Origin of the sequence: Bacteroides sp. AM32-11AC (assembly GCF_003603515.1) — a bacterium.
GTDB classification, from domain to species: domain Bacteria; phylum Bacteroidota; class Bacteroidia; order Bacteroidales; family Bacteroidaceae; genus Bacteroides; species Bacteroides uniformis.
The window spans coordinates 1-57671 of sequence record NZ_QTNH01000013.1 but is presented as its reverse complement, the minus strand read 5'-3'; the positions used below and the strand labels follow the sequence as shown (position 1 = coordinate 57671).

The 57671-nt window shown below is 47.7% G+C and carries 44 protein-coding genes and 1 tRNA gene (1 of these 45 running past the window's edge); 12 read left to right on the top strand and 33 right to left on the bottom strand.

Features of this window, described 5'->3' with window-relative positions; translation table 11 throughout:
• The 8 genes from mrdA to DW800_RS14675 form a co-directional block, all read right to left on the bottom strand.
• Positions 1-1684, bottom strand: partial view of a penicillin-binding protein 2 gene (mrdA, locus tag DW800_RS14710; RefSeq protein ID WP_034523063.1) — the 5' portion only. Its footprint begins 185 nt before the window's first position; the window shows 1684 of its 1869 coding nt (coding positions 1-1684); it begins with the start codon at positions 1682-1684; its stop codon lies off the left edge, out of view.
• A gap of 19 nt (positions 1685-1703) precedes the next feature.
• Positions 1704-2207 (bottom strand): rod shape-determining protein MreD, encoded by a 504-nt coding sequence (gene mreD, locus DW800_RS14705; RefSeq protein ID WP_005828540.1) that lies wholly within the window; start codon positions 2205-2207, stop codon positions 1704-1706.
• Between the two features lie 106 nt (positions 2208-2313).
• Entirely contained in the window at positions 2314-3159 is an 846-nt protein-coding gene (gene mreC, locus DW800_RS14700) for a rod shape-determining protein MreC (protein WP_117878721.1), read from the bottom strand.
• Positions 3159-4181 (bottom strand): rod shape-determining protein, encoded by a 1023-nt coding sequence (locus DW800_RS14695; protein ID WP_005828544.1) that lies wholly within the window; start codon positions 4179-4181, stop codon positions 3159-3161. The genes mreC and DW800_RS14695 overlap by 1 nt, the downstream gene beginning before the upstream one ends.
• Positions 4182-4303: 122 nt before the next feature.
• The gene (gene purH, locus DW800_RS14690) at positions 4304-5827 is read right to left on the bottom strand and encodes a bifunctional phosphoribosylaminoimidazolecarboxamide formyltransferase/IMP cyclohydrolase (RefSeq protein ID WP_005828546.1); all 1524 of its coding nucleotides are present in this window, start codon (positions 5825-5827) and stop codon (positions 4304-4306) included.
• 160 nt (positions 5828-5987) lie between these two features.
• Positions 5988-8024, bottom strand: coding sequence for a M13 family metallopeptidase (locus DW800_RS14685; protein WP_009037259.1), 2037 nt, complete (start codon positions 8022-8024; stop codon positions 5988-5990).
• Positions 8025-8044: 20 nt separating this feature from the next.
• Positions 8045-10006, bottom strand: coding sequence for a ribosomal protection-like ABC-F family protein (abc-f, locus tag DW800_RS14680; protein ID WP_119958176.1), 1962 nt, complete (start codon positions 10004-10006; stop codon positions 8045-8047).
• Between the two features lie 104 nt (positions 10007-10110).
• Positions 10111-11604: an ATP-binding protein gene (locus DW800_RS14675; RefSeq protein ID WP_118937089.1), complete on the bottom strand. Its 1494-nt coding sequence runs from the start codon at positions 11602-11604 to the stop codon at positions 10111-10113.
• Positions 11605-11824: 220 nt separating this feature from the next.
• On the opposite strand from DW800_RS14675, the gene DW800_RS14670 reads away from it, so the two are divergent.
• Positions 11825-12673 (top strand): helix-turn-helix domain-containing protein, encoded by an 849-nt coding sequence (locus tag DW800_RS14670; RefSeq protein ID WP_119958161.1) that lies wholly within the window; start codon positions 11825-11827, stop codon positions 12671-12673.
• Positions 12674-12747: 74 nt separating this feature from the next.
• On the opposite strand, the gene DW800_RS14665 is transcribed toward DW800_RS14670, so the two are convergent.
• Complete coding sequence (locus DW800_RS14665) at positions 12748-13524, bottom strand: class I SAM-dependent methyltransferase (RefSeq protein WP_034528898.1); 777 nt, start codon at positions 13522-13524, stop codon at positions 12748-12750.
• Positions 13525-13757: 233 nt separating this feature from the next.
• Positions 13758-14090: a DUF3795 domain-containing protein gene (locus DW800_RS14660; protein ID WP_005834939.1), complete on the bottom strand. Its 333-nt coding sequence runs from the start codon at positions 14088-14090 to the stop codon at positions 13758-13760.
• Between the two features lie 1557 nt (positions 14091-15647).
• On the opposite strand from DW800_RS14660, the gene DW800_RS14650 reads away from it, so the two are divergent.
• The 7 genes from DW800_RS14650 (at position 15648) to DW800_RS14620 (ending at position 24239) form a co-directional block, all read left to right on the top strand.
• Positions 15648-15863, top strand: coding sequence for a hypothetical protein (locus DW800_RS14650; RefSeq protein WP_005834933.1), 216 nt, complete (start codon positions 15648-15650; stop codon positions 15861-15863).
• 13 nt (positions 15864-15876) lie between these two features.
• The gene (locus DW800_RS14645) at positions 15877-19455 is read left to right on the top strand and encodes a fimbrillin family protein (RefSeq protein WP_119958160.1); all 3579 of its coding nucleotides are present in this window, start codon (positions 15877-15879) and stop codon (positions 19453-19455) included.
• Between the two features lie 246 nt (positions 19456-19701).
• A complete protein-coding gene (locus DW800_RS14640) occupies positions 19702-20628 on the top strand; it encodes a hypothetical protein (RefSeq protein ID WP_119958159.1) in 927 nt (308 codons plus the stop codon).
• Between the two features lie 26 nt (positions 20629-20654).
• Complete coding sequence (locus DW800_RS14635; protein ID WP_005834927.1) at positions 20655-21095, top strand: S24/S26 family peptidase; 441 nt, start codon at positions 20655-20657, stop codon at positions 21093-21095.
• Positions 21096-21107: 12 nt separating this feature from the next.
• Positions 21108-21374, top strand: a complete 267-nt coding sequence (locus DW800_RS14630) for a PqqD family protein (RefSeq protein WP_005834925.1) — start codon at positions 21108-21110, stop codon at positions 21372-21374.
• A gap of 8 nt (positions 21375-21382) precedes the next feature.
• Positions 21383-22546 (top strand): nucleotidyltransferase family protein, encoded by a 1164-nt coding sequence (locus tag DW800_RS14625; protein ID WP_022402242.1) that lies wholly within the window; start codon positions 21383-21385, stop codon positions 22544-22546.
• Positions 22547-22568: 22 nt separating this feature from the next.
• The gene (locus DW800_RS14620; protein WP_117703575.1) at positions 22569-24239 is read left to right on the top strand and encodes an ABC transporter ATP-binding protein; all 1671 of its coding nucleotides are present in this window, start codon (positions 22569-22571) and stop codon (positions 24237-24239) included.
• 44 nt (positions 24240-24283) lie between these two features.
• On the opposite strand, the gene DW800_RS14615 is transcribed toward DW800_RS14620, so the two are convergent.
• The 7 genes from DW800_RS14615 to DW800_RS14585 all read right to left on the bottom strand — a co-directional run bounded on the left by DW800_RS14615 (position 24284) and on the right by DW800_RS14585 (position 38089).
• On the bottom strand, positions 24284-25195 hold the full coding sequence (locus DW800_RS14615; protein ID WP_005834919.1) for an NDP-sugar synthase: 912 nt from the start codon (positions 25193-25195) through the stop codon (positions 24284-24286).
• A gap of 125 nt (positions 25196-25320) precedes the next feature.
• The gene (locus DW800_RS14610; RefSeq protein WP_009037264.1) at positions 25321-27675 is read right to left on the bottom strand and encodes a BamA/TamA family outer membrane protein; all 2355 of its coding nucleotides are present in this window, start codon (positions 27673-27675) and stop codon (positions 25321-25323) included.
• A gap of 9 nt (positions 27676-27684) precedes the next feature.
• Complete coding sequence (locus DW800_RS14605) at positions 27685-32235, bottom strand: translocation/assembly module TamB domain-containing protein (protein WP_117703576.1); 4551 nt, start codon at positions 32233-32235, stop codon at positions 27685-27687.
• A gap of 107 nt (positions 32236-32342) precedes the next feature.
• Complete coding sequence (locus DW800_RS14600) at positions 32343-34637, bottom strand: hybrid sensor histidine kinase/response regulator (protein WP_005828587.1); 2295 nt, start codon at positions 34635-34637, stop codon at positions 32343-32345.
• 4 nt (positions 34638-34641) lie between these two features.
• Complete coding sequence (locus DW800_RS14595) at positions 34642-35985, bottom strand: MATE family efflux transporter (RefSeq protein WP_044467904.1); 1344 nt, start codon at positions 35983-35985, stop codon at positions 34642-34644.
• Between the two features lies 1 nt (position 35986).
• Positions 35987-37225, bottom strand: coding sequence for a M16 family metallopeptidase (locus tag DW800_RS14590; RefSeq protein WP_005828590.1), 1239 nt, complete (start codon positions 37223-37225; stop codon positions 35987-35989).
• Positions 37226-37249: 24 nt separating this feature from the next.
• Positions 37250-38089: a peptidylprolyl isomerase gene (locus DW800_RS14585; protein WP_009037268.1), complete on the bottom strand. Its 840-nt coding sequence runs from the start codon at positions 38087-38089 to the stop codon at positions 37250-37252.
• Positions 38090-38182: 93 nt separating this feature from the next.
• On the opposite strand from DW800_RS14585, the gene DW800_RS14580 reads away from it, so the two are divergent.
• Both DW800_RS14580 and DW800_RS14575 read left to right on the top strand, forming a co-directional pair.
• The gene (locus tag DW800_RS14580) at positions 38183-39610 is read left to right on the top strand and encodes a sigma-54-dependent transcriptional regulator (protein WP_008665943.1); all 1428 of its coding nucleotides are present in this window, start codon (positions 38183-38185) and stop codon (positions 39608-39610) included.
• A 222-nt stretch (positions 39611-39832) separates the two neighbouring features.
• A complete protein-coding gene (locus DW800_RS14575) occupies positions 39833-40015 on the top strand; it encodes a hypothetical protein (protein WP_005828596.1) in 183 nt (60 codons plus the stop codon).
• Positions 40016-40109: 94 nt separating this feature from the next.
• On the opposite strand, the gene DW800_RS14570 is transcribed toward DW800_RS14575, so the two are convergent.
• The 4 genes from DW800_RS14570 to DW800_RS14555 form a co-directional block, all read right to left on the bottom strand.
• Complete coding sequence (locus tag DW800_RS14570; protein WP_057256648.1) at positions 40110-42647, bottom strand: prolyl oligopeptidase family serine peptidase; 2538 nt, start codon at positions 42645-42647, stop codon at positions 40110-40112.
• 10 nt (positions 42648-42657) lie between these two features.
• On the bottom strand, positions 42658-43329 hold the full coding sequence (locus DW800_RS14565; RefSeq protein ID WP_005828600.1) for an RluA family pseudouridine synthase: 672 nt from the start codon (positions 43327-43329) through the stop codon (positions 42658-42660).
• A 92-nt stretch (positions 43330-43421) separates the two neighbouring features.
• Positions 43422-44168, bottom strand: coding sequence for a 3-oxoacyl-[acyl-carrier-protein] reductase (gene fabG, locus DW800_RS14560; protein ID WP_005828602.1), 747 nt, complete (start codon positions 44166-44168; stop codon positions 43422-43424).
• Between the two features lie 30 nt (positions 44169-44198).
• Positions 44199-44783: a TetR/AcrR family transcriptional regulator gene (locus DW800_RS14555; RefSeq protein WP_044469214.1), complete on the bottom strand. Its 585-nt coding sequence runs from the start codon at positions 44781-44783 to the stop codon at positions 44199-44201.
• A gap of 238 nt (positions 44784-45021) precedes the next feature.
• Between DW800_RS14555 and DW800_RS14550 the strand changes: the two genes are divergently transcribed.
• A tRNA-Met gene (locus DW800_RS14550) sits at positions 45022-45094 on the top strand.
• Between the two features lie 642 nt (positions 45095-45736).
• Here the strand turns inward: DW800_RS14550 and DW800_RS14545 are convergent.
• The 5 genes from DW800_RS14545 to DW800_RS14525 are packed head-to-tail and all read right to left on the bottom strand — an operon-like array spanning position 45737 to position 49998.
• The gene (locus DW800_RS14545) at positions 45737-47047 is read right to left on the bottom strand and encodes an anaerobic C4-dicarboxylate transporter family protein (RefSeq protein WP_005834895.1); all 1311 of its coding nucleotides are present in this window, start codon (positions 47045-47047) and stop codon (positions 45737-45739) included.
• A gap of 52 nt (positions 47048-47099) precedes the next feature.
• A complete protein-coding gene (locus DW800_RS14540; RefSeq protein ID WP_044468186.1) occupies positions 47100-47933 on the bottom strand; it encodes a hypothetical protein in 834 nt (277 codons plus the stop codon).
• Between the two features lie 12 nt (positions 47934-47945).
• Positions 47946-48314: a GntR family transcriptional regulator gene (locus DW800_RS14535; protein ID WP_005828614.1), complete on the bottom strand. Its 369-nt coding sequence runs from the start codon at positions 48312-48314 to the stop codon at positions 47946-47948.
• Positions 48315-48316: 2 nt separating this feature from the next.
• Complete coding sequence (locus DW800_RS14530) at positions 48317-49147, bottom strand: hypothetical protein (RefSeq protein WP_005834893.1); 831 nt, start codon at positions 49145-49147, stop codon at positions 48317-48319.
• Positions 49147-49998 (bottom strand): ATP-binding cassette domain-containing protein, encoded by an 852-nt coding sequence (locus DW800_RS14525; protein WP_005828621.1) that lies wholly within the window; start codon positions 49996-49998, stop codon positions 49147-49149. The genes DW800_RS14530 and DW800_RS14525 overlap by 1 nt, the downstream gene beginning before the upstream one ends.
• Positions 49999-50244: 246 nt before the next feature.
• Between DW800_RS14525 and DW800_RS14520 the strand changes: the two genes are divergently transcribed.
• Positions 50245-51168: a helix-turn-helix domain-containing protein gene (locus tag DW800_RS14520; RefSeq protein WP_008665930.1), complete on the top strand. Its 924-nt coding sequence runs from the start codon at positions 50245-50247 to the stop codon at positions 51166-51168.
• A 47-nt stretch (positions 51169-51215) separates the two neighbouring features.
• Here DW800_RS14520 and DW800_RS14515 read toward each other — a convergent pair whose 3' ends face one another.
• The 7 genes from DW800_RS14515 to DW800_RS14485 all read right to left on the bottom strand — a co-directional run bounded on the left by DW800_RS14515 (position 51216) and on the right by DW800_RS14485 (position 57320).
• Complete coding sequence (locus DW800_RS14515; RefSeq protein ID WP_117703578.1) at positions 51216-52661, bottom strand: tetratricopeptide repeat protein; 1446 nt, start codon at positions 52659-52661, stop codon at positions 51216-51218.
• Positions 52662-52666: 5 nt separating this feature from the next.
• A complete protein-coding gene (locus DW800_RS14510) occupies positions 52667-53617 on the bottom strand; it encodes a PstS family phosphate ABC transporter substrate-binding protein (RefSeq protein ID WP_005828635.1) in 951 nt (316 codons plus the stop codon).
• 11 nt (positions 53618-53628) lie between these two features.
• Entirely contained in the window at positions 53629-54444 is an 816-nt protein-coding gene (locus DW800_RS14505; protein ID WP_005828639.1) for an energy transducer TonB, read from the bottom strand.
• Between the two features lie 28 nt (positions 54445-54472).
• Entirely contained in the window at positions 54473-55123 is a 651-nt protein-coding gene (locus DW800_RS14500; RefSeq protein ID WP_005828642.1) for an ExbD/TolR family protein, read from the bottom strand.
• Between the two features lie 39 nt (positions 55124-55162).
• Entirely contained in the window at positions 55163-55768 is a 606-nt protein-coding gene (locus DW800_RS14495) for an ExbD/TolR family protein (RefSeq protein WP_005828648.1), read from the bottom strand.
• A gap of 93 nt (positions 55769-55861) precedes the next feature.
• Positions 55862-56674, bottom strand: coding sequence for a MotA/TolQ/ExbB proton channel family protein (locus DW800_RS14490; RefSeq protein WP_005828650.1), 813 nt, complete (start codon positions 56672-56674; stop codon positions 55862-55864).
• 199 nt (positions 56675-56873) lie between these two features.
• Positions 56874-57320 (bottom strand): hypothetical protein, encoded by a 447-nt coding sequence (locus DW800_RS14485; RefSeq protein WP_005828652.1) that lies wholly within the window; start codon positions 57318-57320, stop codon positions 56874-56876.
• Positions 57321-57671: the final 351 nt, after the last annotated feature.

Genomic DNA, 57671 nt, shown 5'->3' with positions numbered 1-57671 from the left:
TCGGGGCAAAGCCCATAAAGACAGAATGGTCCTTGCCGCGGTTCTGTGCCGTGCCCGTCTTTCCGCAGACCTCCACACCCGGCAGGATGGCTCCCGCCATGCGGCAAGTGGCGCTACCCGTACTTCCGTCTACGGCGGCACGCATACCTTTCACCACCATTTCATAATATTCGCGGTCGATGGTGGGATAACGGGGATTGCGATAGATGCTGTCCAGTTCATTGTCTTCTATCTCCTTCACGATGTGCGGAGTAATGAAATGCCCCCGGTTGGCAATGGTGGCACCCAGATTGGCTATCTGCAACGGGGTGGCAAGAATCTCTCCCTGCCCGATGGAGATACTAATCACCGTCAGACCGTTCCACGAACCCCGATAGGGCTTGTCGTAGAACTTGGCATTCGGTATCAGTCCACGCTGTTCGCCGGGGAGGTCGGTACCGAGCCGATAGCCGAAGCCCTGCGATACCATGTGGTCTTTCCATACGGTAATGGCATTCTGCGGCGAACCGTATTTTTTATCACCGAACATGCGATACAATCCCCAACAGAAATAGGAATTACAAGAGGTCGCGATGGCAGGAATCAGCGACAGAGGCGAACCATGTCCGTGACATCCCACATGAAGGCCTTTATGATTGAAACCATGCGCACAAGGGAAAGTCGGATAATCTTCGTGGATAATCTCTTCTTGAAGGAAAGTCAGTGCCTGCGCCGTCTTGAAGGTGGAGCCCGGCGGATAAGCTCCCATGATGGCACGGTTCAACAAAGGCTTCCGCTTGTCCATCTGCAACAGGCGGTGGTTCTTTCCCCGCTGGCGCCCTATCATCAGATGAGGGTCAAAGGTAGGCGAGGAAACCATACATAGAATCTCACCCGTAGCCGGTTCGATGGCCACAATGGCACCGATTTTGTGTTGAAGCAGTCGTTCTCCCAACATCTGAAGGTCAATGTCGATGCCCAACGTCAGGTTCTTGCCGGGTACGGAGGAACGGTCCAACTGTCCGTCCATGTAGTGTCCCTGGATACGCCCGTGAGCGTCACGAAGCAGAATCTCCACCCCCTTCTCTCCACGCAGATACTTTTCATAGGATTTCTCGATGCCTTGCTTGCCTATATAGTCTCCGCGAATATAATAGTCATCGTTCTCAATGTCTTTCTTGGACACTTCGCCGATGTCTCCCAGCAAATGGCCGGCAGAGTTATAGGTATATTGGCGGATAGTACGCCGCTGAATATAGAAACCTGGAAATTTGAACAGCTTCTCCTGAAACACACCGCACTCTTCGGCAGAAAGCTGCGTCATGAACACCTGATGGGTGTATTTGGAATAACCGGGGTTCATCCAGCGGTTCTTGACGTCCTTCATCCGTTTGTCAAACTGTTCACGGGTAATGTTCAAGGCGCTGCAAAGGTCGAGTGTATCCAGCTGCGTCACCTCCCGAGGCACAAACGTAATATCATAGGCAGGCTGGTTAAACACGAGCAACTTACCGTTACGGTCGTAGATAGCCCCCCGTGATGGATATTGTATCTTGTTCAGAAAAGCGTTACTGTCCGCGTTCTTCTTGTAGTCATCAGTCATGATTTGCAGGTCGAACAGCCGGAACACGTAAATAAGAACGATGACAATAGCCGCCGCTCCAATTACATATTTCCGCTTTTCCAGTGTATAGTCTTTCATCAATTCCTAATCCTTAATCCCTTTATCCTTTCTTTCTTATTCCCTCAACAGCCATAATGCAGGTCACAGTAAGCAGGGTACTTGCCGCAATTCTCAACAACAGCGTACCAATATGGGCAAAAGAGAAGAATTCGAGGGTAAGCAACAAGCCGTGATGTATCAGCACACTCACAACCAGATATTTCAGGAAAGGAAGAATCCCCATTGTACGGATGGCCGGAACCAGTGTATCCAGCGTGTCACGAGGCACGAACAGCCGCAGGAAAGTGGGGCGCAAGAAAGCCAGCAACACCGTAGCGGCAGCGTTCATCCCCGGTGTGTCGGAAAAGACGTCGACAGCCAGCCCTAAAAAGAATGCCCACAACATCAACGCATTGCGGGGAGTGTCCGACTCAAACTTCAGTATCAAGTAGATATACAGAAATGGAGTGGCATATCCTGCAATATGCACATTGTTCAATATCAGCACCTGCAACAGTACCAAGCCTATGAACCATCCTATTTTATGCAGATAATTAATTAACAACGCTAATGAGTTATAAGTTACGAGTTACAAGTTATTGAGTGTATAAGTTATAAGATATAAAGATGATTAATCCCTAATCCTTAACCCCTAATCCCTAATTTCTTAGTCACTTCTCGTCCGCCCTCGACTCCAATGCCTTTTGTTCATCCTGCCCGTTGCGGGAAATGACGCGCACATTGCTCACCTTTCCAAAGTCCGTAGCCAGCTTTATCTTCAACAGATACGAAAGTCCGTCGTGCGAGTCAGACATGTCATCCACTGTCCCCACCATGACACCTTCGGGAAACACGGTGGAATAGCCGCTGGTCACTACTGTATCTCCCAGATTGAATTCGGCATGCCGGGGCAAATCCTTCAGATAGGCAAAACGGGAGTCACCTCCCTCCCACTTCAGATAACCGAAATAATCACTGCCCACAATCTTACAGCTGATGCTTGACTTGCTGTTCAGCAACGGAATGACCAACGAGTAATGGGGAGAGGTCTTATACACAATACCCACCACGCCATTGGCATCTACAACTCCCATCTCAGGACGGATACCTTCTGTTGTTCCACGGTCTAAAGTGATATAATTGTCAGCCTTGTTCAAGCTGTTCTTTATGACATTCGCCTTGAATATCTGATACTCCGTAGGAGCAAGCCGTTCCATGCTGTACAACCTGGCGGAGTCCAATCCTTTCTCCTTCAAGACATTTTCCAGAAAGGAAAGCCGCTGCTCCAACCACATATTACGGTCGAGCAGGTCCTCATTGGCCGTCTTCAGATGGAAATAAGAAGTGATGCCACCCGATATTTCATAAACCTTCCCCGCCACGCCATTGGCAGAGGTGAAATACACACTCTGCTGGTAATGATTAAAGCGAAATAATAAAATAAAACTGGCAACCTCTAACAGAAGAAAGAGGAACCAGTAATTATATTTAATGAGAAAGTTTAATAAATTCCGCATTACCGCATCAAGAATGAGAAGCGGTCAACGTTCTTCAATGCCACGCCCGTACCTTTGGCAACGGCATGCAAGGGGTCTTCCGCAATGTGGAACGGTATGTTTATTTTATCAGTCAGACGCTTATCCAGTCCACGAAGCAATGCACCGCCACCGGCAAGGTAGATACCGTTGTGAACGATGTCGGCATACAATTCGGGAGGCGTATTTTCCAATGCGCTCAAGATGGCTGTCTCAATCTTAGAGATAGACTTCTCCAGACAGTGCGCCACTTCTTGATAGCATACCGGCACTTCCATAGGCAATGCCGTAATGCGGTTCGGACCATGAACGATATAATCTTCGGGAGCATCCTCACCAAGTTCCGTCAAGGCAGCACCCACATTAATCTTAATACGCTCAGCCATACGCTCGCTGACCTTCACGTTGTGCTGGCGGCTCATATATTCCTGAATATCGGCAGTCAGGTCGTCACCGGCAATACGGATGGAGTTGTTGCTTACGATACCTCCCAAAGAGATAACGGCAATTTCCGTAGAACCACCACCTATGTCAACAATCATGTTGCCTTCGGGAGCCTCTACATCGATACCGATACCGATGGCAGCAGCCATCGGCTCGAAAATCAGATAAACGTCGCGCCCGCCGGCATGCTCGGCAGAGTCGCGCACGGCACGCAGCTCCACTTCGGTACTGCCCGAAGGAACACCAATCACCATGCGGAGTGACGGAGAGAAAAGACGGTTACGGTTGTTCACCATCTTGATAAGTCCGCGTATCATCTGCTCGCAGGCATAGAAGTCGGCAATCACACCATCGCGCAACGGACGGATGGTTCGTATGTTTTCGTGGGTCTTTTCGTGCATCATCTTTGCCTTGTCACCCACGGCAATCATCTTATCGGTACGACGGTCCAAAGCCACCACCGAAGGCTCATCCACCACAATCTTGCCATTCGTGGTGATGATGGTATTGGCTGTGCCAAGGTCCATCGCTATTTCTTGTGTAAAGGAGAATAATCCCATTAATATTTACGATTTAACTATTTACGATTTACGATTGATATTCCTCTTGTTTACAATTTGAGATTCAGACTTACGATGTAACTTCAATCGTAAATCGTAAATCGTCAAATCGTAAATCCGAATTAGTGTTTAAAGTGACGGAACCCAGTAGTTACCATGGCAATGCCATGCTCGTTGCAATATTCAAACGAGAGTTCATCCTTGATACTTCCACCCGGCTGGATGACGGCTGTTACGCCTTCATTGCCGGCAATTTCCACGCAGTCGGGGAAAGGGAAGAATGCGTCACTTGCCATTACAGCGCCATTCAAGTCGAAACCGAAGTTTTTGGCTTTCTCGATAGCCTGCTTCAAAGCATCCACACGGCTGGTCTGACCTACACCACTTGCCAACAACTGCTTTCCTTTTGCCAGCACAATGGCATTCGACTTACTGTTCTTCACAATCTTGTTTGCAAAGAGCATATCCTCAATTTCCTGTGCAGTGGGAGCCTTCGTAGTTACAGTCTTCAATTCTTCAGGAGTTTCCACCTTAAGGTCGCGGTCCTGAACCAATACGCCATTCAGCAAAGAACGGAACTGCTTCTTAGGCAGAGCTGCCGGCTTGCGGACCAGGATAATACGGTTCTTCTTCTGACCGAGGATTTCCAACGCATCCACATCATAATCGGGAGCGATAATCACCTCAAAGAAAATTTTATTGATTTCTTCGGCAGCAGCCTTGTCAATCACGGCATTAGTGATGAGCACACCACCAAAAGCGGATACCGGGTCACCGGCAAGCGCATCGTTCCATGCTTCGAGCACAGTGGGACGTGAAGCCAGTCCACAAGCATTATTATGCTTCAGGATAGCGAAAGTCGTATCCTTGAATTCGTCAATCAAGTCAACGGCAGCATTGATGTCGAGCAGGTTGTTATAAGAGATTTCCTTACCGTGAATCTGGTCGAACATAGCATCCAGATTGCCATAGAAATAACCTTTCTGATGCGGATTCTCACCATAGCGTAAAGTCTTCTGGCTGTTGGCAGAGCAACGGAAAGCGGAACCTTCCTCACCATCGAAATAGTTGAAGATGGCAGAATCATAGTGTGAAGACACTCCGAAAGCCTCTTTGGCAAACCAACGGCGTTCTTCGATGGTAGTAGTGGCTCCGTGTTCCATCAGCATGTCGCGGAACGGCTGATATTGTGCTTGCGAAGCGATGATAACCACGTCGTTATAGTTCTTGGCTGCGGCACGAATCAGAGAGATACCGCCTATGTCAATCTTTTCGATGATGGCAGGTTCTTCGGCACCACTGGCAACGGTAGCCTCAAACGGATAGAGGTCAACAATGACGAGGTCTATTTCGGGGATTTCATATTTTTCAATCTGTTGCATGTCTTGCTCCAATCCGCGGCGGCAAAGGATACCTCCAAAAACCTTCGGATGCAAAGTCTTCACGCGTCCGCCCAGGATGGAAGGGTATGTAGTGAGGTCTTCCACTGCCTTGCAGGGATAACCCAGGGATTCTATAAACTGACGGGTTCCACCGGTTGAGAGGAACTCTACACCTTCTTCATGCAGTTTGGTAATGATTTCGTCCAAACCTTCCTTATGGTAAACAGATACCAGAGCTGTTTTGATTCTTTTTGTTTCAGACATGGATTTGCGTATTAAAGTATGCGTATATTAGTATTTGATGTGCAAAGTTACAAATTTTGTTTATTCATACATACATTCATACACAATAAATTAGGTATAATTAAAAAAGGCGGCATCTGTTTCCAGTCTGCCGCCTTTTTTTAAAGGTTATTTTGTTGGTTTACCAAATAGATACACGTTTTTCTACCGGCAAGAACATCGGGTCTTTTTCTGTCACGTTGAATGCCTCATACCAAGCACCGATTTGCGGCAATGCACCGTTTACGCGCCATTCGCCCAATGAGTGCACATCACTTTTTGTGCGGTTCAGCACTTCTTCGGGACGGATATCATTAGCCCATACACCTGCGTATGCCAGGAAGAAACGTTGTTCGGGAGTAAGACCGTCCAGCACCGGCAGCGGATTGGCAGCCGTAGCTTTCTTGAATGCCTGATAAGAAACCTGCAGACCACCGTGGTCGGCAATATTCTCACCCAATGTCATGCGTCCGTTGGCATATACACCCGGAGCAACCTCGATGCTATCAAAGAAGTTTACCATCACCTGGGCACGCTCGTCAAAGTTCTTGGCGTCTTCAGCGGTCCACCAGTCTTTCAGGTTACCGTCCTTGTCGTACTGGCGGCCCTGGTCATCGAATCCGTGAGTCATTTCATGACCGATTACCACACCGATGGCACCGTAGTTAAAGGCGTCATCCGCATTCATATCGAAGAAAGGATATTGCAGGATACCGGCGGGGAAACAGATTTCGTTCGTAGTCGGGTTATAGTAAGCGTTGACGGTCTGCGGAGTCATCAGCCATTCGTCCTTATCCACCGGCTTGCCGGCCTTGGCTATCATTTCGGCATGGCTCCACTCGTTGGCACGTTCCATGTTTGCCCAGTAAGAGTCATTTTTGATTTCCAGTGTGGAGTAGTCTTTCCAAGTGTCGGGATAACCAATCTTCACATGGAAGGTAGCCAGTTTCTCCAGAGCTTTCACCTTAGTGGAATCACCCATCCAGGCAAGATTCTGAATACGTTCGCCCAAGCTTTCCTGCAAGTTCTTCACCAAAGTCACCATACGCTCCTTGGCAGCAGCAGGGAAATATTTCTCCACGTACATCTGACCTACAGCTTCGCCCAGCGCGCCGCTTACAGTGCTTACCGCTCTCTTCCAGCGGGGCTGCATCTCTTGTGTACCGCTCATGGTGCGGCTGTAGAAGTCGAAGTTCTGTTCTGCCATAGCATCGTTCAGCAAGCTTGCGGCAGAATCAATCAATTTCCATTGCAGATAAAGGCTCTGCTGTTCAATGGGCAGCGTATCCAGAATATCGGCAGCAGCTTTCAGTGAAGCGGGCTGGCCTACGATGATTTCCTTCACATCCTTCAAGCCCATGGCAGACAAATAAGCATCCCAATCGAAAGTAGGATAATTCTTCTTCAACTCTTCCATGCTCATCTTGTTATAATTGGCATGCGGGTCACGCAACTCCGTACGAGAGCGGAAAGCCTTGGCAAGACGTGTTTCCACATCCATCACCACCTCCATACCTTTCTTGGCAGTAGCCTCGTCGAAACCAGCCAACTGATACATCTTCTGTACATGTGTACGGAAAGCATCACGAATTTTGGCAGTAGCCTCATCATTCTCCAGATAGTATTCACGTTCGCCCATGCTCAGCCCGGTCTGATAGGTCTGTACAGCATTCATGCTACTGTTCATTTCGTCAGCGCCAACATACAGCACGTTGTAGGCGATGATACCCTTCTTCTGCATATCGCCCAGCAAGGCATAAAGCTCCTTCTTGTCCTTCAAAGCAGCCAGCTGGTCGAGTTCAGCCTTGATGGGAGCTACACCATCTTTGTTCAGCTTCACGCTGTCCATTACGATTTTGTACAAGTCACCGATTTTTTGTGCCACGCTGCCGGCTTCGTGCTGGGTGGCGGCAAGTTCTTCAATCAGTCCTTGAATCTGCTTGCGGTTGTTTTCTGCAAGGATAGTAAAAGAACCGTACTGTGAGTATTCAGCAGGAATCGGATTGTTCTTCATCCAACCGCCACATGCGTATTGGTAAAAGTCAGTTCCGGGTAGAGCCGTTGTGTCAAGATTGGCGAGCTGGATGCCTGCTGTAAGTTCAGCCTGCTGCTTGCCGGTGTTGCAGGAAGCCGTCATCAGACAGAATGCTGCAATGGGTAACAAATGATTTGCTTTCATAAACATATAAAATATAATAGTTAGTGATTCTCCAACTCTACAGTAGCCGCGTCCCACTCTTCCATCACGCGGTCAAGCTGCTCTTTCAGTTTTTGGTGCTGCTCATAAAGCGACATGTCCGAAGCACCTTCCGGTGTGGCCATCCTGGCCTCAAGAATGGCAATGGCAGCCTCCGTCTGCTCTATCTCCGCTTCACAATCGGCAACGCGACGTTCCAGTTTCTTGAGCTTCTTATTAAGCTCCTTCTGCTCCTCATAAGAGAGTTTGGCTGCCGAGGGTTGAACCGGTTCTGCACCAACATTTCCCGATGCCGCCTTACCGGCAGTGGGCGAAGCGGAAAGTGAAGGGGATTTCTGTAACTCATTCAGGCTCTCTATCTGCTTCTTTTGCAGGAAATCATAAATTCCTCCCAGATGTTCCTTCACCAGTCCGCCACCAAACTCGTACACTTTAGTCGCAAGTCCGTCCAGAAAATCACGGTCATGGCTGACTATTATCACCGTTCCGTCAAAATCGCGGATAGCCTCCTTCAACACATCTTTGGAACGCATGTCAAGATGATTCGTAGGTTCGTCGAGAATCAGGAAATTCACCGGCTCCAACAGCAGTTTTATCATGGCAAGCCGGGTACGCTCTCCACCGCTGAGCACCTTCACCTTTTTATCCGAAGCCTCACCGCCGAACATGAAAGCACCTAGAATATCACGGATTTTGAGGCGGATATCCCCTACGGCCACGCGGTCAATCGTATCGAATACAGTCAGGCTCTCATCCAAAAGCTGTGCCTGGTTCTGGGCAAAATATCCAATCTGCACATTATGTCCCAGTGTAAGCTTACCGGTATAATCCGTAATCTCACCCATAATACACTTTACAAGCGTAGACTTACCTTCGCCGTTCTTACCGACAAAAGCAACCTTCTCTCCTCGGTTGATAGTCAAATTCACATCGTGGAAAACAACGTGCCCACCGTAGGATTTCTCCATATCCTCGCAGATAACGGGATAATTACCGCTACGGCTACTGCAAACAAACTTCAGGCGCAAAGAGGAGTTGTCTTCCTCATCCACTTCGATGCGCTCTATCTTTTCGAGCTGCTTGATGCGGCTCTGCACTTGCACAGCCTTGGTAGCTTTGTACCGGAAACGTTCGATGAAATCTTCCGTATCTTGTATCTGCTTCTGCTGATTCTCGTAAGCACGTAGTTGCTGCTCCCGGCGCTCCTTGCGAAGCACCACAAACTCATCGTATTTCACTTTATAGTCGTAAATGCGTCCACAAGTTATTTCGATGGTACGCGTAGTGACATTGTTCAAAAAGGCGCGGTCGTGGCTGACAAGCACCACCGCATTGGCACGGGTGGAAAGGAAGTTCTCCAACCACTGGATACTCTCGATGTCAAGGTGGTTGGTAGGCTCGTCGAGCAGCAACACATCCGGACGGCGAAGCAACAGCTTGGCAAGCTCTATACGCATACGCCAACCACCGGAAAACTCGCTTGTAGAGCGGTCAAAGTCCTCGCGGCTGAAGCCCAGCCCTTGGAGCGTGCGCTCTATTTCGGCACGGTAGTTGGTGCCGTCCATCATCAGAAAACGTTCGTTTTCGTGAGTGAAGCGGTCAATCAGTTTCTGGTAATCCTCGCTGTCGTAATCGGTACGTTCGGCAAGTTGCCGATTCATGCGTTCGATGCCCGCCTGCATCTCAAAAATATGCTCGAAGGCAAGTTCAGCCTCCTGCATTACGGTGCGCTTGTCACTGAGTATCATCACTTGGGGCAAATACCCGATAGTACATTCGCGAGGAACGGCAACAATGCCGGCAGTGGGCTGCTGAATGCCAGCCAATATCTTGAGCATGGTGGACTTACCGGCACCATTCTTGCCGACAAGAGCTATACGGTCTTTCTTATTGATAACATAAGAGACGTCTTCGAACAGAGGAGTGGCATTAAATTCTACCTTCAGTCCTTCTACAGATATCATAGTGTCAATGAATTTATCGTTCAAGACTGCAAAGGTAGCGATTTTCAACGTTATACAATATCATACGCTCACATAATTACATCAAATATCCAAGAAAGAGAACACTACTCCCGCATTTCCTGCGGAAGGACAATTGCAAAGCGGCTCCCCTTGCCAAGAGTTGAAGCCACTTCTATTTTTCCATGAAACCTTTCAACGATAGTCCTGCAAATGGCCAATCCCAATCCCGTGCCCTGCACAAAAGCATCTCCCTTATAGAAACGTTCAAAAATGTGCGCCAGAACTTCTTCCGACATGCCAGTTCCCGTATCTTCCACAAAGACTTCCAATGTAGCAAAGTCCTTCAGCCTATACCCTATGGTTATGCGTCCTTCAGCAGTGAACTTCACCGCATTATTGATAAGATTGTTGACAACTTGCCCCAAACGCGTAGGATCTGTATAGATAACTGCCGCCCGGTCCGGAAGGTCTAGCAGTAACTCCACTCCTTTCCGAAGATTCATCTTCTGCGCACTGTAAATGCTTTCCAATATGCCATTTAAAGAAACCTTCTCAAAATGGAATTCCATCGTGTTCGATTCTATCTTGGACAAATCCAGAATATCTGAAATCAACACCATTAACAACTGGCTGTTCTTTTCAATCAAAGACGTAAATTCCATAATCTCCTGCCGCGACAAGTCGGCATCCCCACAAGCCAGTAGTGTAGAGAAGCCCACAATGGCATTTAGTGGCGTACGTATCTCGTGGCTCATATTAGCAAGAAATACGCTCTTCAACTCATCGCTACGTTGCGCTTTCTGCAAAGCCTCGTTCAATTTATTCTCCGTATCCTTGTATTTCTGCGTACTCATGCAAATACCGATGATACGGAACGGCAAATCCGTCAATTGCCCCACATAAGTAGATTGCGCCTCAAACCACTCCCACTTGCCGTCTCCCCTCCGTAGACGGTATTCCACTGGGCGTTCGTACAAATTACCATGCAACTGTAAAGCCAAAGCATCAAACACTCCCTTCCGGTCGTCCGGATGAATCAGAAATGCGAATTCCTCAGGCGTCAGCGTATAGTCACGCGTAGGAATCCCCAAATATTCAAAATAACGCGGTTCTATAATCATCAGATTATGTTCCATGTCGAAAGACCATTGAAATATCTGGGTGCGGCTCAGCGCAATATTCAGCAAATGCTTCTGTGTCCGTTCTTCCAACACATTCCTAAAATAGAGTACAATCCTCACCAATTGTCCATCTTCATGAATTCCCACCATAGCACCTTGTATCAGAAAACTGATACCACTCTTTAATTCACGTATAAAGCAATTGGTATCTAAGGGAATAATCCGTACATCCCTCTCCCGAAGTTGCAGCAAAAGAGCTTCCAACACATTCTTTTTATCACATACCACTTCCAATAAGTCAGTGATATGCCGCCCTATCACATGCTCATTCAATTGGAGTTCATTCATCACCTGCTGATTCAGACGCCAGATACAATCTTCCAAATCAATCATAATAATGCTGACGGGCCATGAGTTGAACAACTGCTCGGAGATGGCATTTATTATACGTACTTCTTGAGGAACATTCGGATTCATCAGAATTGTTTTATCATACAAGGAGCAAAGTTCGGGCTAAAATGCTTATGCCACAAACAAACCCTTATAAATCAATATTCCGTTTTAGCATGTATATATTCTATTATTCACAACTTTACCTTATTTAACAGAGACAAATTGAGCGTAATATTGATTTTAACTGTTATCTCTGTCATTTATACATTATTATCCCCCATTTTTGTGTCTTAAAATCTCCAACATGAATATATCCGAATTCAATATAAATGCCGAGTTCATTGCCTGCAATCATATCACAACCAATGAACTGAATCCGCTAGTGGAAAAGCCATACCACACCAAGGCCAGTATCTTCGCTCTATGCACCAAAGGAGTTCTGAAAACCATCATAAACCATACTCAATTCAAGGTTGAAGCTAACACCCTCCTAGTTATTCCTCCCGAGACCTTCGTACAATTGCTACACACGTCAGACGATGCTGAAATATATGTCGTCATATTTTCCCAACAACTTATCCAGAGTTCAGGGGCCGGCAAGGTCATGATGGATAAGTTTCACATTATAGGCAAACACTATATTTTTCCTCTATCGAAAACGGACTTCCAGCTTTATGCCGAGTTCATGACCTATTTGTCACACCTCTACCAAAGAACAGAAAGCCCCTCAAGTCTAGTTTCATTGCAAACTCTACTGGCATACCTGTTACAAGGTATATCCGAACTCTGTCCGGAACGCCCTAGAATAAAAGAGACTCCGGGCAGCAGGCATTTCAACCAATACCGCATTTTTATCCGATTGGTACACACAGACTATATCCGGGAGCATCAAGTGTCCTATTATGCATTGAAAATGAATATGAGACCGGCAGCTCTTTGCCGCCTTGTCAAAAAGGAATCAGGACATACAGCCATGGAAATCATCAACAATACTATCATCATGGATGCCAAAGCACAACTTTGTACCGCCAACACTCCGATAAAGGATATAGCCGTGAGTCTAGGTTTTAATAATGCGGCCTTCTTCAACAAATTCTTTAAACGTCATACGGGAATACCTCCTCAGAAGTTCCGCACATCCTCAAAACAATAAAATCCACTCAAAACACAAAATGCGGATATTCTGCCATGAGAATACCCGCATTCCTCAATAAGAGAAGTCTGCCATCAATCTACCTTCTTAGCAATAAAAAACACATAACCGTAGAATTCCTTATATTTGCCGTATAGTTCATCCTCAATCATTTGGAGTGAGCTGAACTCTTCGGCAATTTTATTACCGGCATATTTCTTACGGAAAATCTCCTGGGCCGCAACCTTTGAAGCAAAGTAATGCTCTGTCCAGCAATTCTCCGGCAGAATGAATGTAGCAACGGGGAGATAACCCGCCTTGTACAACTTGGTCACCTGATTGGGAAGTGTATCCATTTCAGAGTAAGCGTCCATCCAGAAGTCATTGATTTCCGCAGGGCGTTCGTCCGTAAACCATGAACTCTCGGAGACGGCAATATACCCTCCCGGTTTCAGATACTTACGCCACTCCTTCAAGCCACGTTCAAAGCCAATGTTATAGATAGCACCTTCACACCAAATCATATCCAGCTCCTCCTCACCGAAAGGAAGGGCATCCATTGAACCGACAATTCCTTTTACTCTGTCCTGCAAGCCTAACTGCCTTGCATTACGGTTGAAGATATCAATAAAGCCGGGAAAAAGGTCAATTCCTGTAATCCGCCCCGGCACATGGCCAGCTACTACCATTGTCTGGCCACCCGTTCCACAGCCAATATCGGCAATAAAGGATTCATCGGTAAGACCGTCTACAAAGCTCAATGCCTTCAACGTCGCTTCAGGACTGCCAGGGCCTTGTCGTTCCATATTGGAGAAAAAGTCACAGATTAAATTAAGTTCGAAATCGTGGATAGTTTTATTTTCGTTACTCATTTTCTTACTATATTTTGCATATACGGAAAGTATCACAATACCTTCAGCATAATACGCGGATTAAACTTTAATTATAACAATAGAGAAACACTCTCGAAAGAAGTTATCCGAGAGTAAACGAAAGGGACAATCTGTGCAAGGAACACAGATTGTTTACAAAACCAAATCCGATTTAAATGTCTTTGTCATACTGCAAAGATAAGCAATATTTTATTTAATCAAAGAATTTACGGTTAATAAAGATTTTCCTTTGCACCGGGTGCATGCTGAAGAACGGCACCTACCACCTGGCAAGTTTCCAGTTCCTTACAGTCACCGCAAGTATTGAAACCTTTTTCGTACACACATTTGCGGATAGCACAATAATCGCTGCAATAGGCAAACTTCACCCCGTCTGCACGGCACCCCATACAATGGATGGTTTCTGCCGTAATTTCCGGCGTATTGTTCAGCACACTCCACTCTTTGGCGGTTTTCTCTCTCAGCTCATCGTCATTATTGACAGTGGCTATACGGGCGGCGCAATTTTCGCAATCCAGTCCGCAACATGCAATTAATTGTTTCATCACTTGGTTATAACCATTTATGTGTTTCTCATAGCAAGCATTTGTCTACCTCCTCTTTATCTGAATTTAAGAGGAGGCAGACAGCCATGCTACAAATATACGGTTATTATTGTGTGAATGCCAAATTAATTTTCCATCACTTTGCTTCCACACTTCCACCCACCTCCTGCATCCCCCTGTCCATCGGCATTTGCCCTGCGGTGGAAGCAACCTGAAAAGGTGGAAGCAAAATTTGCTTCCACCTGCCTGAAACGCTTGAGTTTTGCAGTAAGCTGCTATCCCCTACCATAATACAGCATGCAGATTACATGAATCGGCAGGTTCGGTTTTCCTGCATTTTCGGGCTTGTCCTTACTGTGAAGTCAACGGATATGGAGTTGGACTGTAGGGGCATAGTAGGAGTTATCGGGAATCAAAGGCCGACTATGAATAATGCACTCTAATGTCTTTTACACCGTTGTATAATACGTTTGCGCCTTGTGCGCAATAGGTTCGGGCTACGTACTTCATCCGTAATAGCTCTGGAGTTAGTGACGCCTAACGGCCATGAACAACTCTGCTTACGGTCGTCAAGCGATCGCTTTATGGTCGAAAGCAGGGTTGTTCATGGCCGTTAGGCGTCATAAATTCCCTATGCCACAGCAGACAAACAAAGGGAGAAGAGCAAAGGAATACCTATGTTTTAGATAAAAATCCACAAGCTTTCACTCGTGCTCTCCATAGGTTATGAGAGCAGGCTTCGCGCTCTGTGCGATAAATTCCCATTTATCAGCAGGCATACTCACTTACGAAACTTCAATTACTTATATAAATTGTTTCAGCCAAAGGCAGTATGGACATTTGCAAAAATATGGAAAGTCTTATTATGAAAAATTGCTATGGCATCGACTTCCGTTCGTGGCGTAAAGAGCTACGTACACGTGAGAAAACCAAGCAGACACCCTGCAAACTGCCGGACAGAGTAAGCCGGAGTTTGCAGGGTGTTCTGTTTAAAGTATATCAAATCTCTGTTTTAATTTTGCTTAAAAAGATTTTATTCAGCTTCTTTTCGGTCTGTCTTCCTCTCTTTATTCGCCACATAGCCGCTATGCTCCTCAGAAAAACATACTCAAAGACAATGCAGACAGTTACTAAATATTTGAAGGAGTTATCGGGAGTTAGAAGTGATAACTCTCCTAACTCCTATAAATGAAAGAGACGTGAGCCTTTCCCAAAAAAAATAGAGAAACATAGATACACTTAAACAAAAAACAATTATCTTTGTCACAAATTCGCTATAGCGTAGTGGGTTTATTTACATATTAGTAAGAGCATTATTGAAATTATCTTCTTTATTCAAACTTCGCAACTTTGAAAATTTCCCTGAAGATAACAACAAGGATGCTCACGTCTATGTTTATATGGTTTTCTCCCATCAGGGGGATGGTATATACACAAACGACGTGAGTGACTGTTGTATATCCAGGGAAAGGGCAATGCGAAGGCCTGAATAAAGGATATACAAACATAGTTACTCACGTTTTTTTTTATTGTTTAACCTTTAAATAATTTGTGTATATGAAACAGAACAAACCAGACGGTAGAGAAGCATACATCACTCCGTCTATCGAAGTTATCAAAATGGAGAATGAAGGAGTCATTGCAACAAGCGGCGAACCTTACCATCCCATTACGCGCTCCTATTCGGGCAGCACCTCTACCCATAGCTACAATTCGGCATCCAGCAGCGACTTGGAAGACCTAATCAATGACATCTTAACCGTAGAAAACTAAGGGGGACTTCATTATGATGAAATTAAGAAACCTTATGCAAGTTGCCTGCATGGCAACTGCTGCCTTGACCGCATTCAGTTGCAGCCAAGAGGAATTTGAAAACAGCGGGCGGAAAGGAAACATCACCGTTAACGCAACGTTTGAAGGCGCAGGTACCGACACCCGTACTACCGTAAACGATGAATACAAGATTCTATGGCAAGATACCGATGCCCTAGGGTTGTTCTGTAGTAATGCAGAAAGTAATTATAGCAATACAAAATTAGAATATGCAAGCGGTGCTGGTCAAACTTCCGCCACTTTCAACGGCAGCAAGCCAAGCGGAGAAACGGCTGTATTCTCCATCTATCCTTACCAACAAAACATGAGCGTAAGCGGCAATACATTGACCATGACTCTACCTGCCACGCTTACAAATTATAACGGCAGCAGCAATGGCCCGATGTATGCCAAGGTGACAAATCCCGACAATCTGAGCGCTCTGTCCTTCAAGCACATGGCAGCCATGATAAAACTGACCGTCAACAAGATTCCGGCAGAGGCCACTACTTTCAAGATTATTGCCTCCAATAACATTGCAGGTACTTGTACGGTAGACTTAACCGCAGCAGACCCGATACTGGCAGTAACGAGCGATGAAAGCAAGGAAATCACCGCCTCCTTCACAGCCTCAGCTGATATAAAGTCTCGCAACTTCTACATTCCTTTGCCCACAGGTACTTATAGTTCCATCACTGCCCAACTGACGAATGGAAGCGACAAGGTATATTTTACCAAGACGCTTAATGACAAAATCCTAGGCAGAAGAGACATATTGGTAGTACCTCCTTTGGATTGCGTTGTGGTAGAGGCTACAACCCCCAGTGCGCTTAGTACAGCTTTAGCTGATTCAAAAAATCTCCCACAAGAAGCACCGACAGCAGCAACCGTAACCGACATTGCAGTCAGCGGCAGCTTCAATACCACTTCCGGCAGCAACGACGGCATCGCCATCCCGGTTTTACAGAACTCGGACATCAACCTGGCGTTCAATACAGCCCCAACGACCAGTACTGCCGCTCCGTTGACGCTGACCGACAAGACCAATACCAGCATAGGTGCTCCCGCCGCCACTGCCACCAACAGTGTATCCTTGGCTGTGCCGGAAACCAATGCAGAGCAAGAAGCTCCTTCTGTAGCCATCACCATGCCAAGCACCACCGTTACATTGGCAGCAGTAGGCAATAAAGCCACTTACAATGAAGTGACTGCCACTACCGCCCAGCAGACATTGATTATCAATGCAGGCGTCACCGTAAAGAAGCTGACCGTAAAAGGCGGTAACTTGAAGATATATGGAAAGGTAGAACAATTGGTACACGATGCCGGCGATACCACAATCTATATAATAAAAGGAACCGAAGCATCACTTCCGGCAACAATCGACAGCAAATTTGTAGTTCAATCCGACGTGGCAGTCCTAAAGGCCGCTTTCGCCAACGGCGAAGATTTTAAATTGTCCGCCGATGCCGACATCACAGGGCAAAGCGTCAGTGTACCCGCCGGAAAGTCCGTGGTTCTTGACTTGAACGGATATACACTGACTGCCGACAACAGCGCAACAGGCAAAATCATCGTCTTGGGCAAGATGACACTGAAGGACAGCTCTACCGAGAAGAAAGGCAAGATAGTTGCCAGCCAGGATTATACAGCGGCTTCTTATAATGGCAGTCTGATTGAAATAGCCGGTGAAGATACCTCCATGACCATGGAAAGCGGCAACATCAGTGCAGTCAGAAAGACTCCGAACAGTAACGGCCAATATGGCGTCGGAGTGACGGACGGTGGAGACTTCACCATGACAGGCGGCAAGATAGAAGCCGGATGGTTTGCAGTGGCAGGCAACGGCAATTACAAGACGCAGAACTCCATCATCAACATCACAGACGGAGAACTCATTTCTACTGCTGACTATGCAGTCTATCTGCCCCAATCCGGCACAACGACCATCAGTGGCGGCAAAGTTTATGGTGCCGCAGGAGGTGTATGCATCCAACGAGGCACTCTGAACGTGGAAGGCACAGCCTTGATTACCAGTAAAGGCACAGGCAGCACCGGCAACTGGGGCGACGGTACCGGAGGACTGGACTGCGCCGCCATCAACGTAAGTGGAGCATATGGCATTGCCACAGTAAACATCAAAGGCGGTACACTGATTGCCGAAGCAAAGTCACTCATCACAGAAGGCACCACTTATACACCGGTCATCAACGTTACCGGCGGTACATTCTCCGACCCAAGCGCGCTGAAGTACATGAAGACAAATGCAAATGTGAACATAAAGTTGACCGCCGACAAGACCTGCCCGGGATTCAAGACCACAAGCGGACAAACCTTGACGATGGACTTAGGCGGCAAGATCCTTACACTTGCTGACCCGACCGTAGGTTCCACCGGCACCGAAACGAACAGCTGTCAATTACTCGAAGGTTCAAACGTTACTTTCAAGAACGGAACGCTGAAGAGTGACAACAACAAAATCATGATTCAGAACTACTGCAACCTGACATTAGATAATATGACAGTAGAAGACACAAATGCCCAATACGTAGTAAGCAACAATTGTGGCAATATAAGCATCAACAATACCACTATCAACGCAGGAAGCAATGCGAATCAATTTGCATTCGACGTATGCGGCTATGCAAAGTACACTGCTGGAGTCACGGTTACGGTAAGCGGTACGAGCGTCATCAATGGAAAAGTGGAAATTTCCAAGAGTGCAGGAAATACCGAACCTATGAAGCTGAATATCACAGGCGGTACTTTCAACGGTGACTTAAAGGTAGATGCATCCGTGGGAACCGAAAATGCCAAAAGTATCATCTCTGTTTCCGGAGGTACATTCTCCGACCCAAGCGTACTGAAGTACATGGCAACCAACGCAACTGTTGATATAAAACTTCTCTCAAATATCAACATCGCCAAGACGGAGCTTGCCACAGGCTACATATTGAATGCTGCAAACGCAACGGCAAACTTAAACCTGAATGGCCACGACATCATCAATTCCTCAGAAACAGCTGATGCCACTCCTTTCACACAAATCTTTACTGTACAGAACGGAACACTAAACATTTCAGGCAACGGCAATGTGAAGTGCGATGCATCTGCTACAGCGAAAGACGATGGTTATCGCATGGTAATTGAAGCCCGAGGACACGGGACAGTAAATATTCATGGCGGTTCTTACTATAACACCCAGAAACTGAACACCCAGATAGACCTGATTTATGCAAGAGAGAATGGGAAAATCAATATCTATGGAGGAACATTTGAATCCGGCAAATATGGTACACCCAACAACGACACGGATGGCAGATACTGGGTACTGAACTTAAAGAATACAGACAAGAACACTGCCAGCATCCAGGTGTCCGGTGGAACGTTCATCAATTTCAACCCGGCAAATCCGAATATGGACGACAATGAGTCCTATTTGGTAACAGGTTACGAGGTTACCTGTGACAGCAGTGTATATACAGCAGCCCACAAAGTCAACGATGGGAGGAAAGAATATATTGTTGGCCCAACAAGTCAGGAGAACCGATAAGCCAAATTCTAAGAAAGGAAGCAATATATCCTCGCAGACCAAACGAAGAGGTATCGGAATCGCCTTATTACTATCTTTTAGATGCGGCGGACAGCGGATTTTCTTTTATAAATCTGCGTCCTCCGCGTCTAAAAAATGACAACAAGACAGTTGAAAAATCTCTCAAATCTTCCTCATTCACACAAACATTCATTATTTTTCTGAGTAGCCCAAAGTATCATGAATAACAACTAACAATCAAAACATATGAGAATACAGATATTGGATTATCAAGTAGGACCGCACACCTTCCGCATGGTGAAACCTTCCGACTTCAATATATTCAAGGCGTTGCCTTCACTGATTCCGTTCATCACGACAATAGACACGACGCAAAAAGTAATCTTTGAAACAGAGATAGACGATGACGAAACAGCGACAAAACGAACCATAGCGAAAACTCCCGATGATATATGTTTCAACTGGGAAGATGCCGATTGCATCATTCGCCCTTTGCCCCACAGCTCACACCTTGTATCCATCACCCCACGGAAAAGCGGGAAAAACTATTGGATGGAGTGCAACGATAACTTCAGGCAATGCTTCATCCACCTACCGGCCTGCAGGACAGAAACACCGGCTCCGGAAAACGAAACGAACTTCGTACTGAACAACTTCTTGATGATGCTCTATGCCTTCAATGCCGCCCGCCACCATACACTGCTGATGCATGCCTCGGTTGTCGCTACTGAAACAGGCAAAGGCTACCTCTTCTTAGGGAAAAGCGGCACGGGCAAAAGTACGCACACCGGGCTCTGGCTGCAACAGTTCTCGGACTGCCATCTACTGAACGATGACAATCCGATAGTACATGTGGACAGCCTCGGCAAGCAAGCCACTGTTTTCGGTTCTCCGTGGAGCGGAAAGACACCATGCTATCGGAAAGAATCCATGACCGTAGGCGCCTTCGTCCGCTTGGAACAAGCACCGCAGAATGAAATAGAGCAAGAGAGAGCAGCACATGCTTTCGCCACCCTCCTCCCCTCCTGCTCTTGCCTGGAGCAGAACAAGGAAATCTATAACGCCATTGTCACCACTGTGACGGAACTTGCCACGCTGGCACCCGTCTATCATCTGAAATGCCTGCCCGACCGTGAAGCGACGGAGCTTTGCAGAAAGACGGTAGAAGGATAAGTTATGAATGATGAACTGAACAGCCGATGAAGAAAAGCATTCCCAACGAGATATTGCTTCCCGAAGTGGCGCGTCTCATCAAAGAGGGGCATACAGTAACCATCACCGTGCGGGGCAACAGCATGAATCCTTTCTTAGTGGACCGCCGTGACCGGGTGACACTGGGCGATTTCACCACAGAACAGCTGCAACCGGGCGTCGCCGTACTGGCACGCGACCTAACGGAACGCATCGTCTTTCACCGCATCATCCGTCGGAACGGAAATATACTCATCCTGCAAGGCGACGGCAACCTCGCCCAGACCGAAGAAACCGACATCGGACGGGTAATGGGCGTCATGACCGAAGCCATGCGAAAAGACAAACGGTACACCGCCGACGGCAAAGTCTGGAAGCTCTACTCCTACTGGTGGATGAAGCTAAACCCTGCTCGCCGCTGGCTGCTCGCCCTGTTCAGAAGAATATAAAACAAAATAACCATGAAAATCAAACAAGGATTTATCCTGCACCGGATAGGCGATGACTACATCATCATGCAAGACGGCTCGTCGAACGTGGACTTCAGCAAAGTCATCAGCCTGAACCAAACTTCCGCCATGCTTTGGCAAGAGATAGAAAACAAAGAGTTCGATACAGACAGCGTGACAGAAGCCCTGACCAGCCGCTATGATGTAGATAACGAATCGGCCCGTCGCGATGCGCAGAAGTTTATCGACTCCCTTGACCGCGAAGGAATCATAGAATAAGGACGGATATGCAACACGCTTTCTTTTCATTGGTACGCTCCGGCCTGTGGGGCACTCCGGCAGACCGACAACTCTTCCGGTCGGTCTCGCCGGACGACTGGGAAACCGTGTACCGCATGGCAAACTCACAAGCCCTGCTTGCACTGACTTTTGACGGCATAAGCAGTCTACCGGCCGAACTGCGCCCTCCACGTGCCCTCTATCTGAAATGGGCTGCCCGGACTGCACAGATAGAACAAGCCAACAAACGCCTCAACCAGCTTCTGCCCGAACTCAATACCCTTTACCGGGAAGCCGGGCTGCATCCCGTACTGCTGAAAGGGCAAGGCATCGGCACCAACTACCGCACTCCCTTGCACCGGCAATGCGGAGACATCGACATCTATTTAGGAAAACAAGGACAACCCATAGCCAACCGCCTCCTGCTGCAACAAGGCGCTATAGTCGAGGGAGAAGCGTCCGACAAGCATGCCAGCTACAGTTTGAAAGGAGTACACATCGAGAACCACCGCATCATCCTCCGGCTGAACAGTCCGCTTGCCAACCGGCACTTTCAGCAGATTATCAGAAAATGGTATCCGCAGGAAACAGACTATGCCCTATTCTCCGAAACCGGGAAAGAGGACTCGAAGGCCGTCAGTATCGCCATACCTCCGGCCACCTTCAATGCACTTTATATCTTCCTGCATGCCTTTGTACATTTCCTGAACAGCGGAATCGGCCTGCGCCAGCTATGCGACTGGACTTGTCTGCTTGCCAATCGCCACAAAGAAATAGATGCCACCACCCTGCTTCGCCAGTTGCAGGACCTCGGACTATTGCATGCCGCACAAGCATTCGGCTACATTGCCGTCACCCGACTGGGATTGCCCGCTAACCGGCTTCCTTTCCCCTTGGAAGGCACCAAGCAGATAGGAGAACAATTATTGGAAGACATCCTGTCTACCGGTAACTTCGGGCAACATGATAACCGCATCAAGCCACGCCCCAAAGGATATTGGGCAGGAAAGTGGTACACCTTCTGCCGCGCCACCCGACGCTGCAACGAACTGCGTCAATTTGCACCGTACGAAGCACTCTGGTATCCCGTGACTCTGATAGGGGGAACGATAGCTATACAAATAAACCGATCAAAAGGAGTAAAAGACAAGAAAGCAAGGACAAAGAAATAAAAGAACCCGGAAAATAAAAGGAATGAAAAAGCAACAGAAGGACAAAAAAGTGAAAAAGGACAGACGTGAAAAACTTAGGTATATTCGAGAGGTATCTGCCGAACAACGCGGACGTATCCTGCTAAGTTGCCTCACCGGCATTCTGGGCGTGGCCTTTGCCCTAGCCTTTATCTATGCAACCAAACGGGTGATAGACACCGCTACCGGAATAACAGACGACAACCTGACGCATATCGCCGTTCTCACCGTTGTCCTGCTGACTGCCCAATTACTGTGCGGAGCTGCTGACACTTGGATAAGTACCCGTATGCAGATAGAGACGGGCAACGCCCTTCGCCACCGCCTCTTCTCGCGCTTACTGCAAAGCCGCTGGAACGAATTGGAGCGTTTCCATACCGGAGACGTAGTGAACCGGGTAGAACAAGACACCACCGCCATCGTCACATTGCTCACCTCTTCTGTCCCGGCATTCATCGTCACGAGTATACAACTGCTGGCAGCCTTTCTATTCTTCTACTTTTTAGACCCTTCACTGCCATGGCTGATTGTTGCCATCCTGCCCGTCTTTCTATCAGGCAGCCGTTTCTATATGCGACGAATGAAACGCTATACACATGATATTCGGAACAGTGACGGTCGCATCCAGTCCGTCATACAAGAGAGCCTGCAACATCGCATAGTGATTAAAACATTGGAACAAGGCGAACGGCATCTGGACAAACTCGATGACTTGCAAGACATGCTCCACAGCCAAGTCATGGGACGTACCCGTTTCTCGCTTTCTGCCCACATGTTAGTGGCCCTTGCCTTTTCCGGCGGATACCTCACGGCTTTTCTTTGGGGAGCCGTTCACCTCAGCGCAGGCTGTATCACCTTCGGAACGATGACCGCCTTTTTGCAATTGGTAGGAAAAGTCCAGCGTCCCGTGTTCGACCTCTCACGCCTGATACCTTCCGTAGTCAATGCCCTTACCGCCATAGACCGGCTATTGGAATTGGAAAGACTGCCGGCAGAAGCGGATGGTGACAGCATATTCCTCGCCTCTACCCCGGAACTGGAACTGAAAGACGTGACTTTTCGCTACACTCCCGATGACCGTCCGGTATTCAGCCGCTTCTCCTGCCGTTTCCCCGCCGGTAGCTGCATAGCTATAGTCGGAGAAACAGGAAAAGGAAAGACAACGCTCATCCGGCTATTGTTGGCACTGGCAACGCCACAAGAGGGACAGATACTCTTGATACCCGCCAAACATCCACTTGAAACCAATCATACCGTCTCTCCGCAAACCCGCAAGAACTTCGTATATGTCCCGCAAGGCAATACCCTTTTCAGCGGAACTATCCGTGACAACCTGCTGATGGGAAACCCACAAGCTTCTGAAGAAGCCATATATCAAGCCCTGCAAACCGCCACCGCCGACTTCGTCTTCCACCTTCCCGACGGCGTAGACTCCCCACTCAGCGAACGAGGTGGTGGACTCAGTGAAGGACAAGCCCAACGCATCGCCATTGCCCGCGCTCTGCTACGCCCCGGAAACATTCTTCTTTTAGATGAAGCCACTTCTGCCCTCGACCCCGACACGGAACGGCTGTTAATAAAAAACCTGCGCAGAGACTGCGCAGGCAAAACATGTATCTTCGTCACCCACCATCCGGCAGTAGCGGAGGCATGCGAATCTATTGTCCGATTATAATCAGAGAATAAGCCCCAACGGGTATCTGCCTTTGGTTAACAAACTCAGAACAGCTTCGCAGGATACTCGCCCGCATCCACCAAAGCCTGAATCTTGTCGACTACACTCTGACGGTCTTCGGGATAAGTCACACCGAACCACTTGCTGGTTGTATCAAGCACTTCGCAGGTAGCAGTGCCATCGTTAATCAGCTTATCCACCATCAGCGGGATGAAGAATTCGCTTTTCAGGTTCTCCATATTCTTCGGGTCGCTCAAGAAACTCTTGAAAAACTCTGCACTGTAAGCAAAATAATCGGGAGTGAAACCCCAGAAGTTCATGCTGACCGGAGTCGTCTCGGGAGTGGCAGTCCATTCACCGTTATCGTCGATGTACTTCACCTCACCGTCCATGCGCTGAATCTTGGTACGTTCCACTACGGAAGTCAGCAGGTTGTTCGCATCCGTTCCACACAATCCACGGGATACGGTACCGCTCTCGCTCAACGTATTGCCGATGCGGAAGCCTACCATGGAATATACGTTTTTGGAGCCTTCGGGAAGGGCTGCAAGGAATTTGCCCATTACCTGGAAGGAGTCACGACCGTAGAAATCGTCGCAATTGATAACAGCAAACGGTTCCTTTATTACATCGGCACCCATCATTACAGCATGGTTGGTTCCCCAAGGTTTGGTACGGCCTTCGGGGCAGGTGAAGCCTTCAGGAAGGTCATCTATGGACTGGAATACCAGTTCGCAGGGAATATGGCCTTCGTATTTGGAAATAATCTTGTCGCGGAAGTCCTGTTCAAAATCTTTACGGATTACGAAAACGAGCTTGCCAAAACCGGCATTGATGGCATCGTAAATAGAATAATCCATGATAGTTTCGCCATTCGGTCCCAATCCGTCCAATTGTTTCAAGCCACCATAACGGCTGCCCATACCGGCTGCCAATAAGAATAAAGTTGGTTTCATATTAGTTATTATTTAAAAAGGTTAGTGTATCACAGTTGATAACGGTTGCAAATGTACAAAAATTTATGGCTGACAGAAGGGAGTTTTAGTTCATTCTTTACCACTATCCGTTCAAAAACGTACATTTAGAACGGATAACCGATGGCAAAATGCAGTGCCATACTATCCTTGAACTTAGGAATATTGTAATATCCCGACTTTCCGGTATCATACGGGTCGTGAAGCCCGATACCCAAATCCAGACGGAAAACAAGGAAGTCCAGGTCATAGCGTAAGCCGAATCCCGTACCCAAAGCAATCTGTTTCGGGAAATTCTTCAAGGTGAACTCACCGTTCGGGCGATTTTCGTCCTTACGCATCAGCCATACATTGCCGGCATCCAGAAACACCGCTCCATGCAAGTCGGCAATCATACGGAAGCGATACTCGATATTGGCTTCTATGCGAATATCACCCACGTGGTTGATATAGGTATATTTCCTATCCGTCTCGGGAGGATAGCCGCCCGGACCTATACTGCGTGCAGAAAAGGCGCGCACACTGTTGGCACCGCCGATATAGAACTGTTCCGTATAAGGTGCGGTCGTAGCGTTGCCATACGACCATATCACCCCTCCGGCAATACGCGAGGCTATCATCTGATTCTTGTCTATCCGGTAATGGTACCTGAATTCCGAGTTCAGCTTCAGGAACTGTGCAAAAGGTACCCCGAAAAGCTTCTTTCCTTCCTCACTGAACGGCTTGCCGAAAATACGGTAGACGGCAGAAGTCAGGTTACCGGCCGACGCAACGGTGGTCTGCCACCAGATGGGGTTACGCTTGCCGCGCACGGAAGCGTTGTCATAAGTATAGGTGTACTCCATGGCAGGAATGAACTGGTCGCGCAAACTAACGTAGAGTGCCGGATTCTCGGCACGCAACGTATCGAAAGCGGCAGTAGGATTGCGCAGTACATTGAATGTCAACCGGAAAGGAGTTATACTGTGCCTGGAAGTCGATTTGGGCTGGAAGTCATAAGTGACATTACCGCCAAAAGCCAACAGCTTATAATACTTGGCACGGTTCATCTGGTCGGCATATAAACGGAAAGTCGTTGTAGCCGGGAAGTCATACTCACGGTCGCCCATCCTAGGAAACACCACGCGCGGAAAGATAAGCGAAGTGGAGATACCCAGTTCATAACTGTTCATCAAGGAAGAACTTGCCTTGCCCGTCTGCCATTCGTACGAACCGTTCAACTTCACATTCCAGCTTTCACCGCCACCGAAGACATTGTTCTTCGTCACCGTAAAAGCGGCACCCGGTCCCGTCTGGTTATTGCTCTTCATGGTGACATTAAAATCCAACTCCGCATCGTAGGGTTTATCGAGCGCGGCAATGACCCTCACATCCAATGTATCAGACACAAACGCCGTATCACGCGGTATATACTGCATCTCCGCATAACGGAAAATACCGACGCTTGCCAGACGCTCCTGAATACGGGTCTGACGGTACAAACTATACAAACTCTGCATAGAACGCTGGCGGGCAATACCTGCGCTGTCCTGTATCTGACGTTTCCGCCGATAACCTTGATAGTTCAACCAACGGTAAAGCATGTTGGGACGTACCGGAGGTTTGTTGTAGTAATGTATGGTCAAGCCTTTGTAATCCATGCTGTCATTGGGTTCCTGCCCCTGCTTTCCAAGAAGATAGACGGATTTACGCCCCACACGGAACTGCTTCTCGGCTACCTTTGGCATACCGGGAACGGGAATCAAGCGCATCTGGACATGCCCATTGGGAACCATCATGGTATCGGCCTGATAGGTCAGGTAGTCGGGACGGAAATAATAACAGCCCACATTACGCAGCAGGGTACTGATACGGGTACGCTCCCCATCCAAATCAGCCACATTGAATTGTTCTCCCGAACTGATAAGGGAACGTCGGCGTCCCAGCTCCATAATGCGAGTGGTACGCTCGCTGAAACCACGATAATATACCGTATCTATAAAGTAGGGGTTACGCATGTTCACCGTATATTGCAACTTTGCCTTCAGCGAGTCCTTCGGGTCGATAAATGTCTTGTAGCTGACGCTTCCGTTGAAATAGCCATAATCGCGCAGCAAGTTAACCGCCGCCTTCTGGCGTATATCGGGATTCACCGTAGACATAAGCACCGGAGTGGCGGCAAATTTATTGAATATCCACTTTCCGAATCCCTTCTCATACTTCTGGAAACCATTGTAAATCCACAGTCCGAAAGGAAAGGGATAGCGGATAGTAGAGCTTCCCAGCAACGAATTGTTCGGTGCCGTAGCAAGGGCGGCTTCCACCTCTTCCATAGCAATCTCACCAACAGACGTTTCACTGCGGTTCAATACAATCATCGGCTTTTGGCCGGTATAGAGTATCTCCCCCTCGGGCAAGTGCTTCGTGGTGGAGCAACCTGCCAGAAATATCAATCCTGCAATATATAATATCAGTCGTTTCATATCACATTCCTACTTTTTCATATCGCTATTTTCAGCCTCCGGTTTTATCTTTTTCTTCCTGAAGATGAAGAGTTCACTCAATCGGTCCATCTTCCGGCGCAGCACAAGGCCGACACCCGTTTCGGTTATCTCACCGTCGAGTATGCTTTCGTAGTTTTTATTATGGAATACACGGACATATCGAGTACCCGACGCATCAAGACGGTATTCCAGCGATATATTGTCAATGAATGATTCCGCATCGTTCGTGGCATTGGCCCCGGTGGACACTTTTCCACCGATGACTATCTGTACGCGGTCGTTGAAGAAACGCTGGGAATAACGAAAACTGAAGTCTTTCTGCGTGTCACCCGTTTCAGCAGAGGTACGGTCTTCCACACCTACACTGATATTAGCACCTTTTATACCTCCCGCCAAGGAGTTTATCTGGCTCTGAAGCACTGAGTTCAAGGCAGCTCCCATTGACAAACCTCCTCCTTTGGCACCACTGTTCAAGTAAATACCCGTGGCAAGCATGGCAATGGCCTGCTTGCTACGCTCTTCTGCACCCATTGCCTGCAGCTCATTCTCTACTGCGGCATCTTCGGGCGCCGAAATATCGAATATCAAATCGGGAGCGTCAAGCCTGTTCTTGATGGAAATGGAAACATCGAAGTTCACCATGCGCGAACCGTCCCCGTCACCATCGGCCACAGAAGCACGCATACGTTCCGTAGCCTTTAGGCTCAGCGTAGGATTCATAATATTCCCCCGCCAATCCACATAACTGCCGGGATTGAACTGGAACTCCTTCAACGGGATGATAGGCAGCGAATATTTCATGACGCCACCCGAAAGGGTATAGCGTCCGGTAAGGCTCATATCCCCTTGGGGAGTATACTGCATATTCAAATCACCGCCACCTTCCAGTTCGATGTATTTGCTGCGGTCGGGACTCAAGTCAGCACGAAGACGGACAGCATCGTCAATATGGACGGACATATACATTTCCAATCCTCCCAAAGACATGGCAGGAACCTCATCTGCTTTTACCGACGTCGTATCGGTGAACGAGGTAAAGGTAACCAGCCCACTGAGACGGTCTTCCACCGTTAAAGGGGAATCGGTCAACACGTAGGTTACGTTGGTATTGCCCAGCAAATTCATGTTTCCACGCATCGTGAGCCCGTCAAGCGGCCCCTTCACCGTGGCATGCAAGTCGACGAACACCTTTCCATACACCAGACTTTCGCGGGTACGCGGTGCATCCAGCAACGTATAGTTCTCTGCCAGCAGATTGAGGTTGGCAGTAGGACGCTCCATATTCCGGAAATCAACCTTACCGTCAATCGTAAACGGATTCTTGCTGGTGGTATAAATGGCAAACTTATCAAATATCAACTGATTGTCCTTTATCTGTACCGGACGGTTGTCGAACCAGTAACGTGCTCCCGCCTGGCGTGCATAGACAGACACACTGTCCAAAACAATATCACCATGCATTTGAGGCTTGTCCAGCGAACCATAAATATAAAGCCCTCCATCAATATCTCCGGTAAAGGCCACCGTTTGGTCAGGGATGAATGCATTGGCCATCTTCAATGGAAAATGCTCGAAACGGGTGGACACTTCCAGGGTATCCTTTCCGGTCTTCTGCGTCAAGATACCGTCGGCGGTCATCACTTCTTCATTATCATATGTAAAATAGGTATTCAGATAGTGCGTATTCTTGTCGCCCGGCAACCAGGTAGCCCCCAGGCCGATGTCTCCAACCGGTTGGCGTTCGTAGGTCAGTTTCTCTACATTGGCTTCGGCAGACACCTGCAGGGAAGTGGCAGTCTGTATATAATTTGCTTCGGCAGAGAACAATCCCGTAAGCCGGGGCATATAAGGAAGTACCTCCGTAAGTTCATCCAAGCGCAATCGGCTCAGTTCTACGTTTATATTCTGCAAGGAAAGGGTATCATTCTTGTCGGATTGCATACGGAAACACAGACCATCGTCGCTGTCCATATCAATATTGGCATAGACGCGCATATTCTTATGCAGATAAATCCAGTTACTATTGTCCGCAAAGTGGAATTTACGGAAAGCGATAATCGGCTCGGCAGGAATAAGGTTCAGCAGCACACCATTACCGCGACCGTGTCCTTCGGTCAACGGACGGGCATTAATACCGAATAGAACACCGGTCTGCCCTTTTCCATTCACATAATCCACAGTCAGTTCCGCATCTTCATTACGGACTTCACCCGTCAGTGTGCTACGGAACACAAACTGCGGGTTCTTAGGACCGTTTATGACACCACCTTGCAACTTCATGCGGGCAGTATCCTGCTTCACTGTAAAAAATATCGTATCGAGCTGCAAGGAGTCCATGCGCAATCCGTGAACAGCTGTACGTCCATTGATGCCGACTTGCGGAGTAAATCCGAAGCTCAGTTTGAAATCATTATAGGAAATACCCTTTGCAGCCAGGAAATAGCTGACGGGATTCTGGTTACCGGCTTCCAGATGCATGCCCGCTGAAGGAAGGACTTGGCGCAAAGCGGCATGGTCCAAACGCCGTTCATCAATCTGCTTTGTCAGGATAGAGACAAATTTATCCGACTGTTCCATCAACTTCTTCAACGTGCTGTGAGCGCGGAAACGCAGATTCAAGTCACCGGCATCAAGCCTCAACTTGAGAGAATCATGACGTGCCTCCGCTCCCATTGTAAAGGCAAACGGGTGTTTCAATGGTCGGGGCACCAAACCCAGCTTATGCAGATTCACCTCTTCCACATTTAAATCCAAAGCGCCATCCAGATAGCTGCGGTCAAGACGCATATCCGCATTTCCCTGCATCTTGAGAAGGACATTATCGCTGGCAAGACGGACGGTAGCAACGGATGACTTGAGTCCGGCATGCACATCTACACCGGAAATGTCCCAATGGCCATACTGTAGTTTTTCCAAGGAGGCATTCAAAGCGGCCACAGTTTTTCGTGATGCCACATCCACCCCTTGCCCCTTAGCGGACATCTTTGCCGTAAAAGTATAGATAGAGTCCTTGGGCAGGAAGTGATGCACCTGCAAGTTGTTGATGGCAAGGTCGGCATGGTAGGCTTCCGTAGCAAGATTATAGGCGGCGTCCAAATTCAAGGCGCCTTCCTTCTCCTTCAGTTTCAGGGCGGCAGTGCACTGCGCCCCCTCCATACCGAGACGTGCCGCAAGGTGCATACTGTCCGGCACAATGATGGAGCCATCGGGAGCAATGTCAGCTAGTCCGGTCAGGAAGTTCAAGTTCTGCGTATGCATTTCGAAGTCCATGCTTCCATTACGTTTCACACTGTCGGTCAAGCTCCAGAATTCTCCTCCCCCACTCAACGAAAAGGCTCCGGGCAGCTCAGCCGTAAAACGGGAAATCTGCATCTGCTTCAGGTTTCCTTCCGTACCGGCATGAATCACCAACGGACGGAACGGATAGGCTTCCTTGAAAGCTTCCGGCAAGCCACCGGCAAAAAGCAGTACATCCTGTTTGCCGATACGGGCATTGAAACGGGCTGTCAGACGGCCGGTGGTAGGTATATTTATCAGTTCCCAGTAAGTCTGTGCCGTAAGGTTCATCTCACTATGAGGTGTCAGCAACTTCAAAGAAGGGATACGGATAACGGTAGAATCGGCAAACAACCGCCCGGTCAGGGAAGTTACACTCAAACCGGAACGCTCATACATGGAAAATTCCCGGATAACGGCATTCATATCTCTGCCGTAGTACATCACAGAATCAATGCCCAGGCGAATGTCGCGAAGAGCAATGTGCGAGGGGTCGAAGCCTATCGCACTCCCCGGGCCACCGGTATCATAATTGACAGAAGTTCCAGTCAGCAGGAATTTTCTCCAGCCATAGAACTGGTGTTTCAGGTCGGCAGCAGCGTCCGCAATCTCAGCATCTCCTATATGGGCTTTCAGCCCCATGGAGTCCAATGGCATCTGTAAATCGACCGAGACGTTCTTCAACTTCAGAGTATGGAGTGTGACTTTCCAGTTTAACGCAGTGTCAGTAGTGTCCTTGGGAGTCTCAGTGGTATCTGCAAGCATCACCTGCACATGGGTATCGCTCAATTCTATATTATTGAGGATGGCATCTTCTTTTGTAAGGTCTATGCCATGGCTTTCGAAAAAGAAATGCCCCAGTACTCCTTTGATGCACATACCTTCCATTAAATTGGAGGAGTTGACAGCAACTTGTTTCAAGGTAATGTCATCCACCTCCACTTTCCCTTTGAGTAAAGGCCATGCCTGTACCCGTACGTTCAAACTTCCAAGATTCAGCAAGGTATCGGGATGCTGCACATCAACAGCACTGTCGGCAGGCTGTACCACCAATACACCGCGGACCAACAAATTCAAAGGAAAGCGAAGGTCAATCCGCTCCACGGATATGTCCATACCCGTAGCACCTGATGCAATTGCCGTAGCCTGCTTCCGTATCAAATTCTGTACGGGAGGCACATAAAGCAATATCATCAATATTATAAACAGTATAATAGGAGTAAGCAACACCCACAGTGCTGTTCTCAACCATTTTCTTCTCATCGGAACGTCAATCTTTCATCGTATTTAAAAGTCCTACAAAGTAAACAATTTCTTTCGACATTTGGTTCCCGACAGAGAAAAATCACGTATTCTTCTCTGTTCCCCCATTACGGAAAAGCTGTTGCCTGAGTAATGACATCCTCTATCAAAACGAGGGCGGCAAGGGCGTGTTCTTTCAACTCTCCGGTAAAAGGCACTCCATGAGAAGTTTCCAACAGTTTCAGCAATGCAACCAGTTCCGCTGCTCCAATTAAAGTAAAGAGGGGAATCATTTTGTGGGAGACAGCAGCCATCTCATCCACATCCTCATTCTCCACAGCCTTCTGCAAACGCTCCGCATTGAGGCGGGTTTCAGCCACAAAACTTTCCAGAATGGACTTTGCCGCCTCGGGGTCATCGACCGAAAAAGCAGTGAGCGAAGAGAATTTATACCCCGGGCAAGCCGAAGTTTCCGAAACTTCCATAACCTCCATCCCTTTGTCCTCCATATTCAATTCATGTAGCAATTCACTGACGGTAAACGGCTTATGCAGGCATCCGGCAAATCCATGCACCGTAAATTCCTCACGCTGCATGTCACTGCGGGCAGTGACAGCAATCACCGGAACAGACTGTGCCTGCGGTATGTTCGAAGCACGAAGCAGTTTCAGTAAATCAAAACCATTAATAGCAGGCATCTGCACATCAGTAAGCAGAACATCAAAGGTTGCAGTGCGCAAGGCATCCAGCAGTTCATCCAGTTGTAAACAAGAGACAGAATTTATACCACTCTGCTGAAGCATGGCGGCAGTAAGGGTAAGCTGAATACGGTCATCATCGATAAGGAGGACATTCTTCAGTGAAGAATGAGGAACGGGGAATGAAGAATTGCCATTCGGCGTGGCAGCACATCCCGATTCTTCATCCTTCATTCTCCGTCCTTCACTCCTTACGGGATAGATAGGAATATATATGGTGAAAGTGCTTCCCTTGCCTGGCACACTGTCTACATCAATCGTGCCTTCAAGCAACTGTACCAGCATACGGACAATGGAAAGTCCGAGTCCAAACCCCTCTTTACCCTGAGCACCCGGTAAGCGGGTAAACTCCTGGAAGATACGTTCCCGGTCGGCAGGTTCCATACCTTTACCGGTATCAGCAATGGCAACTACCAGTCGACGGTCCTCGTAACGGGCAGTCATGGTAACACTGCCTTGGTCCGTAAACTTCACGGCATTGGACAGCAAATTGTTGATAATCTGGCGCAGACGCAAGGGGTCGCAAATATAGGTACCGCCCAGCTCCGGGGCAATGTCGCAATGAAGCGCCAGTCCTTTGGCAGCCGTAAGTGGTTCAAAACTGACGTGTATCTCTTCAAGCAGGCGGGAAGGATGAAAGGTGACCCGGTTGATTTCGGCCTTGTTCAAATCAAGACGATGGAAGTCGAGCAAATCAACGACCAGCTTCAGCAGATGTTCCGATGAGGTTTTCATATTGTCCAGATAGAACCGCTGACGCTCATCCACCGTCAGACGGGAAAGCAAGTCGGCATAGCCCATAATAGAACCGAGCGGGGCTTTGAAATCATGGGTAATGGCAAGCATCAGTTTTTCACGGACAGCGAGTAAATCCTCGGCACGACGACGGGCCTCTTCCAACTCACGACGGTAACGGTTGCTTCGGGTTATGTCGCGGCCGATGATAATAAGAAAAAAAGCGGAAAGCAACACCGCACCTACGGCAATGCCACTGATAATCTTGGCCGAACGGCGTCGGACCGCTTGTTGATACTCGGCTTCCGTCCGTGCACGCAGCAGAGTTTCCGTCTCGTAATCTTTCAGCAAGCTGTCAATACGAGCGGTCAGCATATGGTCCAAGCGTTGCAGATAGCGTTTACGTCGCTGTATAACAGTGTTTACAGCTTTTTTCTGCTGGGCCACGGCACGCAGTTTCTCATGCAAAGAATCGGCCGGATTATAGGGTTCAATCACCGTATCCGTTGCAAATTCAAGGGAGGTCTTTACCTGGATAGCCGTATCTTTCTTTGGGGGGACAAACACTTCACCCAAACGACGGAAAAACCCCTTCTTCCGAGGGCGTGTCACGACGGTATCCCGATGTGTAATGATACGGTGCTGCACACGCTGCTGGGTCACTACCGAGTCCTGCTGGGCAATTATCTGCTCAATGTCACTGGTGGATACCATGCTGTCATTCGCCTCACTCAGCGTGCGCAGCATTTTTATCGTATTGGTATCCTTCTCGCGTATCAAAGCAAGCACGCTGTCTGTCCATTGTACATCGCGGTCATCAGTAAGAATAAGGTTCTCCATTTCCCGGTGTACGAAAAACAAGGAAAAAAACAATACCGCCAGCAACAAAGTGTAGCCTACGGCAATCTTTACTTTGGAGACATTATTCATACTATCAAATCCTTTCCCCGGTCTGTTTACGGAACCTCAACCACAGCATCACTCCCGCACTGGTCAGTCCGAACGGGAAAGCCATCCAGACTCCCGTCAGCCCCCAACCGAAAACGAAACCGCAAAGGTACCCTACGGGCAAAGATATAATAAAATAGGATATAAATGCAATAATCATCATCGGTTTCACATCCGAGATGCCGCGCAGGGCATTGGCAAAGTTAATCTGCAACCCATCGCCGAACTGGTAAACCAAGAACGGGAAGAAGAGAGCGGCAACCATGCCGGACACTTCCGCATTGTCCGTAAACCATCCCCCTACCTGACCGCGAAGCGCAAAGACGATACCCAGCAACACCACCTCCATACACAGGATGATGTGAAGGCCGGCATACGCCGAGCGGCGCACATTCTGCCCGTCTCCCTGCCCCTTGAAGTTGCTGACACGCACGGCAACCGCAGCGCCCATGCCATAATACATCATGAAGGTGAACTGAGAGATAGTAAGCATTATCTGATGCGATGCTAGGGCAAGTGTCCCCAGCCAGCCCACCATGACGACGCTCAGACTGAAGGAAGCGGTCTCCATACCCATCTGCATACCCACGGGCCAGCCCAGTGCATTGAGCTTCTTGAACATCGGCATCGACCACCCCAGCCGCATGAAGCCGAGCCTGTAACGGATAAACCGGCGGCCGCGAAGCACAATCGCCGCAAAGACCACCACCATCACAATGCGGGAGAACAAGGTGCTGATACCCGCACCAAGCAGTCCCATCTCCGGAAAGCCCAGCTTTCCATTGATAAGTATATAGTTTCCTACGATGTTAAGCGCATTCCCTCCGAGCAGAATCCACATGGCCGTCTTGGTATCGGTGATGCCGTCCGTAAACTGTTTGAAACCGTTGAACAGCATGACAAAGACCAGTGAAGCAAGCAACACCAGATAGTAAGGCTTGATTAGAGGCAACAATTCTCCGGGCTGTCCCAGCCGCTCCACATTGAAATAGAGAACAGCCATGACAAGAGTCAGCAACAAAGCCACCAGCACATTGGCAACCAGGCTACACCGCAACGCCTGCCCTGCCTCGGCAAAGCGGCGGTTACCGTAGAAGCCCCCTACAACCGGTGTCAGCCCGTAGCTGAAGCCCGTACTGAAAATAATGCAAAGAGTAAACAGATTGTTTACGAAAGAAGCGGCACCCAGTTCCTCCGTGCTGTGATGCCCAATCATCAGCGTATCGGCAAAACCAAGCACAATGACTCCCAACTGCCCCACCACAATGGGCAGCCCCAGGAGAAGCAATGCTTTGTAGTGCTGCTTATACGTATCAAATAAATTTTTCATACTAAAGGTTTTCTTTTTGGTAATAAAGCACAATCCCGTTTTCATCGCGGAAGGTCTGTTGGGCGACCCTATGAAGCTGTTCTGCCGTCACAGAGCGGTAATTGTCCACTTCACGGTCTATGTCTTCCGCCTGTCCGGTCAGTTCAAACCAGGCAAGATTCGTGGCAACATTCAGATAATTGATGTTGCCGAATATCTGTGTAGACTCAAACTTGTTCTTTACTTTCTCCAATTCTTGTTCTCCAACAAACCCGGATTTCAACTCTTCCAACTCTTTCCGGACAGCAGCCTCGGCTTGCTCCAAAGATACGCCTGCAGATGGTTTTCCACTGATATGCAGCAGTCCGGCATCCCGTGTACCAGAGATATAGGCATCGAGACTGGAAAAGAGCTTCTGCTCCTGCACCAGCCTGCGGGTCAAGCGACTGGAACGTCCATTGCTCAGAATATCCGACAGAATATCGAAGGCATAATAATCGGCATCCTCACGGCTGCACATGTGATAAGCCATGAACAAAGCATCCAGAGGAACATTCCGTTCCACCGTCTGCCGGCGTTCCGCCGTCTGTACAACTTCTTGCGGTAATTGCCTTACGGGCACATTCCTACGGGGAATGGGAGCAAACCATTTTTCTGTCAGCCTAACCGTTTCTTCCCACGAAATATTTCCGGTAACGGCCAGCACTGCATTATTAGGTGCATAAAAACGAAAAAAGAATTCCTTTACCTCGTCCAGCGTGGCATTGGCAATGTGAGAGAGGTCTTTCCCGATAGTAGGCCAGCGATAAGGATGCGTTTGATAAGCCAAAGGACGAAGCAGATGTCCCACATCACCATACGGCTGGTTCAAGCAACGTTGCTTGAATTCCTCCATCACCACCGCACGCTGCACTTCAAGACTTTGCTCACTGAATGCCAGTTCCAGCATGCGGTCGGACTCCAGCCAGAAGCCGATCTCCACATTCGATTTTGGAACCGTCAGGTAGTAATTGGTAATATCATTATTGGTCCATGCATTATTCTCCCCGCCTGCCAATTGCAAAGGAGCGTCATAATCAGGAATATGCACCGAACCTCCGAACATCAGATGCTCGAACAGATGGGCAAAACCCGTATGCTCGGGATGTTCGTCACGGGCACCCACATCATAAACAATATTCAAGGCAACCATCTGCGTGCTGGTGTCCTCATTGTGCACCAACCGCAGACCGTTGTCAAATATCTTTTTGTTTATCTTCATAAAATGGAATGACAGAATCTATCATCAATCTATCACTGTCACTTTTTTAATAACCACATCCTCTTCGGGCCGGTCGTTACGGTCAGTCTTGACCTTCTGTATTTTATCAACAATATCCATACCTTCCAGCACTTCACCGAACACGGTATATGCACCGTCCAAATGTGGAGTACCGCCCACGGTAGTATAAGCCTTCACCTGCTCGGGGGTAAACTTGAACTCCGGTTCCTTGGCAACCTGAGCCTCTGCCTGCGCAATCAAGGAATCTTGCAAATCCATCAGACCGTCCTGGTCATTATTCTTGCGCATCTTGTAGATTTCCTTCATGTGTTTCTGCGCCAACGCGTTGAAAGCATTGTTCAAGCGCATCTGATTCATCTGCTGTTCCATCCCCAGCAAGGTAGAGTCATTATACACTTTTCCGGTCACAATGTAGAACTGGCAGCCGGATGATGCCTTGTCAGGGTTCACCTCATCACCCTGGCGTGCAGCCGACAAAGCACCTTTTTTGTGAAAATACTTCGGATAAACAAATTCGGCAGGAACGGTATAACCCACGTCGCCTGCCCCCAGCATCTTGCCTTTCGGAGCCTTCTTCGATTCCGGGTCACCTGCTTGTATCATAAAGTCCTTGATGACACGGTGGAACAGCGTACCTTCATACGTGCCGTCTTCCACCAGCTTGATAAAGTTATCACGATGTTTCGGGGTTTCATTATACAGTTTCACGGTGATGTCACCCGCACTTGTTTCAATCTTCAGCTTCGTTTCTTTTTCCATATCTTCCTCTTTCTTTTGTCCCGGCTTGCAAGCAGTCAGACCGCAAACCAGTATAGTTAATAATACAATAAGATTTCTTTTCATTTTGTTTTTTATTTAATTTAAGTTTGCAAATATACTAAAATCAGACAAAAGCACTTACCTTTGCCTACATAAAAGAGATAAAAGGCTAAAGCAATGACATCCATATTAATTGTAGAAGATGATATTACTTACGGCATGATGCTAAAAACATGGCTCGGCAAAAAAGGTTTCCAAGTAACCTCTGCCAGCAACATTGCCCGTGCTCAAAAACATATTGAGTCGGAAACCGTAGATTTGATATTGTCTGACCTGCGCCTGCCCGACAAGGATGGCATTGACTTATTGAAATGGCTGGGCGAACACGGCCTGCAAATACCGCTTATCATCATGACAGGATACGCTGACATACAGTCGGCCGTCCAAACCATGAAACTGGGAGCCTGCGATTACATTGCCAAGCCTGTGAACCCGGACGAATTACTGAAAAAAATAGGCGAAGCCTTGAATGCATCATCCTCCGCTTTGAAACAGATGATGCATTCGTCCCGAACAGATGATGCGTTTACCCCAAACAGACCATCCGTTTCACCCAAACAGACGATGCATTCCGACAAGATGAAAAATCAGCCTCTGAAGGGTGCAGAAGGCTCATTGTCCTCCTCCGACTTCCTTGAGGGAGAGAGCGACGCAGCCAAACAACTCTACAATTATGTGAAACTGGTTTCACCTACCAATATGTCTGTACTCATCAATGGTGCCAGCGGAACGGGCAAAGAATACGTAGCTCACCGCATCCACCAGCTCAGCAAGCGTGCCGACCAGCCGTTTGTAGCCATCGATTGCGGTTCTATTCCCAAAGAATTGGCCGCTTCGGAGTTCTTCGGGCACATAAAGGGCGCCTTTACCGGCGCACTGACCGACAAAACGGGCGCTTTCGTCGAAGCCAACGGCGGTACCATCTTCCTGGATGAGATAGGTAATCTGAGCTATGAAGTGCAAATACAGTTGCTGCGTGCTTTGCAAGAGCGCAAGATACGTCCGGTAGGTTCAAACAAAGAGATAAGCGTGGACATACGTCTGGTATCCGCCACCAACGAAAATCTGGAGCAAGCCATCGAAAAAGGGGCGTTCCGTGAAGATTTATATCACCGTATCAATGAATTCACCCTACGCATGCCGCAACTCAAAGACCGCCGTGAAGACATCCTGCTCTTTGCCAATTTCTTTCTGGACCAGGCCAACCGCGAAATGGACAAGCAACTGACCGGCTTTGATGACAAGGCATCCCGCGCCCTATTGGAATATCCCTGGCCCGGCAATCTACGCCAAATGAAAAATATGGTACGCCGTGCAACCTTGCTGGCACAAGGCAAATTCATTACTATCAACGAACTGAATGAACTGAAAGAACCCGCACCGGCCATCATCGGTATCCCTCTCCGCAATGAGGAGGCAGAGAAGCATCAAATCATCGAAGCCTTGCGGCAGACGGGAAACAACAAGAGCCGCGCTGCACAACTGTTGGGCATTGACCGCAAAACGCTGTACAACAAGTTGAAGCTTTATAACATATCCGACTAAAAGGTGTGGAATTATTCCACACTCCCCTCCACACATTCCACACTTTTCCACACTATGCCACACTTTGCATAGAAACATATATCACTAACTATCAGAACATTATCCAACACACACTCTTTCTGGCACACCATTTGACCTATATTAGACGTAAGCAACAAGCGCTACAACAAGCAAGCACTTAGACTTAACAATAAGATATACCAACCTAAAAGCAAATGAATTATGAAAAAATTAGTATTAGTAGCAGCCCTGTTTATGTTTGTTTGTGGCGGAACGTTCTTGGCTCAAGCTAAGGCTCCGGTAGAACAGCCGAGTAAGACAACAACCTTGTCTAACGACACTGTGGTAACGGATACTTTGCAGAAAGCCGAGAACGTCCAAGACACAGCAAAAGTGGCCCAATAACAGTAAGCACACTACAACAAAAAAGCCGTTTCCTCCTTGTCTATTCTGGGAAACGGCTTTTTAAATTGATAGTTGACAATTATCAACTAAGAAATCACCAATGTCTTTCCGGATAAAGGTCATTCCACCATGCCGGACTATCCTGCAGCCAGCGGGCAAACCAAGCCATAATTGAATTGTGCCACAATTCACGTTTTGCATAATCAAGTACAAAATGGTTTTCACCGTCCACGGTAATAAATTCCACCGGCTTGCCCAATATCTTCAGCGCATTATACAACTGGATACTTTCACCGATAGGCACGTTTGTATCTACCGTGCCATGCAGCAACAACAGAGGGGTATTAATCTTGTCCGCATTGAACAATGCTCCATGCTTCGTAAACAAATCGGGATTATTCCAAGGATAGCTATCGGCTGCCGCAACAGAGTTATAGGAATATCCCCAATAACCCTCGCCCCAATAGCTCGTTACATTGCTGATGCCAGCATGCGAGGCAGCGGCAGCAAACATGTCCGTCTTAGTCTGCAGATACATCGTCATGAATCCTCCATAAGAGGCACCCAGGCATCCGATACGTTTATCGTTGACAAACGGATGGGCTGCACAGAATTTCTTCGTACCTTCAATGATCTCATCGGCCGTACGCTCACCCCATGCATTGACATGGCGTGCAGAGAACTCCTGGCCGTACCCGATGGCACCACTGGGCTGGATAACATAAACCACATAGTCACGTGACGCAAACAACTGTGCACAGTACGGGGAAGTTATACCGCGAGTCGTAGGAGTCGTTCCTCCATAATAGTACACGATAAGCGGATACTTCTTGTTCGGGTCGAAAGACGGCGGAAGGCAAATCATTCCCTTTATCTCCGTACCGTCCGAAGCTGTAAAGTTCCACTCTTCCATCTGTCCCAGCTCAATCTTGTCGAGGACGGGCTTCATGGGGTTGGCAAGCAGGGTAGAAACTTTTTTCTTCGTGTCGTACGTATAGGCTACGCCCGTACTGGTGTTTCCTCCACCCACATAGGCAGCCACAACCGGATTGTCATTGGCCAGCGTGAAGGAAGTAATCACATCTTCTTCAAGCGGAAGCATTTCAAAGCCGCCCGTCTTCGGAACATAACGGTATATATGCCTGCAATCCCCATCAGTCGTATCGAAATAGATACATCCGTTCACACGGTTCCACTGCACGGGAGACACTGTAGGATTGAAATCGCGCGTGATAGCCTGCACTTTCTTTGTAGCCAAATCCATAATGAATGCTTGGGTATCAAAGTCATTGGCTATGGGATGTTCACCGCAATTCTTGCCAATGCCTCCGAAAGCAGACGGACTGCCCGTCACCAGAAGCTGCTTCCCATCCGGAGAGTAAGAAGCACTTCCCAGATAAGCATCCCAGGCGACCAGCGTATCTGCCTGCAAGGTGGCCAAATCAATCTCGAAAAGAGAAGAGAGGGAGAAAGGGCATCGAGTGATGTCCGACTTGGAAGTGCTGCACAACAGTTTCTTGCCATCCGGGGAAATATCATTCAGATAGACGTTGTGACTACCGTAGGTCAGACGCTCGGAAAGGCCCGTCGCCACATCGTATTTCATGAGATAATAGCGGTCACGAGAATTGGGGATACGGTCGTCCGGATGCAAGAGACGTTTCAACGGGCCACTCACCTTTTCGCCCTCGTCCGTGAGCATATAAATAAGATAGTCTTCTGTAGGAGACCAGCTGAAATATCCTTCGGGAACATTCTTCAGCAGCACTTCCTCACGCATCGTGGCAGGATCGAACACAACCAGGTCATTCTGCTCCTCGCCCATAACCGTATAATAGAGCTTGTTGCTGTTGGGCATCCAGTTCATCTTTTCATTGGCATTGGGCAATATCACCCGGCCGGTCTTTACCTCGGTCAGCTCACAACGGGTCCTGGAACGCTTCACGTCGTAATTGTCCGAATAGCGGGTCAGCAGATACTTGCCGTTGGGCGAAAGAGAAACCCTGCTCGCTCGGGAGCCGAAATTGGTGTTGAACAAAGAGAAACGTCTCTTCATGTCCGGTGCCATCCGGCAGGCTACATCGGCAAAGTCCTTTTCCTTTTCAAATTCGCATTTCAGCATCGGCTGCATCTTGTCGTCCGCGCTTGAAAGCAACTTGATGACAATCTCATAATCCGCTTCGGGGTCCATACGCAAACTGACAGCCGTAGGACGGACCTGCGACAAGCTGTCCTCCGCTGTCTCCTTGACTTGCTTGGATTCACCGTTTACAAACACCTCAAAACGGGCAGGAGAATATACATTCAGCTTGCCCTTCATGAAACGCTCCGCACGCAGATTGGTAGCAAACAGATAGAACAGATTGTCCTTGTCCGCCTTTGCCACAGTTACATATCCAGCCGTATCAGCAACCATACGTTCGTACCGACCTCCGTCGAAGTCGAGACTGACCTTCGTCTTCAGAAGATTGCCGGTAGTAAACTTGTCTCCCTTGAAGTTGATACTATCGCCCTGGAGGGGAGTGCGCACCGTAACGGCCGGACGCACGTTATACTCAGCAACTCTTTCCTGAGCTTGGGCAGCCAATCCCGCAAGGAGCAGCAAACCCGACAAAACTGTGATTTTCTTCATTACTGTAAGATTAAATCGTTTCAAAACCATTCCATAAATTTCCGGGAGGAACGGGCGCCTCCACTTCTATCAGTTCTTTGGACACCGGATGCACAAAACGGATATACCGCGCATGCAGACAGATGCTGCCGTCGGGATTGGAGCGGGGCGAACCATACTTCAAATCTCCCTTGATGGGACAGCCCATCTTTGCCAACTGACAACGTATCTGGTGATGGCGTCCGGTTTTCAAATCTATTTCCAACAGATAATAGTTCTGCGACCGCCCGATGAGCCGGTAATGCAAAATCGCTTTCTTGCTGCCCGGCACCTCCTTGTCGTATGCATAACTCTTGTTCTGTTTCTCATTTCGCACCAGATAGTTCACCAATTCCCCCTCTTCCTCGCGGGGCAAGTTCTTCACTACTGCCCAGTAAGTCTTCTTCACCTCGCTATTCTTGAACATCTCGTTCAGACGCGACAGTGCCTTACTGGTCTTGGCAAAAACAACAAGACCGCTCACGGGGCGGTCCAGCCGGTGAGCGACACCGATAAAGACATTTCCAGGCTTGCTGTACTTCTCTTTCAGGTACTGCTTTACAGTTTCCGAAAGCGGTGTATCACCCGTTTTGTCTCCCTGAACTATCTCGGAAGCGGTCTTGTTGACTATAATGATATGATTGTCTTCGTATACGACAGTCATCGGTTGTTAATGTTTAATGATTAGTGATTAATGATTAATGACTAACACCCAACTTCTCATTAAACATTAATCACTAATCATTAATCATTAAATTACATATTCATCCCACCATCTACCTGAATAACCTGACCAGATACATAAGAAGACATATCAGAAGCCAGGAAAGTAGCGATATTTGCCACGTCTTCGGGTGTGCCGCCACGACGCAAAGGAATCTTCTTGCACCATTCAGCCTTCACCTCTTCAGACAAGGCGTCGGTCATGGCTGTCATGATGAAGCCCGGAGCAATGGCATTGGCACGGATTCCACGAGAACCCAGCTCCTGAGCGATAGACTTGGCCAAAGCAATCATACCGGCTTTGGAAGCAGAATAGTTGGCCTGGCCGGCATTGCCGTGAACACCTACCACAGATGCCATATTGATAATGCTACCCGCCTTCTGGCGCATCATGATGGGTGTGCAGGCATGGATAAAGTTAAATGCCGATTTCAGGTTGACATTGATAACCATATCCCATTGCTGTTCGCTCATACGCATCATCAGACCGTCACGTGTAATACCGGCATTGTTTACCAGAATATCAATACGTCCAAAGTCCTTATGGATTTCTGCCACTACATTGGCAGTGTCTTCAAAGTTTGCTGCATTGGAGGCATAAGCTTTTGCCTTTACTCCCAAAGCTTCCAATTCTTTTGCCGTAGCCTCGGCATTTTCATCAATCACCAAGTCAGTGAATGCGATGTTTGCTCCTTCTTGAGCGAACTTCAAAGCGATAGCCTTGCCGATGCCGCGTGCAGCACCTGTCACAATGGCTGTTTTTCCATCTAATAATCCCATATTATTTAAAAATTATTTATAAAATGTATCTTACTTCTTTCCCAATGCACCAAGTACCAGACGGGTCACGTAGGCATCGCGTACCGCGTCGTCCAGATTGGCCCCTATATGACCGCGAATATAAGGTGTTTCAATACCTTTGACACTGTAATGCACAATCTCGGCAGTCATATCCAAGTCATCTATCTGGAAAACACCCTTCTCCATACCTTCACGCAGAACCTCCTTGAAAAGCTGGGTCTCTGTAGCATCGAAACGTTTGCGCACTTTCTCCACTCTCCAAATATCCCGAAAGAAATTGGCACGAAGAGTACCATTCCGAAAGACAACCTCTTTTACCGCATCCAGATGAGTGTAAATCATTTCCATCAGTTTCTCGTCCGGCTGAATATCTTTCTCTACCACGTGCTTCATCATATCCGAAAGAATATCCAGCTCCGACTCGACAACAGCCAAGTAGATATCTTCCTTGCTCTTAAAATAGGTATAGAGCGTTCTCCTACCTTTCTTTGAAGCGAGGGCAATATCATTCATCGTGGTATTTTCAACACCCATCTTTGCAAACAGCTGACGGGCAACGTCCACTAATTTAGCTTTTGTCTTCGATACGGTCATAGATTAATTGCACATTGCTTTATTATTTGAGCAAAAGTAAGACATTTCCGCATATCTTACAAGAAAACATTCATTTTATTAATGAACAGCCCTAAAAAGGAAGAAAAAAAGTAGGCTTATTATCGTTCTATTTATCAACATATTACTCATTAAAATCCACTTAACCTCAAAAATATCATGCATTTTATTTGCATATTAAATAAAAAGCCGTACCTTTGCACCCACAAAACAATAACATCGCGGAGTGGAGCAGTTGGTAGCTCGTTGGGCTCATAACCCAAAGGTCATTCGTTCGAGTCGGATCTCCGCAACTACAATGAGGATAAAAGGTTTAAAGGCCGTTTATCCTCATTTTTTTTAATTCCCATCAAGGACAGAAAAAAATGTTTGCGCAAATAATGTTTGTGCAAATTGCTTCCACACTTCCACCTCCTCTCCACATCCCTTTATTCATCGGCATTACAGATGCGGTGGAAGCAACTCAAAAGTGTGGAAGCAAAATTTGCTTCCACACCGTTTCACAAACAGAAATACTGACACCACAAGAAGATAACATGTAGTAACACAAGTTATTAATTTCTTGCATCACATCTTATTTATATCGTACCTGACGAAATCAATATCCTGCAAACACGGTATTAATTCCATCTCCTCCCCCTTCAAATGCAATCAGAACAAATGCGTACAGCCACACAAAGCCAAGACTTCAATACTGTTTTCCTCTGTGCTTTATTCAGAGAATGAAGGTATTTATTACGTCGGACATAAGGAATCAACAGTATGCAACGGCCATGATGCAATCGCCTAACGGCCATCAACAACCCGCTTAACAGCCGTCAGCAGATCGCCGCACGACCATTAGGCGCTGATAAGGCAATGAGTAAAAGGGAACACTCCCCTATACACAAGTAAACAAAGCCCTATATACAACGGATTGAAAGCAGCGGTTTCCCTTAGAATATCCTGATGAAAAGCAACCCCAGCCCGATGGCAACGCCAGTCGAAACAAGTCCGGGAAGCATGAACGAGTGGTTCAGCACATACTTGCCGATACGGGTAGTTCCGGTACGGTCGAAATTAATGGCTGCTACTACGGTGGGATAGTTGGGAATAAAGAAGTAACCGTTTACGGCCGGGAACAGAGCAACCAGTATCATAGGCGAAATGCCCAAAGCGATGCCCAAAGGCATCAGTGCGCGCACAGTGGCGGCCTGGCTATAAAGCAGAATCGACATGGCAAACAAGGCTATCCCGAACAGCCACGGCATTTGCCTCACCACTCCCTCGATGGACTGGGTCAACTGAAGCATGTTTCCCTGAAGAAAAGTATCTCCCATCCAGGCAATGCCGAATATGGCAATCACCGCCTGCATGCCTGCCGGGAAGACGGAGCCTTGCGTTGCCTTCATGCCGTCGGTGCGAGTCAGCAGCAAGATGAGGGCGGCGGCAGAGAGCATCACGATTTCGATAATGGCGGACATGCCGAGTCTCACCGTCTCGCCGTCTATCACGAAGGCAGGACGCAAACTGTCGAACGAACCAAAGAACACAATAAAAGCAGTGGCAAGGATAAAGATAAGCACGGACAAGACGGCATGCCGTTTATTGTGTATATCCTTTATCTCCACCTTCTTGACATCAAGATAGCCTTCGGTCAACCTCTTTCTGTACTCCGGGTCGTCTGCCAGCTCCTTGCCCACCTTCATGGAGAACAAGGCGCCCACAAGTACCCCGATAATGGTAGCAGGAATCGTTATTTTCAGAATATCAAACAAGGTGACATCAAATCCCGCCAGCAACCCAAGCAGTGCGACGGTGGCAGCCGAAATGGGACTTGCCGTAATAGCCTGCTGCGAAGCAATCACCGCAATGCCCAGTGGCCTCTCGGGACGAATCTTGGTCTCCGTGGCAACCTCGGCAATCACGGGAAGCACCGAATATGCCACATGTCCCGTGCCGGCAACAAAAGTAAACAAATAGGTCACAATAGGGCTCAAGATGGTGACCTGCGAAGGATTCTTCCGCAACAACCGTTCTGCCAGCTTTACCATATAATCCAGTCCGCCAGCCGCCTGCATGCAGGATGCGGCAGAAATGACGGCGGCTATCATCAACATAACGTCAATGGGAGGTGATGTAGGCTGCAATCCGAAACCAAACGTCAGAATTGCCAGACCTATCCCTCCCATTACACCTAGTCCAATGCCGCCCAAGCGGGCGCCTATAATGATAGCTACCAATACGAATGCCAATTGCAAGGCCATATACTCTACACTTTTTGATTCATGTGCAAAGATAAGTCATTTCGTATTATGGCTACTCACCTACTTCTATTTTAACTGCTTGTTTTAACTCCACACTCAAAGAGGCATCATCCTTTAACGGTGTCCAGAACACCCGGCGGCATTCATTCTTCTGCAAAAGACAACGATGATAGCGGCTGCCGGACAGATGCTCCGTATCGATATGGAAGGAACCGGTATTGACATCCCAGTCGGCTATCTCGTCCAGATTCAGATAAAGGTTGCGCACTGTGCCGCTGTTGAGATGCAAGCTCTGCGCCTGCGCCGCAAGCGCAGTGACATGGCAATCTTCCAGCCGGGCAAGGTATCGCGTGCGGAAAGAGAGCGTATCGCAACGGAGTCCGTAGAAATTGGTTTCCATATCCTCCACATCTACCACAACCGCTTGTACCTCCGCAGGCAACCGCAATTCCATCCCTTCTGAACGAACCCTTATCCAAATGTCATTCTGAAGATGCTGTTCCAGCTTATCCTCCGGAAAGTCAAAGGTGACGAGCAGGGTATCGCCAACGGAAGTCATCGACATAAAAGCCTCCATATCCCCTGCATAGGAGAAACTGCCCTGCTGCAAAGAGTCTCCGGCAGTTACCTCCAACGGCACTTCCCCGAACGAGAACATACGCTCTGCCTCCACAATACCTTCTTTTTTCTGTTTCCACACCACCGGAGGCTGTGCCAGCTTCAACACCCTGCACGAGGGCAGCTGCACCGTTTTCCGTTCTCCGCCGATTTCCATAAAATTATCTTTCTGAGTGACATTGCGGTCCACCACATAGAACATGAGTCCGCATACCATTGCCACACCGGTAACCAGCATTCCTATCATTATATAAGTCGTTCGTTTCATAACTGTCTTCTTTTATTTTTGTTTCTTGATAAACTCCTGATACATCCCGGACAACTCCTCGGCAGAGATGCCCAGCGTGAAAATCTGCTTGAAGAAATAATCCACTTCCTCCTTCAGAAAATACTCTTTCCTCAACGAGAGAATCAGCTTGCGTGCACCTACCGACACAAAATAGCCGATACCCCGCTTGTTATAAATCACTCCTTGCGTCTGCAAGTAGTCGTACGAACGCATCACCGTATTGGCGTTGACCTCTACCACAGCCGCATATTCCCGTACCGAAGGAATACGTTCTTCCTCCTGATATTGCCCGAGAAGTACCTCGTCGCAAATGCGGTCTGCTATTTGCAGGTAGATGGCCTTGCTTTCCTTAAAGTTCATAGTTACCAGCGATTAATGATTTCGGACTCCTTGAAACGGAAATAGGCAAGCACCCAGTTGAAAAGGGCGAAAAACGAAGTTATAAAAATCAGCCAGCCGCCCGATGCCTCCCTGTCAATATAGGGCTCAGTCATGAAGAAGTTATTAGGCAGAATGGCCTTCAGACACAATACAGCTATCAGGATATATGAAACGAAGATGCAGACACCGGCCGCAAAAGTCTTGATAAGTGCATTTTTGGGCCAGACCGTACTGCCCAGCAGGAAGAAAGACTGTAGGAAAAAGTAGCAGCTCAGGAATATACCCACCACAGCCGGTCCGCTTCCTATCGTCTCATAGAAACGGTTCGTGTTACAGCAGAATTCCCACAACGGAAAGGAGTGAACGACATGCAGCTCCGGGTAGGCCAGAAGATAGAAGACGACTCTTGTCAAGTCCGCCAGCTTGAAAGCTATCAGAAAGACCAAGATAAAGCCGCAGGTAGCCACCAGCCAGCGGGCAAAGAATTTCTCGAACATGGTGGCAGGTGTCATGAGCACAACGGTACGACTCGTCTTGCTTTTCATCCTTTCCATGGCAAACGAGGCGCTAATGCATCCCCAAATGACAAGTCCCCAAAGAAAGAATCTGGACTCAAACTCCCAGATAGGGTCCATGCCCACAGCTCCCGCTTCCAGATTGTGATACTGATAGTATCCATTCCAGACAAAGACTATGGCCAACATTCCGTAGACCATCACCGAGCGGAGTATATAGGTCTTCCAATTCTCCACCATCTCTTTGCGGCATACGTTCACAAAGCGATGCAAACTAAAAAAGGTATCGCGTATCATTATTCATTTGTTTTAGTGTGAAACATTTCCGCTATCTTCCCAGGCTCTGCAAGCACGGCGCCAAACAGCAGTTCAAGATTAATCTCCGATTCCTCACCTTCCGTATTGGGCAGCATCAAGAAATTGCCTTGTACGGAGGGAAGCGTGTACAAGGCAGTCGCAGCCAACTCCCGGTCGTCACTCTCCAAGAAGAACAGCTTACTGCAAATGCTGGCAGTGGATTCGTCCAGCAATACGCGGCTGTTGTCCATAATCAGCACATGGTCCAGTACTTTGTCAATGTCACGCACCTGATGGGTGGAGATAACAATCGTCTTGTCGTCCGACATACCCGAAGCCAGGAATTTACGGAACTGGCTCTTCCCCGGAATATCCAGTCCATTGGTAGGCTCATCCATCAGCAGCAGGGAAGTATTGGTGGCCAGCGCAAAGCTCATGAAGATTTTCTTTTTCTGCCCCATGGACAAGGCTCCCAAATCAGCATCCATATCCATCTCGAAGAAATGCAGGTACTTCACCATGTCTTCCTTGCTGAAACGGGGATAGAACTTACTGTTCAGTTCAATATAGCTGACCAAGGAAATAGGAGGCAGCTCGAACTCCTCGGGTACCAGAAACATGTCCTGCAACGTGACGGGCAACCGGCGGCGCATGTCGGTATCATGATACATCACTCTCCCACGTTTGGGAGCCAACAAACCGCTCATCAGATAGAGCAACGTAGACTTGCCGGCTCCGTTCTTACCCAACAGACCGTAAACCCGGCCGGCTTCCAGCGAAAGTGAAAAATCGCTCAGGACTTCTTTCCGCCCCTTGCGATAACTAAATGAAATGTTTTCTACTTGTAACATACGCTTGGATGAATTAAATATCTTATTGTTTATGTGTATTAGTATAATAGTACACCGCAAAAGTAGACATTCTTTTCAATACGACAAGCGTTTCAAGAAAAAAAATGCTCAGAAAAAGGAACAATTCTATTCTTTGGTTCGAAATTAGCCTCACACGCAAGAAGATTAGGACACTTCTGTATCCATTTAGGACTCTATATTTCCTGCCACTTGCTTTACATTTGCAAAGGAGCTAAAGACATGAATATGAAAAACGAAGAAAAGATTTACCAACTTAACACATACAATATAGCAGAATATACAAGTACGGACTATACCGACAACGATATTGCTATACTTGGAGATTTCAAGAACTTGCTTTTCAACAAGTATTTCAAGTTGAATGCAAACATCTATGTGGTCTGTGTAAAAGGAAGACTGCAGATAAACATCAATACCCAAAAATATGCTATCTACCCCGGTGAGATGCTGATTTGTATGCCCAATATGATTCTGAGCAACTGCACAACCAGTTCCGACTTCAAGGGCGCCATGTTCTGTCTGTCGACCCAGATTACACAGAAGTACCTTCATAAAAGTAGTGACATATGGAACAAGGCTTTCTATATCAGCCAGAATCCGGTGGTACGTATTGACAAGGACAGAGTGCAACTGTTCGATTTATACTATAAGGTGATACGTGCCCGAATGAAACAAGCGGAGCAGCCCTACTACAAAGAAGTCATCAGGTCGCTGATACGCACCATGCTGTATGAGCTGCTGGCAGATTTAAACCAGTTGAGCACCCCTCCCGAAAGCCAAATGGTGAAGCGGAGCAACATTCTATTCAAGAGATTCCTCGACCTGCTGGCCTGCACCGAGGTGAAAAAACGTTCTATTTCCTATTATGCGGGTAAGCTGTGTGTTACTCCCAAATATCTTTCCACCGTCTGCAAAAAGGTCAGCGGAAAGACAGCCTTCGAGTGGATAAACGATTATGTGGTCGAAGACATCAAATATTTTCTGAAGTATTCCAATAAGTCTATCAAGGAGATTTCCGAGCATCAGGATTTCCCCAACATCTCCTTTTTCGGGAAGTATGTGAAGACACACTTAGGCACTTCACCCACGGACTACCGCAAGCAATCACTGCCTCCAAGGGGGACCCTGCAACAAAAAAGGAGGAGCTAAGAATCACTCTCCACTCCTCCCGACACGACAAACAACTAAAATTATTGCTATTTGATGCCGTCCAATGCCTTGTTTGCTGTGGCATTGGTGGGGTCGATAGCCAGAATTTTATTCCAGTACTCTTTCGAAGTAGCATAGTCACTCTTCAACAGATAGTAGTAGCCCAGATAACTGTAACACTCTATCAATGCAGAGTTGTACCTCGGTTCGTTTTTGGCAAGCAGTACGTCCACCACCTTCTCGTAATAAGGTTTCGCCAATCCCTCTGTAGTTTCGGGGTCCATGGCAGAGTGTGTGCGGGCGCGCCACATATCTCCCAAATAACTGTCGGGAGCTTGTTCGGCAACAAGTGCGAACACAGAGTCGGCAGCCTGCAATGCCGCCATGCGGTCGGCAGACTGAACGGAGAGAGTGTCCGAGGACGTACCCTCTCCGTAGTACAGACGCCCTAACTGGAATAAGTTTTCGGACGTCTTTTTATCTTGTGCCAGCGAGTCATAGTACTTTTTATAAGCAGCAATGGCTTGGGTATAGTCGTTTTTCAATTCATAAGCATCGGCAATCTCACGCCACAAATCCACCTGACTCTCATCCTTCTCCAATGCCCTACCATATTCCTCAATGGCCTGGTCATATTTCTTCAGAGCACTCAACAGAGCACCGTGATAGCGGTAATCCAAGCATGAATAATCGGCATTATCCGAAGCATTGAAGAAAGCATCGGCAGCCTTCTCTGCCTCGTCATAACGCTTGAGGTCGACATTGTTGTACATCACAAGCCGGTTGAATGCGGCATGGCGGGCATTCTTCTGCAAACCTTTCTGCGCCACCGCCAAGGATTTCTCGAAGTCGTGGTTCAGGAATAGTGCAAAAGCATATTTCAGGATGTCATCTTCCGTAGCCACGGGAGTATCGATGAACTTGGCATAGGTGTCGGCAGCCTTGCCAAAACGGTTGGTGGCGTAATACACTTCCGCCAGCTCCTTGTCTGCTTCCAGGCAATCCGGAGCTATGGCCTTCAGCTGGTTCAGCTTCTCTATGGCCTGCGAAGGACTGGCAGACTTGTATGCCTGCGCATATTTCAGATACGCATCCTTATAATTCGAATCAAAATAGATGGCTTGCTCATAAAGCTGGCATGCCTTTCCGATATCTTTCCGGGCAAAAGCGATGTCACCCTCGAGTACAGAAACTGCCGGAGCCTTGTTGTCGGCCTTTCTTGCCATCTCCAGATAGGTTTCCGCCTCTTTCAGCTGTCCTACATCCAGATAGGCACGGGCCACGGAAGTCACAAGCTCCACATTTTTCTTGTTCTTGCCCTTCAGCAGTTCTCCGGCTGCGTCGGAAGCCTGCTCCGGATTCGTCTTTATCAGACTTTTTACTTTATCCACCCCCGCCTGCCATTCGGGCACCGGCGTTTGTGCGGCGAGCGTACCTGCAAACAGCATCGCTCCCAAACAAAATACAAATCTACGTTTCATGTTAGCATTCATTTTAGTTATTCATCCTTGACGTTCACCACGCGCACCGGTTGGGTGGCGGGGACCAATCCCGACTTCAATATAATCCGCTGTCCCCGGTCGGAAGCGAGGAAAGAGGCAAATCCCCACGGAAGTGCGCTCCGCGGATCATTCAACAAGGCATAGATGCTGCGTGCCAACGGATAATCACCGTAATACAAATACGCCTGATAGGGTTTGTAACTGTTGTCCGGCATGGCCTTGTCAGCAGCACTGACGGACATCAGCCGCACCTCTTTACTGAAAGAGAGCCCCGTACTGTCATTCCGGTCGCTCAGCCAGTTCACGCCGATAATACCGATGGCATCAGGCGTGCGGGCCACGTAGTCAATCACCTCCCTATTGGTTTTCAACGCTTTCAACTGACTGGAAAGCGGTACACCCTTACAGATGGAATCGACAGCAAAACGTACGGTACTGGAGTTCTTGTTGTCAAACACAAGACTGATATCCCCCAAACGGGAAGCCGGATAGATATCTTTCCACTGCTTCGCATCACCCGTCAGGATGCGGCGGATGTCCTTCACACTAATCAATGAATCCGGATTGCCAAGATGGGTTATCAATGCCAGCCCGTCCGTAGCAATCTTTATCTCCTGCGGAAAAAACTTCCGGCTATTGAAGGAATTCATCTCTTCGGGAGTCAGTCTGCGACTGGTTATTGCCAACCGCAGACTGTCCTTGAGCAAGAGGTTGACGGCATCGACTTCCGTCACATAACGGGGCACAATTCCTGCCAAGGGGAACAGTCCTTCGAACACGTCAATTTCTTCCTGCACAATAGGCTGGAAACTTTCGTCCGCAGCAATTGCAATCACACCGGAGGTATACGTATCCGTTTGTCCGTCCTTGGGCTTGCTTTGGCAGGCAGACAGCAGAGTCAGCAGCACCAGCAAGCCTGAAAGCTGAAGTTGTTTCACCGTTTTCATAACACACACACTTATTGTAATCTAAACATCACCGGTATCGTATATTTCACCGATACGGCCTTACCATTCTGCTTGCCGGGAATCCATTTGGGCATGGACATAATCACACGGACAGCTTCTTTATCCAGATAGGGGTCTACACCTCTCAGCACTTTCACATCACGCACCTTGCCGTCGGCACCTACCACAAACTGGCAGGTTACACGCCCTTGCGTACCGTTTTCCTGGGCAATGGTCGGATACTTCATATTCTTGCTGATGAACTGCATCATCTCGGCCTGACCACCGGGGAACTGGGGCATCTGCTCTACCATATCGAAAACTTTTTCAGGTTCCGGTTCGGCCTGCGTCACCACTTGTTTCAAGTCGGCGATGTCCTTGCCGTGTTCCTCGTCATTACCTTTCACGTCGGCAATGGAGATGGCAACTTTCGTTTCCGTCAGTTCTGTCTGGCTTTTTATTTCATCCTCGTCCCTCACTTCCTCATCCTTTTTGATGACGGGAGCGGTAAACTTAATGGAGCTTTTCAATGCAGGCGGCGGTGGGGCCACGGGCTCTATCCGCTTCATCTCTTCCTGCTTCACTTCCGGTTCTTCCAGCTGCGAAAGGGTAGTCACTTCGGTCATCACCTCTTTCTGTTTGGGGGTAGCCATCTTTATCAGCGTAGGGATACTGAAACCTATCAATGCAATTACAATTACCAGTATCACGGCAATGTTGTGCCGTCTGGGAGAGGTCTCACGCATCTTATAGGCTCCATATGCTTTGTTCTTACCACTGAACACGAGGTCACACCATGCTTGGGAGCTTAAATCTACTTTAGCCATATTCTTTCCTTTCTTTGGGTGTTACACATCATTCAGCAATGTTCTGGGACAATTCGCCCTTGCTTTCGTAGTTCTTCATCAAGAACTCGTCGGCTTCGGCAATATCCGTTATCACATACTTACCTATATTACATATCTGCATTTCATCGAGAGCATCAATCAGATTCTTGTACGAAGACTTATCGGTAGCCTTGATGATGACTGTCGGCGTATCCTTTCCGCTTTTTATCTCGGAAAGCTGTTTCCGGTAGTCATCCTCTGATATCTTAAGATCCAGTTTCTGCTGCTTCAGTCTGTTCACCTCGTTCACAGCAACTCTATTACGTTGCAGAAGCATTGCCCGCAGACCATCCGCCTGATAGGTAGTTTCCTTCAGTGAAGTATAGTCCTTGTAGTTAGGTTCCCCTTCGTAATAATACAACTTGTTGTCATCCCCCAGCAACAGCGTGATGGCTTGGGAAGCCTTGACTTTGGTCTGCTGCTCCTCGGTGATGGTCTTGTCATTGCTCGGCATGCTTATCTCCATGGTCTGAGGTTTGCTCAGTGAGGTACAAAGCATAAAGAAGGTAATCAGCAACATGTTCATGTCCACCATAGGTGTAAAGTCCACCCTGACAGTCATTTTCTTCTGCTTGCTTTTTCCACCTTTCTTGTTGCCGCTTTCTTGTATTTCAGCCATAATGTTTCCTTTCTTGTTCTACTTGTAACTCGTAGCTTGTCACTCCTCACTTGTGGTCTTCAGAGAAGTAATCAGGTTGTACCGGTTCTCTCTGAGGTCCTGAAGTGAGTTCATCACATTTTTTATTACGGAATAAGGAGTATTGGCATCTGCCTTGATGGCAATGCGCAAATCACTGTTCACTGCACGGGCGTTGCGTACCCAGGCCTTGAACTGATTGTCAATACTGTCTGTCGGTATCCCCTCATTCTTCAATACAGCATCTTGCTGGTCTTGCGGCAAGTCGAGGTATTTCTTCATACTCTTCATCGGCACACCAAAGGTAGACGCCAGCATGAATTTTTTAGTTTCCTCCGGAGTGAAAGTCACTCCATACTCCTGCCCCATAGCTTCCAGCACTTCGCGCAAGTCGGACTGCTTGTCCAGACTCATAAATACTTTTCCGCTCGGATCGACCAATATCTGGAGTACATTTGTCTCCGGAATCTTAATCTCGGATACAGAGGCGGGAGTCGTTACTTGTACCGGCTCTTTCTTCACGAACGTAGAAGTCAGCATGAAGAAGGTCAGCAGCAGTACAGTTACGTCACTCATCGCCGTCATATCGATGAACGTACTTTTCTTTTTTATTTTCGCTCTGCCCATAATCGTTTCATTGAAAATTAAAATTGAGAATTCATTCGTTGAATAGATAATAGAAGCCTACGTCACAGCGCAGCTCCAACTATCAGCAGTCAACTATTTATGGGTAGCTGCAAAAGTCTGCACGATGGAGAAACCAACCTCATCGAGGCTGTAAGTCAACTTGTCAATCTTGTTTGTATAATAGTTGTAGGAGATAACGGCCAATGCACCGGTCAAGATACCGAAGGCAGTATTAATCAAAGCCTCGGAAATACCTTGCGACAGAGCCATGGAGTCGGCTGAACCTCCGGCTGCAAGAGCGGCAAATGAACGGATCATACCGATAACCGTACCAAGCAATCCCATCAATGTACCTAAAGTCGTGATGGTACCAATAATAGGAAGATTCTGCTCCATCATCGGCAGTTCCAGCGCAGTGGCTTCTTCCAATTCCTTCTGGATGGCAAGCAGTTTCTGGTCTTTGGACAGCTCTGTGTCATTCTCCATCTCGGCATACTTCTTCAAAGTGGCATTTACCACATTGGCTACAGAACCACGTTGTGAATCGCAGATTTGTTGTGCCTTCTTCATATCACCTTCAGCCAAGGCTGCTTTGATGTTAGCTACGAATTTCACCAATGACCCCTTACCAAAGGCAGCGCCAATGGCAATATAACGTTCAATACTCAGTGCGATGACAGTCAGCAAAAGCGTTTGAATTACAGGAACAATGAATCCACCTTTATAGATGGTACCGAGGAAGTTACCCGGCAACGGATGGTTGTTCGGGTCGTTGTTCATAAAGTTGGAGGGATTTCCCAACACAAAGTGAAAAATAAGCACGGCGATGATAAAACAGATTACGATTACCCAACCGGCGGATCTGATGCCTTTAAAAGAGGCTGCTTTTTTTTGAGTAGTTTCCATGATGAAAAGTTTAATTGTTGGTATTTAAATAGAGTTTTGAAAATAAAGCATAGGGATACGACTTCCCGCTTACGAACCGATAGGGCGTAATCATCCTTGCAACCTTAACTAACATATATGTACACTAAAGGTCACCTGCCTTCAGTCTCTTCAAGACAATAAGGAGAAAAAGGGGGAAATCAATAAGAAGAAAAGTTGGCTAAATCAAAATCCGCCGAAGCGTATAAATATAGTAATCACTGCCCGTCAATGCATAGTACGGGTCTTTATCTGAGTAGTATAATTTAGAGCGGCCTTGCACGAGTAGATTCTCGTGGTTGGATAACATCAAAAGAATGTTTCTGAGGAAAAGATTGTCTTCAATCACCCTGCGCAAACGCTGTTGATGAGAAGAGTAAGTTTCGGAAACCGGTTTGTTTCCCAGTTCGACATCCGTAGTCCATGCGAACTTGGTATTCGTGAACAATGAATTCTTCTTGTCAATACTATTGTCGGAAGTAGAAGAACATGAAGATAAAGAAGCGGAAACTTCAGCAGTTCCGGCCATTCTGTCATCCACCTGCACCAGGTCAATGGCTTTACCGCTAATGCTGCAAGTCAACATCAGTAGCATGCATATCCAGAATGTCTTTACAGTTGTTTTCATGTCGTCTAATGATTCTACAATAAATAACAGATGTCTCTCTTATTTGTTTTACAGCTATGTTACTTTCTTTTGTAAAAAGATTAAATTATTCACTGATTAAAGGATTTACTATACCTTTTAATACACTGTAAAGGTACGAAGAATATATGAAATACGAAAGTGGAAATAGGATATAAAATACTGATTTAAAAGTTTTTAATCATTCATTTAGCACCTTAATTCGGGAATTAATCTGATGAATATATGATGAATAATTATATATAATAAGGTATAGTGATTAGCGGTAGAAACGGAATGTTAGAGGAGAGGTATATAAAACGAACAAAGCCTCCGTATCCTTATCAGACACGG

Bases quoted from the DNA above. Each gene is read 5' to 3' on its own strand.
- mreC (WP_117878721.1), bottom strand. From the start codon at position 3,159: ATGCGGAATTTATTAAACTTTCTCATTAAATATAATTACTGGTTCCTC.
- DW800_RS14695 (WP_005828544.1), bottom strand. From the start codon at position 4,181: ATGGGATTATTCTCCTTTACACAAGAAATAGCGATGGACCTTGGCACA.
- purH (WP_005828546.1), bottom strand. From the start codon at position 5,827: ATGTCTGAAACAAAAAGAATCAAAACAGCTCTGGTATCTGTTTACCAT.
- DW800_RS14685 (WP_009037259.1), bottom strand. From the start codon at position 8,024: ATGAAAGCAAATCATTTGTTACCCATTGCAGCATTCTGTCTGATGACG.
- abc-f (WP_119958176.1), bottom strand. From the start codon at position 10,006: ATGATATCTGTAGAAGGACTGAAGGTAGAATTTAATGCCACTCCTCTG.
- DW800_RS14675 (WP_118937089.1), bottom strand. From the start codon at position 11,604: ATGAATCCGAATGTTCCTCAAGAAGTACGTATAATAAATGCCATCTCC.
- DW800_RS14670 (WP_119958161.1), top strand. From the start codon at position 11,825: ATGAATATATCCGAATTCAATATAAATGCCGAGTTCATTGCCTGCAAT.
- DW800_RS14665 (WP_034528898.1), bottom strand. From the start codon at position 13,524: ATGAGTAACGAAAATAAAACTATCCACGATTTCGAACTTAATTTAATC.
- DW800_RS14660 (WP_005834939.1), bottom strand. From the start codon at position 14,090: ATGAAACAATTAATTGCATGTTGCGGACTGGATTGCGAAAATTGCGCC.
- DW800_RS14650 (WP_005834933.1), top strand. From the start codon at position 15,648: ATGAAACAGAACAAACCAGACGGTAGAGAAGCATACATCACTCCGTCT.
- DW800_RS14645 (WP_119958160.1), top strand. From the start codon at position 15,877: ATGATGAAATTAAGAAACCTTATGCAAGTTGCCTGCATGGCAACTGCT.
- DW800_RS14640 (WP_119958159.1), top strand. From the start codon at position 19,702: ATGAGAATACAGATATTGGATTATCAAGTAGGACCGCACACCTTCCGC.
- DW800_RS14635 (WP_005834927.1), top strand. From the start codon at position 20,655: ATGAAGAAAAGCATTCCCAACGAGATATTGCTTCCCGAAGTGGCGCGT.
- DW800_RS14630 (WP_005834925.1), top strand. From the start codon at position 21,108: ATGAAAATCAAACAAGGATTTATCCTGCACCGGATAGGCGATGACTAC.
- DW800_RS14625 (WP_022402242.1), top strand. From the start codon at position 21,383: ATGCAACACGCTTTCTTTTCATTGGTACGCTCCGGCCTGTGGGGCACT.
- DW800_RS14620 (WP_117703575.1), top strand. From the start codon at position 22,569: ATGAAAAAGCAACAGAAGGACAAAAAAGTGAAAAAGGACAGACGTGAA.
- DW800_RS14615 (WP_005834919.1), bottom strand. From the start codon at position 25,195: ATGAAACCAACTTTATTCTTATTGGCAGCCGGTATGGGCAGCCGTTAT.
- DW800_RS14610 (WP_009037264.1), bottom strand. From the start codon at position 27,675: ATGAAACGACTGATATTATATATTGCAGGATTGATATTTCTGGCAGGT.
- DW800_RS14605 (WP_117703576.1), bottom strand. From the start codon at position 32,235: ATGAGAAGAAAATGGTTGAGAACAGCACTGTGGGTGTTGCTTACTCCT.
- DW800_RS14600 (WP_005828587.1), bottom strand. From the start codon at position 34,637: ATGAATAATGTCTCCAAAGTAAAGATTGCCGTAGGCTACACTTTGTTG.
- DW800_RS14595 (WP_044467904.1), bottom strand. From the start codon at position 35,985: ATGAAAAATTTATTTGATACGTATAAGCAGCACTACAAAGCATTGCTT.
- DW800_RS14590 (WP_005828590.1), bottom strand. From the start codon at position 37,225: ATGAAGATAAACAAAAAGATATTTGACAACGGTCTGCGGTTGGTGCAC.
- DW800_RS14585 (WP_009037268.1), bottom strand. From the start codon at position 38,089: ATGAAAAGAAATCTTATTGTATTATTAACTATACTGGTTTGCGGTCTG.
- DW800_RS14580 (WP_008665943.1), top strand. From the start codon at position 38,183: ATGACATCCATATTAATTGTAGAAGATGATATTACTTACGGCATGATG.
- DW800_RS14575 (WP_005828596.1), top strand. From the start codon at position 39,833: ATGAAAAAATTAGTATTAGTAGCAGCCCTGTTTATGTTTGTTTGTGGC.
- DW800_RS14570 (WP_057256648.1), bottom strand. From the start codon at position 42,647: ATGAAGAAAATCACAGTTTTGTCGGGTTTGCTGCTCCTTGCGGGATTG.
- DW800_RS14565 (WP_005828600.1), bottom strand. From the start codon at position 43,329: ATGACTGTCGTATACGAAGACAATCATATCATTATAGTCAACAAGACC.
- fabG (WP_005828602.1), bottom strand. From the start codon at position 44,168: ATGGGATTATTAGATGGAAAAACAGCCATTGTGACAGGTGCTGCACGC.
- DW800_RS14555 (WP_044469214.1), bottom strand. From the start codon at position 44,783: ATGACCGTATCGAAGACAAAAGCTAAATTAGTGGACGTTGCCCGTCAG.
- DW800_RS14545 (WP_005834895.1), bottom strand. From the start codon at position 47,047: ATGGCCTTGCAATTGGCATTCGTATTGGTAGCTATCATTATAGGCGCC.
- DW800_RS14540 (WP_044468186.1), bottom strand. From the start codon at position 47,933: ATGAAACGAACGACTTATATAATGATAGGAATGCTGGTTACCGGTGTG.
- DW800_RS14535 (WP_005828614.1), bottom strand. From the start codon at position 48,314: ATGAACTTTAAGGAAAGCAAGGCCATCTACCTGCAAATAGCAGACCGC.
- DW800_RS14530 (WP_005834893.1), bottom strand. From the start codon at position 49,147: ATGATACGCGATACCTTTTTTAGTTTGCATCGCTTTGTGAACGTATGC.
- DW800_RS14525 (WP_005828621.1), bottom strand. From the start codon at position 49,998: ATGTTACAAGTAGAAAACATTTCATTTAGTTATCGCAAGGGGCGGAAA.
- DW800_RS14520 (WP_008665930.1), top strand. From the start codon at position 50,245: ATGAAAAACGAAGAAAAGATTTACCAACTTAACACATACAATATAGCA.
- DW800_RS14515 (WP_117703578.1), bottom strand. From the start codon at position 52,661: ATGAATGCTAACATGAAACGTAGATTTGTATTTTGTTTGGGAGCGATG.
- DW800_RS14510 (WP_005828635.1), bottom strand. From the start codon at position 53,617: ATGAAAACGGTGAAACAACTTCAGCTTTCAGGCTTGCTGGTGCTGCTG.
- DW800_RS14505 (WP_005828639.1), bottom strand. From the start codon at position 54,444: ATGGCTAAAGTAGATTTAAGCTCCCAAGCATGGTGTGACCTCGTGTTC.
- DW800_RS14500 (WP_005828642.1), bottom strand. From the start codon at position 55,123: ATGGCTGAAATACAAGAAAGCGGCAACAAGAAAGGTGGAAAAAGCAAG.
- DW800_RS14495 (WP_005828648.1), bottom strand. From the start codon at position 55,768: ATGGGCAGAGCGAAAATAAAAAAGAAAAGTACGTTCATCGATATGACG.
- DW800_RS14490 (WP_005828650.1), bottom strand. From the start codon at position 56,674: ATGGAAACTACTCAAAAAAAAGCAGCCTCTTTTAAAGGCATCAGATCC.
- DW800_RS14485 (WP_005828652.1), bottom strand. From the start codon at position 57,320: ATGAAAACAACTGTAAAGACATTCTGGATATGCATGCTACTGATGTTG.